The organism is Streptomyces sp. NPDC002795, from assembly GCF_042888725.1.
GTDB lineage: Bacteria > Actinomycetota > Actinomycetes > Streptomycetales > Streptomycetaceae > Streptomyces.
Genome location: NZ_JBIAQB010000001.1, coordinates 570,896 through 628,220, shown reverse-complemented (window position 1 = coordinate 628,220; position 57,325 = coordinate 570,896). Strand labels below are relative to the sequence as shown.

General features: G+C 70.7%; 47 protein-coding genes (2 of these 47 cut by a window edge). 34 read left to right on the top strand and 13 right to left on the bottom strand.

Annotation, left to right across the window (positions count from 1 at the left end):
• The 3 genes from kdpB to ACFYWS_RS02690 all read left to right on the top strand — a co-directional run.
• Positions 1–1,337: the 3' portion of a potassium-transporting ATPase subunit KdpB gene (gene kdpB / locus ACFYWS_RS02700; protein WP_389269465.1), read on the top strand. Its footprint begins 760 nt before the window's first position; 1,337 of the gene's 2,097 nt are visible here — the last part of the coding sequence; the start codon falls outside the window, past its left edge; its stop codon occupies positions 1,335–1,337.
• Positions 1,338–1,362: 25 nt separating this feature from the next.
• Complete coding sequence (locus ACFYWS_RS02695; RefSeq protein WP_389268733.1) at positions 1,363–2,013, top strand: potassium-transporting ATPase subunit C; 651 nt, start codon at positions 1,363–1,365, stop codon at positions 2,011–2,013.
• Between the two features lie 132 nt (positions 2,014–2,145).
• Positions 2,146–2,838, top strand: a complete 693-nt coding sequence (locus ACFYWS_RS02690; protein WP_389268731.1) for a response regulator — start codon at positions 2,146–2,148, stop codon at positions 2,836–2,838.
• 8 nt (positions 2,839–2,846) lie between these two features.
• On the opposite strand, the gene ACFYWS_RS02685 is transcribed toward ACFYWS_RS02690, so the two are convergent.
• Both ACFYWS_RS02685 and ACFYWS_RS02680 read right to left on the bottom strand, forming a co-directional pair.
• Positions 2,847–4,271 (bottom strand): SLC13 family permease, encoded by a 1,425-nt coding sequence (locus tag ACFYWS_RS02685; protein WP_389268729.1) that lies wholly within the window; start codon positions 4,269–4,271, stop codon positions 2,847–2,849.
• Positions 4,272–4,397: 126 nt separating this feature from the next.
• On the bottom strand, positions 4,398–5,138 hold the full coding sequence (locus ACFYWS_RS02680; RefSeq protein WP_389268727.1) for an IclR family transcriptional regulator: 741 nt from the start codon (positions 5,136–5,138) through the stop codon (positions 4,398–4,400).
• A gap of 145 nt (positions 5,139–5,283) precedes the next feature.
• Between ACFYWS_RS02680 and ACFYWS_RS02675 the strand changes: the two genes are divergently transcribed.
• The 5 genes from ACFYWS_RS02675 to lysA all read left to right on the top strand — a co-directional run bounded on the left by ACFYWS_RS02675 (position 5,284) and on the right by lysA (position 13,237).
• Entirely contained in the window at positions 5,284–6,450 is a 1,167-nt protein-coding gene (locus ACFYWS_RS02675) for a pyridoxal-phosphate-dependent aminotransferase family protein (protein ID WP_389268725.1), read from the top strand.
• The gene (locus ACFYWS_RS02670; RefSeq protein WP_389268723.1) at positions 6,447–9,350 is read left to right on the top strand and encodes an FAD-binding and (Fe-S)-binding domain-containing protein; all 2,904 of its coding nucleotides are present in this window, start codon (positions 6,447–6,449) and stop codon (positions 9,348–9,350) included. Before ACFYWS_RS02675 ends, ACFYWS_RS02670 begins: the two co-directional genes overlap by 4 nt.
• Positions 9,347–11,320 (top strand): enoyl-CoA hydratase, encoded by a 1,974-nt coding sequence (locus tag ACFYWS_RS02665; RefSeq protein WP_389268721.1) that lies wholly within the window; start codon positions 9,347–9,349, stop codon positions 11,318–11,320. Before ACFYWS_RS02670 ends, ACFYWS_RS02665 begins: the two co-directional genes overlap by 4 nt.
• 169 nt (positions 11,321–11,489) lie before the next feature.
• A complete protein-coding gene (locus ACFYWS_RS02660) occupies positions 11,490–11,882 on the top strand; it encodes an SAV_915 family protein (protein WP_389268719.1) in 393 nt (130 codons plus the stop codon).
• Positions 11,883–11,899: 17 nt separating this feature from the next.
• A complete protein-coding gene (gene lysA / locus ACFYWS_RS02655) occupies positions 11,900–13,237 on the top strand; it encodes a diaminopimelate decarboxylase (RefSeq protein WP_389268717.1) in 1,338 nt (445 codons plus the stop codon).
• Positions 13,238–13,269: 32 nt separating this feature from the next.
• On the opposite strand, the gene ACFYWS_RS02650 is transcribed toward lysA, so the two are convergent.
• A complete protein-coding gene (locus tag ACFYWS_RS02650) occupies positions 13,270–13,818 on the bottom strand; it encodes a DapH/DapD/GlmU-related protein (protein WP_389268715.1) in 549 nt (182 codons plus the stop codon).
• Between the two features lie 163 nt (positions 13,819–13,981).
• On the opposite strand from ACFYWS_RS02650, the gene ACFYWS_RS02645 reads away from it, so the two are divergent.
• Positions 13,982–15,874 (top strand): alkyl/aryl-sulfatase, encoded by a 1,893-nt coding sequence (locus ACFYWS_RS02645; protein ID WP_389268713.1) that lies wholly within the window; start codon positions 13,982–13,984, stop codon positions 15,872–15,874.
• 50 nt (positions 15,875–15,924) lie between these two features.
• Entirely contained in the window at positions 15,925–16,797 is an 873-nt protein-coding gene (locus ACFYWS_RS02640; RefSeq protein ID WP_389269463.1) for an NAD(P)H-binding protein, read from the top strand.
• Here ACFYWS_RS02640 and ACFYWS_RS02635 read toward each other — a convergent pair.
• From ACFYWS_RS02635 to ACFYWS_RS02625, 3 genes are read right to left on the bottom strand one after another with little or no spacing between them, the layout of a single operon-like run.
• On the bottom strand, positions 16,776–17,783 hold the full coding sequence (locus ACFYWS_RS02635) for a 1-aminocyclopropane-1-carboxylate deaminase (protein ID WP_389268711.1): 1,008 nt from the start codon (positions 17,781–17,783) through the stop codon (positions 16,776–16,778). The genes ACFYWS_RS02640 and ACFYWS_RS02635 overlap by 22 nt on opposite strands.
• A 51-nt stretch (positions 17,784–17,834) precedes the next feature.
• The gene (locus ACFYWS_RS02630; protein ID WP_389268709.1) at positions 17,835–19,127 is read right to left on the bottom strand and encodes an MFS transporter; all 1,293 of its coding nucleotides are present in this window, start codon (positions 19,125–19,127) and stop codon (positions 17,835–17,837) included.
• Positions 19,124–20,548, bottom strand: a complete 1,425-nt coding sequence (locus tag ACFYWS_RS02625; protein ID WP_389268707.1) for a M20 family metallopeptidase — start codon at positions 20,546–20,548, stop codon at positions 19,124–19,126. Before ACFYWS_RS02625 ends, ACFYWS_RS02630 begins: the two co-directional genes overlap by 4 nt.
• A gap of 138 nt (positions 20,549–20,686) precedes the next feature.
• On the opposite strand from ACFYWS_RS02625, the gene ACFYWS_RS02620 reads away from it, so the two are divergent.
• Positions 20,687–21,586 carry a LysR family transcriptional regulator gene (locus tag ACFYWS_RS02620; protein WP_389268705.1) on the top strand — a complete coding sequence of 300 codons (900 nt, stop codon included), beginning with the start codon at positions 20,687–20,689 and terminating at the stop codon, positions 21,584–21,586.
• Positions 21,587–21,667: 81 nt separating this feature from the next.
• On the opposite strand, the gene ACFYWS_RS02615 is transcribed toward ACFYWS_RS02620, so the two are convergent.
• Positions 21,668–24,040: a DHA2 family efflux MFS transporter permease subunit gene (locus tag ACFYWS_RS02615; protein WP_389268703.1), complete on the bottom strand. Its 2,373-nt coding sequence runs from the start codon at positions 24,038–24,040 to the stop codon at positions 21,668–21,670.
• 55 nt (positions 24,041–24,095) lie between these two features.
• On the bottom strand, positions 24,096–24,695 hold the full coding sequence (locus tag ACFYWS_RS02610; RefSeq protein ID WP_389268701.1) for a TetR/AcrR family transcriptional regulator C-terminal ligand-binding domain-containing protein: 600 nt from the start codon (positions 24,693–24,695) through the stop codon (positions 24,096–24,098).
• Between the two features lie 309 nt (positions 24,696–25,004).
• Between ACFYWS_RS02610 and kdgD the strand changes: the two genes are divergently transcribed.
• The 8 genes from kdgD (at position 25,005) to ACFYWS_RS02570 (ending at position 35,351) form a co-directional block, all read left to right on the top strand.
• Positions 25,005–25,937 carry a 5-dehydro-4-deoxyglucarate dehydratase gene (gene kdgD, locus ACFYWS_RS02605; protein ID WP_389268699.1) on the top strand — a complete coding sequence of 311 codons (933 nt, stop codon included), beginning with the start codon at positions 25,005–25,007 and terminating at the stop codon, positions 25,935–25,937.
• Positions 25,938–26,028: 91 nt separating this feature from the next.
• The gene (gene gudD, locus ACFYWS_RS02600; protein ID WP_389268697.1) at positions 26,029–27,378 is read left to right on the top strand and encodes a glucarate dehydratase; all 1,350 of its coding nucleotides are present in this window, start codon (positions 26,029–26,031) and stop codon (positions 27,376–27,378) included.
• Between the two features lie 114 nt (positions 27,379–27,492).
• Positions 27,493–28,815 carry a gluconate:H+ symporter gene (locus ACFYWS_RS02595; RefSeq protein WP_389268695.1) on the top strand — a complete coding sequence of 441 codons (1,323 nt, stop codon included), beginning with the start codon at positions 27,493–27,495 and terminating at the stop codon, positions 28,813–28,815.
• Positions 28,816–28,983: 168 nt separating this feature from the next.
• Complete coding sequence (locus ACFYWS_RS02590) at positions 28,984–30,429, top strand: Nramp family divalent metal transporter (RefSeq protein ID WP_389268693.1); 1,446 nt, start codon at positions 28,984–28,986, stop codon at positions 30,427–30,429.
• Positions 30,430–30,460: 31 nt separating this feature from the next.
• Entirely contained in the window at positions 30,461–32,194 is a 1,734-nt protein-coding gene (locus ACFYWS_RS02585) for an IlvD/Edd family dehydratase (RefSeq protein ID WP_389268691.1), read from the top strand.
• A 25-nt stretch (positions 32,195–32,219) separates the two neighbouring features.
• Positions 32,220–33,119, top strand: a complete 900-nt coding sequence (locus ACFYWS_RS02580) for an LLM class F420-dependent oxidoreductase (RefSeq protein ID WP_389268689.1) — start codon at positions 32,220–32,222, stop codon at positions 33,117–33,119.
• Between the two features lie 90 nt (positions 33,120–33,209).
• Positions 33,210–33,827, top strand: a complete 618-nt coding sequence (locus ACFYWS_RS02575) for a TetR family transcriptional regulator (RefSeq protein ID WP_389268687.1) — start codon at positions 33,210–33,212, stop codon at positions 33,825–33,827.
• 51 nt (positions 33,828–33,878) lie between these two features.
• A complete protein-coding gene (locus ACFYWS_RS02570; RefSeq protein ID WP_389268686.1) occupies positions 33,879–35,351 on the top strand; it encodes an FAD-dependent monooxygenase in 1,473 nt (490 codons plus the stop codon).
• A gap of 17 nt (positions 35,352–35,368) precedes the next feature.
• Here ACFYWS_RS02570 and ACFYWS_RS02565 read toward each other — a convergent pair whose 3' ends face one another.
• Together ACFYWS_RS02565 and ACFYWS_RS02560 are read right to left on the bottom strand one after the other, a co-directional pair.
• Positions 35,369–36,295, bottom strand: coding sequence for a fumarylacetoacetate hydrolase family protein (locus ACFYWS_RS02565; RefSeq protein ID WP_389268684.1), 927 nt, complete (start codon positions 36,293–36,295; stop codon positions 35,369–35,371).
• 51 nt (positions 36,296–36,346) lie between these two features.
• Positions 36,347–37,366 (bottom strand): LacI family DNA-binding transcriptional regulator, encoded by a 1,020-nt coding sequence (locus ACFYWS_RS02560; RefSeq protein WP_389268682.1) that lies wholly within the window; start codon positions 37,364–37,366, stop codon positions 36,347–36,349.
• Between the two features lie 274 nt (positions 37,367–37,640).
• Here ACFYWS_RS02560 and ACFYWS_RS02555 point away from each other — a divergent pair, with 274 nt between their 5' ends.
• From ACFYWS_RS02555 to ACFYWS_RS02535, 5 genes are all read left to right on the top strand, one after another.
• Positions 37,641–38,744 carry a glycoside hydrolase family 172 protein gene (locus ACFYWS_RS02555; RefSeq protein ID WP_389268680.1) on the top strand — a complete coding sequence of 368 codons (1,104 nt, stop codon included), beginning with the start codon at positions 37,641–37,643 and terminating at the stop codon, positions 38,742–38,744.
• An 80-nt stretch (positions 38,745–38,824) separates the two neighbouring features.
• Positions 38,825–40,180, top strand: a complete 1,356-nt coding sequence (locus tag ACFYWS_RS02550) for an ABC transporter substrate-binding protein (RefSeq protein ID WP_389268678.1) — start codon at positions 38,825–38,827, stop codon at positions 40,178–40,180.
• An 86-nt stretch (positions 40,181–40,266) separates the two neighbouring features.
• The gene (locus ACFYWS_RS02545; protein ID WP_389268676.1) at positions 40,267–41,151 is read left to right on the top strand and encodes a carbohydrate ABC transporter permease; all 885 of its coding nucleotides are present in this window, start codon (positions 40,267–40,269) and stop codon (positions 41,149–41,151) included.
• Complete coding sequence (locus ACFYWS_RS02540; protein WP_389268674.1) at positions 41,141–42,010, top strand: carbohydrate ABC transporter permease; 870 nt, start codon at positions 41,141–41,143, stop codon at positions 42,008–42,010. Before ACFYWS_RS02545 ends, ACFYWS_RS02540 begins: the two co-directional genes overlap by 11 nt.
• A gap of 21 nt (positions 42,011–42,031) precedes the next feature.
• A complete protein-coding gene (locus ACFYWS_RS02535) occupies positions 42,032–43,513 on the top strand; it encodes an FGGY-family carbohydrate kinase (protein ID WP_389268672.1) in 1,482 nt (493 codons plus the stop codon).
• Between the two features lie 11 nt (positions 43,514–43,524).
• Here the strand turns inward: ACFYWS_RS02535 and ACFYWS_RS02530 are convergent, their stop codons facing one another.
• Positions 43,525–44,970 (bottom strand): APC family permease, encoded by a 1,446-nt coding sequence (locus tag ACFYWS_RS02530; RefSeq protein WP_389268670.1) that lies wholly within the window; start codon positions 44,968–44,970, stop codon positions 43,525–43,527.
• A gap of 193 nt (positions 44,971–45,163) precedes the next feature.
• Here ACFYWS_RS02530 and dapE point away from each other — a divergent pair, with 193 nt between their 5' ends.
• Positions 45,164–46,243, top strand: a complete 1,080-nt coding sequence (gene dapE, locus ACFYWS_RS02525; protein WP_389268668.1) for a succinyl-diaminopimelate desuccinylase — start codon at positions 45,164–45,166, stop codon at positions 46,241–46,243.
• Here dapE and ACFYWS_RS02520 read toward each other — a convergent pair.
• Complete coding sequence (locus ACFYWS_RS02520; protein WP_389268666.1) at positions 46,232–47,809, bottom strand: PucR family transcriptional regulator; 1,578 nt, start codon at positions 47,807–47,809, stop codon at positions 46,232–46,234. The two genes, dapE and ACFYWS_RS02520, sit on opposite strands and share 12 nt — an antisense overlap.
• 116 nt (positions 47,810–47,925) lie before the next feature.
• Between ACFYWS_RS02520 and ACFYWS_RS02515 the strand changes: the two genes are divergently transcribed.
• The 6 genes from ACFYWS_RS02515 to ACFYWS_RS02490 all read left to right on the top strand — a co-directional run bounded on the left by ACFYWS_RS02515 (position 47,926) and on the right by ACFYWS_RS02490 (position 53,607).
• Entirely contained in the window at positions 47,926–48,726 is an 801-nt protein-coding gene (locus ACFYWS_RS02515; RefSeq protein ID WP_389268664.1) for a chorismate synthase, read from the top strand.
• Positions 48,723–49,829 carry an o-succinylbenzoate synthase gene (menC, locus tag ACFYWS_RS02510; RefSeq protein ID WP_389268662.1) on the top strand — a complete coding sequence of 369 codons (1,107 nt, stop codon included), beginning with the start codon at positions 48,723–48,725 and terminating at the stop codon, positions 49,827–49,829. The genes ACFYWS_RS02515 and menC overlap by 4 nt, the downstream gene beginning before the upstream one ends.
• A 124-nt stretch (positions 49,830–49,953) precedes the next feature.
• A complete protein-coding gene (locus tag ACFYWS_RS02505; protein WP_389268660.1) occupies positions 49,954–50,601 on the top strand; it encodes a class I SAM-dependent DNA methyltransferase in 648 nt (215 codons plus the stop codon).
• 109 nt (positions 50,602–50,710) lie between these two features.
• Positions 50,711–51,883: an FAD-dependent oxidoreductase gene (locus ACFYWS_RS02500; RefSeq protein ID WP_389268658.1), complete on the top strand. Its 1,173-nt coding sequence runs from the start codon at positions 50,711–50,713 to the stop codon at positions 51,881–51,883.
• A gap of 22 nt (positions 51,884–51,905) precedes the next feature.
• Positions 51,906–52,319, top strand: a complete 414-nt coding sequence (locus ACFYWS_RS02495) for a VOC family protein (RefSeq protein ID WP_389268656.1) — start codon at positions 51,906–51,908, stop codon at positions 52,317–52,319.
• A gap of 115 nt (positions 52,320–52,434) precedes the next feature.
• The gene (locus tag ACFYWS_RS02490; RefSeq protein WP_389268654.1) at positions 52,435–53,607 is read left to right on the top strand and encodes a TetR/AcrR family transcriptional regulator; all 1,173 of its coding nucleotides are present in this window, start codon (positions 52,435–52,437) and stop codon (positions 53,605–53,607) included.
• 35 nt (positions 53,608–53,642) lie between these two features.
• Here ACFYWS_RS02490 and ACFYWS_RS02485 read toward each other — a convergent pair whose 3' ends face one another.
• Positions 53,643–54,851, bottom strand: coding sequence for an oxygenase MpaB family protein (locus ACFYWS_RS02485; protein ID WP_389268652.1), 1,209 nt, complete (start codon positions 54,849–54,851; stop codon positions 53,643–53,645).
• A 220-nt stretch (positions 54,852–55,071) separates the two neighbouring features.
• Between ACFYWS_RS02485 and ACFYWS_RS02480 the strand changes: the two genes are divergently transcribed.
• The 3 genes in view from ACFYWS_RS02480 to ACFYWS_RS02470 are tightly spaced (each overlapping or abutting the next) and all read left to right on the top strand, a layout consistent with a single transcriptional unit that may run on beyond the window.
• Entirely contained in the window at positions 55,072–56,664 is a 1,593-nt protein-coding gene (locus ACFYWS_RS02480) for a succinic semialdehyde dehydrogenase (protein ID WP_389268650.1), read from the top strand.
• A complete protein-coding gene (locus tag ACFYWS_RS02475; protein WP_389268648.1) occupies positions 56,661–57,143 on the top strand; it encodes a DUF4334 domain-containing protein in 483 nt (160 codons plus the stop codon). Before ACFYWS_RS02480 ends, ACFYWS_RS02475 begins: the two co-directional genes overlap by 4 nt.
• Positions 57,140–57,325, top strand: the start of a protein-coding gene (locus ACFYWS_RS02470; RefSeq protein ID WP_389268646.1) for an NAD(P)-dependent alcohol dehydrogenase. It continues 867 nt past the right edge of the window; only the first 186 of its 1,053 coding nucleotides appear in the window; the start codon lies at positions 57,140–57,142; the stop codon falls past the right edge of the window. Before ACFYWS_RS02475 ends, ACFYWS_RS02470 begins: the two co-directional genes overlap by 4 nt.

The following is a 57,325-nucleotide window of genomic DNA, read 5'->3' as shown; positions in this document are numbered from 1 at the left end:
CGAACTACGCGGGCAAACACCTCAGCATGGTCGTGCTCGTCGCCCTGTTGGTGTGTCTGATCCCGACCACCATCGGCGCGCTGCTCTCCGCGATCGGCATCGCGGGCATGGACCGGCTGGTGCAGAGGAACGTACTGGCCATGTCGGGGCGTGCCGTCGAGGCCGCGGGCGATGTGTCCACGCTGCTGCTCGACAAGACCGGCACCATCACCCTCGGCAACCGCCAGGCCGCCGAGTTCGTACCGGTACGCGGCACCACGGAGGCCGAGGTCGCCGACTCCGCGCAACTCTCCTCGCTGTCCGACGAGACACCCGAGGGCCGCTCCATCGTGGTCCTCGCCAAGGAGAAGTACGGGCTGCGCGAGCGGCACCAGGGCGAGCTGACGGGCGCCGAGTGGATCGAGTTCACCGCCCAGACCCGCATGTCGGGCGTCGACGTGGACGGACGCAAGGTCCGCAAGGGGGCGGCCGGTTCGGTCATCGCCTGGGTCAAGGAGCGGGGCGGCCGCATCGCCGACGACGCGGAGACCCTCGCCGACCTGATCTCCCAGGCCGGCGGCACACCGCTGCTCGTAGCGGTCGAGGACACCGAAGGTGCCCGCGTCCTGGGCGTCATCCACCTCAAGGACGTCGTCAAGGACGGCATGCGCGAGCGGTTCGTCGAGCTGCGCCGGATGGGCATCAAGACCGTCATGATCACGGGTGACAACCCGCTGACCGCCAAGGCGATCGCCGAGGAGGCAGGCGTCGACGACTTCCTCGCGGAGGCCACGCCCGAGGACAAGATGGCCCTCATCAAGCGGGAGCAGGCGGGCGGCAAGCTCGTCGCGATGACCGGTGACGGCACCAACGACGCGCCCGCCCTCGCGCAGGCCGACGTGGGTGTCGCCATGAACACCGGTACGTCGGCCGCGAAGGAGGCCGGCAACATGGTCGACCTCGACTCGAACCCGACCAAGCTCATCGAGATCGTCGAGATCGGCAAGCAACTCCTCATCACCCGGGGCGCGTTGACGACCTTCTCGATCGCCAACGACGTCGCGAAGTACTTCGCGATCATCCCGGCGCTCTTCGCGGCGGTCTACCCCGGCCTGGACAAGCTCAACATCATGGGCCTGTCCAGCCCGGACTCCGCGATACTCTCCGCGGTCATCTTCAACGCGATCATCATCATCGCGCTCGTGCCGCTCTCCCTGAAGGGCGTTCAGTACCGGCCGGTGAGCGCGGACAAGCTGCTCCGTCGCAATCTCGGGATCTACGGCCTGGGAGGGCTCGTCGCGCCCTTCATCGGCATCAAGCTGATCGACCTCCTCATCTCCCTCATCCCCGGGCTGTGACCTTGAGAAAGCGTGCTGATCGATCATGAACAACTCGGTAGGAAACACAGGCCGGTTGCTGTGGGCGGGGCTGCGCGCCCTGATCGTCCTGACCGTCGTGTGCGGAGTCGTCTACCCGCTCGCGGTCACCGGCATCGCCCAGGTGGCCTTCCACGACAAGGCCAACGGATCCGAGGTCAAGGCGGACGGCGAGGTCGTCGGCTCCTCCCTCATAGGCCAGACGTACCTCACCAAGGACGGCAAGCCCGACCTCGCGTGGTTCCAGCCGCGCCCCTCCAACGGCCTCGGCGAGAACAGCATCAATACGCAGTACAAGCTGATCCTCTCCGGCGCCACCAACCTCGCCGGTGACAACAAGGAGTTGGTCAAGCAGGTCGAGTCCGCCAAGGCCGCCGTCGTCAAGGACAACTCCACGGCCACGTACAAGGTGAAGCCCTCCGACATCCCCGCCGACGCCGTCACCTCCTCCGGCTCGGGCCTCGACCCGGCGATCTCCCCCGAGTACGCCGATCTCCAGGTGCACCGCATCGCGGAGCGGAACGACCTCTCCGTCGCTCAGGTCCACAAGCTCGTCGACGCGCACAAGGACGGCCGGGATCTCGGCTTCATGGGGGAGCCGAGGGTCAACGTCCTCGAACTCAACATCGCGCTCCAGCAGTTGACGGCGAAGAGCTGACGAGGACTCCACGAAGTCTGGTGGCCTGTGGCCTTACAGAACCGGCCGCGGGAGCCGGCGGACACCGGGACCCCGTCCCGGCCCGCCGGCTACCGCGGCCGCACAACGGAACATGACCGGAACGGGAACGGCATGACGCGCGTACTGGTGGTGGAGGACGACCCGCAACTCGTGCGGGCACTCGTGATCAACATGCAGGCGCGCAGGTTCGGCGTCGACGCGGCCCCCGACGGCGCCACCGCGCTCCGGCTGGCCGCATCCCGCCAACCGGACGTCGTGGTCCTCGATCTCGGCCTGCCCGACATGGACGGCGTCGACGTGATCAGGGCCCTGCGCGGCTGGACCCGCGTACCGATCATGGTGCTGTCCGCGCGCAGGGCGGCCGACGAGAAGGTGGCGGCGCTCGACGCGGGCGCCGACGACTACGTGACCAAGCCCTTCAGCATGGACGAACTGTTCGCCCGGCTGCGGGCCGCCGTGCGCCGCACCGAGGCGACGGCTCTCGCACCCGACACGGTCGTCGTCACCACGGACGACTTCACGGTCGACCTGGTGGCGAAGAAGGCACTGCGGGACAAGCGCGAGGTGCGCCTGACACCCACGGAGTGGCACCTGCTGGAGATCCTGGTGTGCAACCCCGGCCGGCTCATCAGCCAGAAGCAGTTGCTGCACGAGGTGTGGGGTGTCGCGCGGGGCAACAAGACCAACTACCTCCGTGTCTACATGGCCCAGTTGCGGCGCAAGCTAGAGGTCGATCCCTCGCACCCCCGTTACTTGATCACGGAGCCCGGCATGGGCTACCGCTTCGAGAATCCAGCGGGCTGACCCCCGTCTCACAGTTGGCCGGGGATCACGAGGATGACCCAGGTCGCGAGCGGGGCGATCACGGTCATGCTCAGACCCCATGTCATCAACCGCCGGAAGACGGTGTCCCGCATCTCCTCCGGTGCGCTGGCCACGGTCAGCGCGCCGCTGGTGGAGAACGGCGAGGAGTCCACCACGGAGGACGAGATCGCCAGGGCGCTGATCATCCCGATCGCTCCGATCTCGCCCCCGGCCAGGAACGGAACGGCCAGCGGAATGAGCGCGCCGAGGATGCCGGTCGTGGACGCGAACGCCGACACCACGCCACCGATCACGCAGATGAGCAGCGCCGACACCAGGGGCGTACCGAGGTCGCTGACGCTCTCGCCGGCCCACTTGATGGTGCCCATCTTGTCCATCAGGCTGACGTACATCACGATGCCGCACACCAGCAGGACCGTGGGCCAGGCGCAGCGCTCGACGGCTCCCTTCGCGGACGCGGGGGAGACGAGGCACAGGACCGCCGAGACCACGAAGGCCATCAGGCCCACGTCGAGGTCGAAGGCGAGCGAGCCGACGGCCAGGCTGATCACCCCGAGCACGGTGAGCGCGCGGACGGGGGTGAGCCGGTGGATCTCCTCCTCGACTCCACCGGATGCCGGGACCGGGACCGGAACCGGGGCGGGTGCCGGGGCCGTCGCGGTCGCGGTGGCGCCGGAGGTGCCGTCGGTCGTGGGGGCCGGTGGAGTGGATGTCCGGTCGGCGGCGGTGGCTTGCGCGGGGACGCCTCCGCCACCACCCGTGCCACCCTCGTCGGCCGGCTTCCCGGACGGGCTCTCCGCTCGGCGGCCGATGAGCCCCCGGCCGCCGAACAGGAAGAAGACGATCACGCTCAGCGCCAGATTGAAGAGGAACGAGGTCAGGAAGAGCATGCCCTCGCTGCCGGGCAGGTCCTCCCGCTGCACCACGCCGTTGGTGATGGTGCCGAAGATGCTGATCGGCGAGAAGCCGCCCGCACTGGCGCCGTTGATGATGAGCAGGCCCATCAGGATCGGGTTGATCTTGTGGCGCACGGCGAAGCCCATGCCGATGGGCGCCATGATGCCCACCGCGCCGGGGACGACCGCTCCGGAGGCCGTCAGTGCCCCCGTGATCAGAAACATCACCCACGGGATGAGGGCGATTCTGCCGCGCACGGCACGCGTCGAGGCCTGGACGAGCCAGTCCACGGTGCCGTTGTTCTTGGCGATCGCGAACAACAGTGTGACGCCGACGAGCACCACGAACAGATCGCCGGGAAAACCGGCGAAGAGCTCGTCCGCCGACTCACCGGCGACCGCGGTGCCGACGACGAACGCGGCGACGATGGCGATGACGCCCATGTGCACCTTGGAGAAGGTTGCAATGACGAACACGAGCACAAGGCCGATGATGGAGATGACTTGGTCTGACACGAGGCTTCCTCGCCTTCGGTCGGTGGTCACCACACATTCAGGACATTCCGGAATCCGGAATCTGCGTTTCGGGGCTGGGGCGAGAGTATGGAATGTGTCTGATGGCGCGTCAAGACACCTTGCACATCAGGAGATTCGGGCGCTGATGGCCCGCGCCGCCTCCTGTACCAGGTCACCGAAGGTGGCGGACGCGTCCTCGGTCATCCGGCTCGTCGGCACATTGACGCTGACGCTGGCCACCGGCAGGCCCTCCGCCCCGAGCACGGCGGAGGCCACCGCCGAGACATCCGCGCGCCACTCGCCCGAGTTCGTCGCGTAGCCGCATGCCCTGATCTCCCGTACCTCCGCGAGGAGTTGCTCCCGGTCGGTGACGGTGGTGCCGGTGTAGCGCGGCAGCCCCTCGTCGAGGTAGCGCACGACCGCGTCGTCGGGGTCGGCGGCCAGCACCGCCTTGCCGTTGGCGGAGGCGTGCATCGGCAGGTCCTGGCCGAGCGGCAGGATGATGCGTACGGCCTTGCTCGTCTGGAGCCGCTCGACCAGCAGCACCCTGCCGCCCTCGCGCACCGCCAAGTGGACCGTCTCGTCGGTCTGTTGGCGCAATTCCTCCATCACGGGGAGCGCGGCGTCACGGAGCCCCAGCTCGTCGGTGGCGTGCCGTCCGACGTGCAGCGCCTTGGTGGTCACCACCCAGCGGGTGGGGGTGCCTCCGGCGGGGCGGATCCAGCCGGTGGTGTGCAGGGTGACGAGCGAGCGCTGGACGGAGCTCTTCGGCAGGTCGAGGGCCCTGGCCAGGTCGGCGACGCCGACGGGCTGCCGGGCGGCCACTTCCTCAAGCGTCCGCAGGGTGTTGGCCACGTTCTGCATCATCGCGAGTCCTCACGCATCCGTTGGTCCCAACCAGCGACCCGTACGCGGCCGTTGACGCGTCGGCGACGGGAAGCCTACGCTCCACGTGCCGCTTCACGGTACGGCGTGCCATCTCACGGCACAACACCCTTGAGGAGTCGACCGCATGACGCTCCGCACCGGCCGCCACTTCCTACAGATCCCCGGCCCCACCAACGTCCCCGACCGGGTACTGCGCGCCATGGCGGCGCCCACCATCGACCACCGCGGCCCGGAGTTCGCCGACCTGACGAAGCGTCTGCTCGACGCCCTGAAACCGGTGTTCGGTACGGCGGGGCCCGTCGTCGTCTACCCCGCCTCCGGCACCGGAGCCTGGGAGGCCGCGCTGGTCAACACCCTCAGCCCCGGCGACCGGGTGCTGTCCTTCGAGACCGGACACTTCGCGGCGCTCTGGCGCGAGATGGCCCGCGGCCTCGGCCTGGACGCCGATACGGACGCCCTGCCCGGTGACTGGCGCCACGGCGCGGACCCGGAGGCGCTCGCCGAGCGGCTCGCCGCGGACACCGACCACCGGATCAAGGCGGTGTGCGTCGTCCACAACGAGACATCGACCGGCGTCACCAGCCGCATCCCCGAACTGCGCGCGGCGATCGACGCCGTGGGCCACCCCGCCCTGCTGTTCGTCGACACCATCTCCTCGCTCGGCTCCATCGACTACCGGCACGACGAGTGGGGCGTCGATGTCACCGTCGCCGGCTCGCAGAAGGGGCTGATGCTGCCGCCGGGCCTCAGCTTCAACGCCGTCAGCGACAAGGCCCTCGCGGCCTCCCGGACCGCCCGCCTCCCCGCCTCCTTCTGGCGCTGGCAGCCGGTCATCGACGCCAACGCCAAGGGCGCCTTCCCGTACACACCGGCCACCAACCTCCTCTACGGCCTGGACGAGGCACTGCGTATGCTGGAGGAGGAGGGCCTGGGGAGCGTCTTCGCCCGGCACGCCCGCCATGCCGCCGCCACCCGCGCCGCGGTGCGGGGCTGGGGACTTGAGGTGCTGTGCGCCGACGAGCGCGAGCACTCCGGCTCGCTCACCGCCGTCCTGATGCCCGAAGGTCACGACGCCGACAAGCTCCGCAAGATCATCCTGGAGCGCTTCGACATGTCACTCGGCTCCGGCCTCGGAAAACTCGCAGGCCGTGTCTTCCGCATCGGCCACCTCGGCCACTTCAACGACCTGACCCTCGCGGGCACGCTCGCCGGCGTACAGATGGGCCTCGAACTCTCCGGAGTCCCGGCCCAACGGGGCGGCCTCGAAGCGGCGTTGGACGTGCTGCGATGACGGCCCCCAGCGAAGTGCGCACCGCCGCCCGCGACCTCGAAGCCGCGCTCCGCCGTGACCTCGACGGCGAGGTCGCCTTCGACGACTACACCCGCCACCTCTTCTCCCGCGACGCCAGCATGTACGCGATAGAGCCGCAGGGCGTCGTCTTCCCCCGCCACGCCGACGACATCCGGGCCGCGGTCGCGGCGGCCGCCGAGCACGGTGTGCCGCTGGTGCCCCGGGGCGCCGGAACCAGCCTGGCCGGACAGACCGTGGGCCCCGGCCTCGTCCTCGACCTCTCCCGGCACATGCACCGCATCGTCGAACTCGACGCCGACGCGCGCACCGCACTCGTCGAACCCGGCGTAGTCCAGGACCAGTTGAACCGCGCCGCCGCGCAGCACGGCCTGATGTTCGGCCCGGACACCTCCACCAGCAACCGCGCCACCATCGGCGGCATGGCCGGCAACAACTCCGCGGGCAGTGGCTCGATCCGCTACGGCATGACCATCGACCACATACGGGAACTGGACGTCGTCCTCTCGGACGGCAGCACGGCCAGGCTCGCCCCCGTCGACGAGGCGGAGCGGGCCCGCCGCGCAGGACTCGACACCCTGGAGGGGCGGCTCTACCGTGAGCTCCCGAAGATCGTGGAAGCCCACGCAGAGTCGATCGCCACGGACTTCCCCGCGTACTGGCGACGCTCCGGTGGCTACCGCCTGGACCGGCTCCCCGGCTCCGGCGGCGATACCCCCTTCGACCTCGCGAAGTTCGTCGTCGGCTCGGAGGGCACCCTCGTCGTCGCCACCCGCGCTCTTGTCGACCTCGTGCCCAAGCCCGTCCGCACGGTCATCGCCGTCGGCCACTTCACCTCCGTCGCCGGGGCGATCGAAGCGACCGAGGACGCCCTCGGCCTCGATCCGGCCGCCGTCGAGATGATGGACCGGACGATCCTCGACCTGTCCCGGCAGAAGATCGAGTACGCCTCCCTCGGAAACATCCTCGAAGGCGACCCGGAGGCCCTGCTCTTCGTCAGCTTCACCGGCGACGACGAGGCCGAACTGGGCGGCCGGCTCCAGGAGTTGACCGCACTCTGGAAGAAGCACGGCCACGGCTACCACACGCTCCAGGCCGTCACCCCCGCCCAGCAGTCCGGGCTGCTCAAGGTCCGCAAGTCCAGCCTCGGGCTGCTGATGGCCGCGAGCGAGGGAACCCGGCGTCCGCTGGCCTTCATCGAGGACACCGCGGTCGACCCGCGGCACCTCGCCGCCTACACCCGCCGCTTCAAGCAGGTCCTGGACCGGCACGGCCTCGACGCCGGTTTCTACGGCCACTGTTCGGTCGGCTGCCTGCACATCAGGCCCTTCGTCGACGTCGCCGACCCCGCCCAGGTCAAGACGATGCGCGCGGTCGCCGAGGAGATCAAGGAGCTGGTACGGGAGTACGGCGGCGTCAACTCCAGCGAGCACGGCGACGGCCTGGCCCGCAGCGAGTTCAACCGCGAGCTCTACGGCGACGACCTGTACGAGGCGATGCGCGAGGTCAAGGGCCTCTTCGACCCGGAGAACCGGCTGAACCCCGGAAAGATCGTCGACGCCCCGGCCATGACCGAACACCTCCGCGACGCCGCTCTTCCGCCCGCGCCACCCCTGCGTACCCACCTCGACTTCGAGGTCGTCGGGGGCGGTGGCATGCGCGGCGCCGCCGACCGGTGCATGAACATCGGCCTGTGCCGCAAGAGCGACACGGGCGCCATGTGCCCCTCGTACATGGTCAGCAAGCACGAACACGACTCCACGCGCGGCCGAGCGAACGCACTGGTCAAGGCGCTCTCCGAGCCCGACCCGAAGGCGGCGCTCGGCGACGAGGGGCTGCACGAGGTCCTCGATCTGTGCCTGATGTGCAAGGCGTGCAAGAGCGAGTGCCCACTGGGTGTCGACATGGCCACCCTCAAGGCCGAGACCCTGGCCCACCACCACGAGCAGCACGGCACGCCGCTCCGGTCCCGGGTCTTCGGCGCCATCCGCCGCCTCAACCAGCTGGGTTCGGCGACCGCGCCCCTCTCCAACCTCCCTTTGCCGAGGCGGCTGTTGGAACGCGGACTCGGTATCGCCCGCGCCCGGCCGCTGCCCGTGTTCGCCCGACGCAACCTGGTGACATGGTTCCGGCGCAGGCCGGCGACGGTGGCGGGCAGTCAGGGCACCGTCACCCTCCTCGCCGACTCCTTCACCACCTACACCGACCCGTACGTCGGCCGCGCCGCCGTGGAACTCCTCGAACGGGCGGGCTGGCACGTGCAGTTGGAGAGCGGCGGCTGCTGCGGCCGCGCCGCCTTCTCCAAGGGGCTGCTCGACCAGGCGAAGGCACAGGCAGGCGATCTCGTGCACCGACTCGCGGACTCGGGGAACGGCCCCATCGTCGGCTGCGAACCCTCCTGCCTGCTGACCCTGCGCGACGAACACCGCGCCCTGCTGCCCGGCGACCCGGCCGTCGCGAACGTGTCCGGGCGGGTGAAGCAGCTGGAGGAGCTGCTCACCGAGGCCATCGACGACGGCAGGCTCCAGCTGCGGGACGACGCCGGGCCCGCGGGCCGCCGCATCCTCTTCCACGGCCACTGCCACCAGAAGGCCGAGGTCGGCACCGCCGCCACCGTCGCACTCCTCCAGCGCATCCCGGGCGCGGAGGTCGTCGAACTCGACGCCGGATGCTGCGGGATGGCGGGCTCCTTCGGCTTCGAGGCGGAGCACTACGACACATCCATGGCGGTCGGCGAGGACCGGCTCTTCCCCGCGGTCCGGGCCGAACCGGACGACACCGTGCTCGCCGCCACCGGTGTCTCCTGCCGCCAGCAGATCCACCACGGCACGGAACGCACGGCGGTGCACCCGCTCCAGCTGATACGGGAGGCGTTGCGATGACCGGCACCGCAGGTGCGCTGGACGGCGTCCGCGTCCTCGACCTCACCCAGGTCATGGCGGGCCCGTACTGCACGATGCTCCTCGCCGACCTCGGCGCGGACGTCATCAAGATCGAGTCACCGGACGGCGGCGACCAGACCCGCACCTCCATGGGCACACCACGGCCCGGCAGCGACACCCCCGCCTTCCACGCCCTCAACCGCAACAAGCGCAGTGTCACCCTCAATCTGCGCACCGACGCCGACCGCGCGGAGTTCTTCCGGCTCGTCGCCGACGCGGACGTCGTCGTGGAGAACTTCCGGCCCGGTGTCACCGACCGTCTCGGTGTCGGCTACGAAGCCGTCCGCGAGGTGCGGCCCGACATCATCTACGCGTCGATCTCCGGCTTCGGACAGTACGGCCCGTACGCCGATCGGCCCGGCTACGACCTCATCGCGCAGGGCATGGCGGGCGCCGTCAGCGTCACCGGCGACCCCGACGGACCGCCGGTCAAGTGCGGACTGCCCGTGGGCGACCTCGGCGCGGGCATGCTGTGCGCGCTGAGCATCGCCGCCGCGCACGTGCACCGGCTGCGCACGGGGGAGGGTCAGTACCTCGAAACCTCGCTGTACGAAGCGGTGTTGGCGATGTCGGTGTGGGAGTCGGTCGAGTACTTCGCCGGTGGCGAGGCCCCGCAGCGCCTCGGCTCCGCGCACCGCATGTCCGCGCCCTACCAGGTGGTCCGCACCAAGGACGGCCACGCCACCGTCGCCGCGAACAACCAGCGGCTGTGGCTGCGGCTGTGCGAGGCACTCGACCTCCAACACCTCGCGGACGACGAGCGGTTCGCGACCAACACCGACCGGATGGGCCACCGCGCCGAACTGATCGCCCTCCTCGAAGGCCGGCTCGCGGCGACCAGCACCGAGGAGTGCGTCGCCCAACTCCTCGCCGCAGGCGTCCCCGCAGGGCCGATCCTCGACTACGGGCAGATCCTGGAGCACGACCCGCACGCGCGGGCCCGCGGCATGGTCGAGGAGTACGACCACCCGGTCGACGGCCGCAGTCGCGTCGTCGGCTTCCCGGTGAAACTCGCCCGCACCCCGGCGACGTTGCGCCGCCACCCGCCGCTGCTCGGCGAGCACAATGAAGAACTCATCGGAAAGGGGCCGGAGTTGACGGCAGACGACGACGCGGGCGGCGGCTCCGTCACCTGGACCCGCCACCCGGTCCCCGGAACCGACATGTACGCCGCCCACCTCACCCTCGCCAACCCCGAGCGACGCAACGCCCTGACCCTGCGCATGTACGACCAGCTGGAACGCGCCTGCCAGGAGATCGACGCCGACCCCGACATACGGCTCACGGTGCTCCGCGGAGCGGGTGGGCGGGCGTTCGCGGCCGGCACCGACATCCGCGAGTTCCGGGACTTCGCGAGCGGCGAGGACGGCGTCGCGTACGAGCGCCGTGTCGGCCTCGCCGTCGACCGGCTCGCGGGGCTGCGGATGCCCGTCGTCGCCGCGGTCGAAGGCCCGGCGGTCGGCGCGGGCAGCGCCCTCGCGAGCTGCTGCGACGTGGTGGTGTGCACCCCGGACGCGGTCTTCGGCGCCCCCATCGGCCGCACGCTCGGCAACTGCCTTTCCCCCGCCGTGATCTCCCGCCTCTACGCGGGACTCGGCCGCGCCCGCACGCTGCGGTCCCTCCTCGCCGCCCGCCTGATCACGGCCACGGAGGCGTACGAGTCCGGTTTCGTGGCGGACATCGTCGACCCCGCCGACCTGGACGCATGCCTCGCCGAGCTCACGGCGGACATCGCCCGCTGCGCCCCGCTCACCCTGGCGGCCCTGAAGGAGGCGGACCGCCGCGTCCTGGCCGCCTCCGCCCCCGGCCACGCCGAGGACCTGTACGTCCGCGTCTACGGCAGCCGCGACTTCGGGGAAGGTGTGTCGGCGTTCCTCGACAAGCGGAAGCCGGAGTGGGAAGGGCGGTAGGGAGGTAGGGCTGTAGGGCCGTAGTCCGGGCCCGTCACCAGTGCGTCACCAGCGCGTCAGCATCGCCGCGTTCGCCGTCAGCGTCCCGTCAGGACGGCCCGGGGGCGGGGGAGTGCGGGCATAGCGTCCTTGGCGAGCCACCATCCCCGGACTCTCCAGGAGACACCCCATGGCGCGACCCGTGAGCGACGAAGACCCGGAACCCTCCGAACGGTTCCCGGCCGGTCCCCTGTACGTCCCCGTCCGGCCGGGCCCGCTCGGCCACGCCGCCCGACTGTTCCGCACCCCGCTCGGTGACCGTACCGCCGTCGGCTTCACCTCCGAGCGCGCGCTGACCGCCACCCTCGGGGCGGGCCAGCCGTGGGTCCGGCTTGCCGAGCCCGCCCTGCGCACCATCACCGCGCCGCTCGGCGCCGCCACCGTCACCGTGGACCCGCAACTCTCCGCCCCCGCCCCCGCCCCGGGCCCGCACCGCCGCACGCGGAACCCGCGGACGAGCGGCGCGCTCCGGGGAGCCGGGATCGCCGCCCTCGTCATGGCGCTGTCGTACTGGACCGGCTGAGGAAGGGCGAGGACACCATGACCACCATTCACGAACCTGTCACCACCACCACGCCCCCCGACGACCTGTCGGTGTGGCCGCACTCCACCACCGAACGGCACCCCGGCGAAGCAGCCGTCGGCGGTGTGTCGCTCGCGGAGGTCGCGGGCCGCTACGGCACCCCCGTGTACGTCCTCGACGAGGGCGAGGTCCGCCGCCGCTGCCGCGCCTACCGCGACGCCTTCCCGGAGGCCGAAGTCCACTACGCGGCCAAGGCGTTCCTCTGCCGGGCGATGGCGCACTGGGTGTCGGACGAGGGGCTCGGCCTCGACGTGTGCTCCGCCGGTGAACTGGAACTCGCCGTCGCCGCGGGCTTCCCCGCCGACCGGATCGTCCTGCACGGCAACGCCAAGACGCCGCACGACCTGAAGCGCGCCCTCTGGTACGGAGTCGGCCGCATCGTCATCGACAGCCCCTCCGAGATCGCCCGGATCGCCGCGGCGGTCGGCCCCGAGGGACACCAGAAGGTGATGGTCCGCGTGGTCCCCGGCATCAGCGCGGGCGGCCACGACAAGATCCGTACCGGCACTGAGGACCAGAAGTTCGGCCTCTCCATCAGCGACGGCTACGCCCAGCACGCCATCGCCCGCATCCTCGACCAGCCGCAGCTCGAACTCACCGGCCTGCACTGCCACTTGGGATCCCAGATCGCAGACGTCAAACCGTATCTGGCGGCGGTGCGCCGCATGGTGGGTCTGATGGCCCGCCTCAAGGATCAACACGGTCTCGTGCTCCCCGAGTTGGACCTCGGCGGCGGGCACGGCGTCGCCTACCGCCCCGGCGAGCCCGCCATGGACCTCACCCGCCTGGCCCACAAGGTCCGCGCCGAGCTGACCGAGGCGTGCGCGGCGGCCGGGCTCACCGTGCCGCGCCTGATCATCGAGCCGGGCCGGGCCGTCGTGGGGCCCGCGGGGGTCGCCCTGTACCACGTCGTGTCCGTCAAGCACACCGGTGGCCGCACCTTCGTCGCCGTCGACGGCGGCATGAGCGACAACCCGCGGCCCGCGCTCTACGGGGTGCGCTACGCGCCCCGTCTGATCGGCCGCAGGGGCAGCGCGGACCTCGCCCCGGCCACGGTCGTCGGCCGGCACTGCGAGGCCGGTGACGTGCTCGCCGCCGACGCCCGGCTCCCCGACGACGTGCGGGCGGGCGACCTGATCGCGGTCCCGGTGGCCGGCGCCTACCACCTCTCGATGGCCTCCGGTTACAACGCGGTCGGCAGGCCGCCGGTGGTCGCCGTCCGCGACGGGCGCGCCCGACTCCTCGTACGCCGCGAGTCGTTGGAGGACATCCACAGCCGGGACGTGGGCCTGTAGGCCCGGCCCCGGCCGCCGCTGGTACCTGCTCCTCAGTCCTCCCAGCGCTTGCGCACGGCCGCCGCCGCCCCGGTCACCAATGCGTTCGGTGGGACGTCCTTGGTGACCACGGCGCCCGCGCCGACCACGGCACCGTGGCCGATCGTGACACCGGGCAGCACCGTGACCGACGCGCCGAGCCACGCGTTGGCCCCGATCGTGATGGGTGCTCGCGTGATGAACTCGGGGCGCTCGGACGCGCGGATCGGGTGGTCGGAGGAGATGAGGTTGGTCTTCGGCCCGATCAGCACGCCGTCGCCGAGGCGGATGCCGCCCTGGTCGAGGAACGTGCACCCCTGGTTCACGAAGACGTGCTCACCGAACTCGATACGCAGTCCGTGGTCGGTGTAGAAGGGCGGGTAGACGGTGACGGTGTCGGGCACCGGCTTGCCGATGATGTCGGAGAGCAGCGCCGCGCGTGCGGCCTTCTCGTCGAAGGGCAGGACGTTCAGCCGTGAGGTCAGCGTGGTGACGTACTCGATGCGCTCGGCCACGCGCGCGAACTCGGGTGTCTGGACGTAGAGGCGATTCTGATCGGGCATGGTCGCCATCCAAGCCACCAGCAGAAGCCCGGATCAAACAACGAACATGCCGTGCAGGGACAACGGTTGGTTGTACGCGCTGAGTGTTCCGCAGGGGGAGGGTCGCGGCGAAGACCGCGCGTCGTGCCACGCAATTGGCGCGAAATGGTGTGAATCTGTCGATATGACTTCGACGCCCAACGCCGCGCAGCCGTCCATCACGCAGCAGCAGACAGAACTGCGCGCACGCCTTCCGTTCTCCGACACCCAGGACTTCGAGGACGCGAAGCGGGGTCTGATCGCCCGGCGCGCGCCGAACGCCGTCACCGCCGAGGACGGCCGGGTCGTGTGGGACAACGACACGTACGCCTTCCTCGACGGGGACGCCCCCGACACCGTGAACCCGAGCCTGTGGCGCCAGTCCCAACTCTCCGCCGAACACGGCCTGTTCGAGGTCGTCGAGGGCATCTACCAGGTGCGTGGCCTCGACCTGTCGAACGTCACGTTCATCGAGGGCGACACCGGCGTGATCGTGATCGATCCGCTGCTGTCGAAGGAGCCGGCCGCGGCGGCGCTGGCCCTGTACCGGGAGCACCGCGGTGAGCGCCCGGTCGCCGCCGTGATCTACACCCACTCGCATGCCGACCACTTCGGCGGCGTCAAGGGTGTCACCACACAGGAGGACGTCGACGCCGGGCGCGTACCCGTCATCGCACCGGAGGGCTTCACCGAGCACGCCGTGGCCGAGAACGTGTACGCGGGCACCGCCATGGCCCGCCGTGCCGCCTACATGTACGGGGCGGCGCTCGCCCGCGGCCCGCAGGGGCAGGTCGGCGCCGGGCTCGGGCAGACGACCTCGACCGGAGGTGTCACGCTGATCCCGCCGACCCTGTCCATCACGACGACGGGTCACGAGGAGACCGTCGACGGGGTGCGCATGGTCTTCCAGATGGCGCCCGACACCGAGGCGCCGTCGGAGATGCTGATCTACTTCCCCGACTTCAAGGCGCTGTGCGCGGCCGAGGACGCCACGCACACCCTGCACAACCTGCTGACCCTGCGCGGCGCCGTGGTCCGCGACCCGCACGGCTGGTCGCACTACCTCACCGAGACCATCGACCTCTTCGGCGACAAGAGTGACGTCGTCTTCGCCTCGCACCACTGGCCGACCTGGGGCCAGGAGCGCGTCGTCGAGTTCCTGGAGTGCCAGCGCGACCTGTATGGGTACCTCCACGACCAGTCGCTCCGCCTGATCAACAAGGGCTGGACCGGGAGCGAGATCGCGGAACACCTGCAGTTGCCGCCCGCCCTGGAGAACGCCTGGAACGCCCGCGGCTACTACGGTTCCGTCAGCCACAACCTCAAGGCCATCTACCAGCGCTACATGGGCTGGTTCGACGGCAACCCGGCCCACCTGTGGCAGCACCCGCCCGTCGAGGCAGGCAAGCGCTACGTCGAGTTCATGGGCGGCGCGGACACCGTCGTGGACAAGGCACGCGGCTCCTTCGACGCGGGCGATTACCGGTGGGCCGCCGAGGTGCTCAGTCACGTCGTGTTCGCCGAGCCCGATCACGCGGCGGCGCGCGAGCTGCTCGCCGACACCTACGAGCAGCTCGGCTACGGCGCGGAGAACGGCCCCTGGCGCAACTTCTACCTCTCCGGCGCCACGGAACTGCGCGACGGCCGGTTCGGCACCCCCACCGTCGCCGCGTCGGCCGACGTGGTCGCGAACCTCTCCCCGACGATGCTGTTCGACGCCATCGCCATCCAGATCGACGGGCCCAGGGCCTGGGACGAGAAGCTCAGCATCGACGTCCATCTCACGGACATCGACGAGCGCTACCGGCTCCGCCTCGCCAACGGTGTGCTCACCTACAGCGCCGCATCCCAGAAGACCGCGGCCGATGTCTCCCTCACCGGTGAGGCCCGGTCCCTGTCCGCCCTGGCCGCCACAGGCCTGACCCCCGAGGGGCTCGACCAGGCGGGCGTGCGGGTCCAGGGCGACGCGTCGGCGCTCGGCCGGCTCGCCTCGGTGCTCGACCCCGGTGACCAGGACTTCGCCATCGTCACACCGTGAGCTTCACTTGGTAAATAACGTAACTCGGTTACGTCATTCTGGCTCCCGTGATGAACGACAACGCGCAGCAGACGGACACCGTCCTCGTCACGGGAGCCACCGGCCGCATCGGCCGCGCGGTGGTCGACGAGCTCCTGGCCGCGGGCGTACCCGTGAGGGCGCTCACGCGCCGTCCCGCGGCCGCCGACCTCCCGGACGGGGTCGAGGTGATGGCGGGCGACTTCGCCGACCCCGCCACGCTCGACCGGGCGCTCAGCGGCGTGCGCTCCGTGTTCCTGCTGTGGACCGCGCCGCCCGCCACGGCCGGGGCCGTCATCGAGCGGATCGCCGCCCGCACCCGACGGATCGTCTTCCTCTCCTCGCCGCACCGGACACCGCACCCGTTCTTCCAGCAGCCCAACCCGATGGCCGATCTGCACGCCGAGATCGAGCGCCTGATCACGGCCTCCGGGCTCGACTCCACGATCCTCAGGCCCGGCATGTTCGCCTCGAACGTACGCCTGTGGTGGGAAGCCGCCATCAACGCCGGTGAACCCGTCCGCTGGCCCTACGCCGACGTCGAGACCGCCCCGATCGACGAGCGCGACCTCGCCGCCGTGACGGCCCGCACCCTGTACGAGGGCGGGCACACCGGCGGCGACTACGTCCTCACGGGACCCGAGGCGCTCAGCCACGCGGAGCAGGTGCGCGTGATCGGTGACGTCATCGGCCGCCCGGTCCCCTTCGAGGAGCTCACGCCGGACGGGTTCCGGAGCGCGACCGAAGGTGTCTGGCCGCGGCCGGTCGTCGACATGCTGCTCGACGCGTGGGGCGCGAGTGAGGGGCACCCGGCGTACGTGACGACCACGGTGGCCGACGTCCTCGGGGTGCCCGCGCGGACGTTCCGTGAGTGGGTCACCGATCAGTGGAAGACGCCGCTGTAGGCGTTCAGTGCCGGCTGGCCACCCAGGTGGGCGTAGAGGACGTTCGAGTCCCTGGGGATGTCACCGCCGCGTACGAGATCGATGAGCCCGGCCATCGACTTGCCCTCGTACACCGGGTCGAGGAGTACGCCCTCCAGTTCACCGGTCAGCCGGATCGCGTCCACGGTGGACGCGACCGGGACGCCGTAGCGTTCACCGGCCCAGCCCTCAAGGACGGTGATCTCGTCCTCGCGCAACTCCCGTCCAAGGCCGATGAGTTCGGCGGTGGAGCGGGCGATCTTCGCCACCTGGGCGCGAGTCTCGTCGAGCTTCGCCGAGGCGTCGATGCCGATCACCCGGCGCGGCCGATCCTGGCCCGCGAACCCGGCGATCATCCCCGCGTGTGTGCTGCCGGTGACGCTGCACACCACCACCGTGTCGAAGAAGACGCCCAACTCGCGCTCCTGCCGCTCCACTTCGTACGCCCAGTTAGCGAAGCCGAGGCCGCCGAGCGGATGGTCGGAGGCGCCGGCGGGGATCGCGTACGGGGTACCGCCCTCGGCGCGTACGTCCTCCAGGGCCTGCTGCCAGCTGTCCTTGAAGCCGATACCGAAACCGGCCTCGACCAGGCGCACGTCCGCGCCCATGATCCGGGACAGCAGGATGTTGCCGACCTTGTCGTTGACCGCGTCCGGCCAGTCCACCCAGCTCTCCTGCACCAGAACGGCCTTCAGGCCCAACTTGGCGGCTACCGCCGCCACTTGGCGCGTGTGGTTGGACTGCACGCCGCCGATGCTGACCAGTGTGTCCGCGCCCTTGGCGAGCGCGTCGGGGATCAGATACTCCAGTTTGCGGGTCTTGTTGCCGCCGAAGGCGAGCCCGGAGTTGCAGTCCTCCCGCTTGGCCCAGATACGTGGGCCTCCGAGGTGCTTGCTGAGCCGGTCCAGGGGGTGCACGGGACTGGGCCCGAAGAGCAGGGGGTGGCGCTCGAATTCGTTCAGGGACATGGGGACTCCTTGCGTGGGCGGGCCCGTCGGGCGCGGGTCATCGAGGGCTGGTCATCGGGCGTGCAGGGTGCGGCGGCGCAGCACGAACAGGCTGGTCAGGCTCGCCACGGCGGCGAACGCCACCCAGTAACTGGGCGCCGCGGACTGCCCGGTCGTATCGAGCAGCCAGGCCGCGATCATCGGGGTGAAGCCGCCGAAGATGGTGACACCGATGTTGTAGCCCACCGCCATCCCGGTCGCACGGGTCTCGGCCGGGAAGATGCCTGCCATGAGAGCGCCCATGGGACCGTAATAGCAGCCCTTGAACAGCGCCATCACCATGACGACGCCGATCAGCAGGGCCAGCGAGGGCGCGGCCACGAGGAGCGCGAACATCGGGTAGATCAGCAGCAGCACCGCGCCCGCCGCCGGAATCATGATCGCGATCTGGCCCACCCGGTCGGAGAAGTGACCCGCCACACTCGTCACCGTGAGCAGCACCAGGCCACCCGCGAGCGCCGCGATGAAGCCGGTGGAGTCGGGGAGGTCGAGGGTCTTCGTCGCGTACGTCGGGATGTACGTGATCAGGTAGTTGAGGCAGGTCGTGACGGCGAGCAGTCCGATGGTGAGCAGCACGCCGGTCTTGTGCTCGCGCAGCATGGTGCGGACCGGCTGCGCGGTGGCTGCCTCTGGGGCGGCGGTGGTGGTCGGCGGCTCGGGCACGTTGCGGCGGATGTAGAGGCCCACGGGCGCCACGAGCAGACCGATGAGGAACGGGATCCGGAAGCCCCACGAGGTCAGCTGGTCCTCGCTGAGTGTCGAGGTGAGCACGGTGCCGAGGAGGGCCGCGAGCAGCGTGCTGGCGGCCTGGCTGGTGAACTGCCAACTCGCCGCGAAACCACGCCGGTTCGGCATGAACTCGACCATCAGGGCCGTCGCGCTGCCGAACTCGCCGCCCGCCGCGAAGCCCTGGATGAGCCGGGCGACGAGGATCCCGATCGGCGCGACCACGCCGATCGCCGCATACGACGGCATCACGCAGATCAGCAGCGTGCCCACCGCCATGAGCCCGATCGACCAGGTCAGTGCCGCCTTCCGGCCCGCCCGGTCGGCGTACGAACCCAGTACGAGGGCGCCCACGGGCCGGATCAGGAAGGAGACACCGAAGGTGCCCAGGGTGAGGAGCAGCGACACCGCCGGGTCGTCGTTGGTGAAGAAGACCTTCGACAGGTACGTCGCGAAGTAGCTGTAGACCGCGATGTCGTACCACTCCAGGGCGTTGCCGACACACGCCGCGGTGATGATCTTCCCTGGGCTCGGGGTGGTGCTCGCCCGTGCCGTGGTTCTCGCCGGTGGCGCGCTCATGGGGTGTTCCCGTCGGTGGAAGGTGCCTGCGGGGGCCAGGTGCCGTGAGCGGCGAGTTCGGCGAGATCCCAGAAGAGACCGGCCATCACCTGGAGCGAGTCGCGGACGAGCGGGGCGGGCAGATGCTCGTCCGGGGCGTGCTGGGAGCAGCCCGGGTAGGAGTGCGGAACCCACACGGTGGGCAGGCCGAGGCCGCGGGAGAACGCGGAGTTGGGTAGCGAGCCCGCGAGGTTGGGCAGGAGCGCGGGCGTCGTGCCGGTCGTGCGTTCCAGCGAGTCGAGCGTCCAGCGCACCCACGGGTTGTCCGGGTCGAGCCGCGTCGCCTCCATGCCGTAGTCGGCGGTGACCTCGACCATGTCGAATCCGTGCTCGTCGAGGTGCTTGCGAAGCGCCCGCTCCACGTCGGCCGACTCCAGGCCGACGACGAAGCGGAGCTGGCAGTGGGCGCGGGCGCTGCCGGGGATGGCGTTGGTGGGGTTGTCCGGCTGGCCCGTGGTCATGGCGAGGACCTCGATGGTGTTCCAGGCGAAGAGGCGCTCGTTCGCGGTGAGCCCCGGCTCGCCCCAGCCGGTATCGGGCGTCGGCCCGTCGGTGCCGGCGGGGATGTCGGCGAGGGCGCGGCGCACCTCGTCGGGGATCCCGGCGGGGCGCAGGCCCTCGACGCGGATGCTGCCGCGGTCGTCCACGAGGCAGGCGATCGCGTTGGCCAGGACGGTGCCGGGGTTGCGCAGCAGCCCGCCCCAGTTGCCGGAGTGGTGGGACCCCTCGCGCAGGTCGAGGCCGAGGGTGAAGTTCGCGGCGCCGCGGGAGCCGAGGAAGACGGTGGGCCGGTCCTGCGCGACGCGAGGGCCGTCGGAGCCGATGAGCAGGTCCGCGGCCAGCAACTGGTCGCGCTGCTGCTCGCAGAACTCGGCGAGACCGGGGGAGCCGAACTCCTCGCCGGTCTCCAGCAGAACCACCACGTTGTAGCCGAGCCGCCCGTCCCGCTGCCCGATGACATGCTCCAGAGCGACGAGATTGACCAGGTGCTGGCCCTTGTTGTCGGCGACCCCGCGCCCGTACCAGCGCTCGCCCTCGACGGTGAGCCGCCAGGGATCGAGCCCCTCGCGCCAACGGTCGGGGTGTCCGGGCTGTACGTCCGCGTGGCCGTAGGTGAGCAGTGTGGGCAGGCCCTCGGCCTCGGTGCGGCGGGCGACCAGGAACGGATGGCGGGCGGAGACGGGGTTGTCCGCGATGTCGACGGTGAACCCCATGCGTTCGAGGCGGGGAGTGGTCTCCTCTGCCAAGTAGCGGTGCAGCGCGGGTTCCTGGCGCGGGTCGTGGCTCTCGGTCGGGACCGCGACGAGGCGGGTGAGTTCTTCGAGGAATGTCCCGGAGTCGAAGTGGTGTGCTGCGCTGTCGATCGCGTCCTGTCTGCTCATGGGCCACGACGGTGGCACCGCACGGAGCAGGCCAACAAGGGGCGGTGGCACGTCCGGCGGTGACAATATGGGAACGCGTGCGTTGCCGTAGCGGCAATGCCCGGTCCATGGCGAAGGCGCAGGGAGAGGGCACATCCGATGCCACTGGTCGACCCGGCCCTGAAGTACTTCATCGCCGTCTTCGAGACGGGCTCGGTGAACGCGGCGGCCCGCCGTCTCTTCGTCGCGGGCTCCGCGGTGAGCCGCCAACTCGCCAGGCTGGAACGGGAGGTGGGAGCCCCGCTCTTCGACCGGCTGCCGAGCGGTGTCACCGCCACCCCGGCCGGTCGTGCGTTCGCGGGCTTCGCACGGCGGGCGATCCAGGACGCCGAGGCGTTCACCGAGGAGGTGCATCAGCGCCGGACGACCCGCGCGGTCATCACCGTCGCCGCCACGATCGGTGTCACCCACCACCTGCTGCCCGACGTCGCGGCCGCCTTCCACGCGGAGCACCCGGAGGCCCGCGTCATCCTGCACGTGGCGCGGCCGACGGAGGCGACCCAGATGGTGGCGGAGGGCATCGCCGACCTCGGAGTCACCTTCAACATCGCGCTGCCGGCGGGTGTCTCGATCCGTTACACGCAGGAGGCCCCGCTGTGCGCGATCGTCCGCAGGGGCCACCCGCTAGCGGACAGGCCGGCCGTCTCGGTGCGCGACCTTGTCCAGCATCCGGTGGCCCTGCCGTCGACGGACACCACGAGCCGCTTGCTCCTGGAGGCGTCGGCCGCCGCACACCAGCTCACGGTGGAGGGCGTCTTCGAGTGCACCACGGTGGACGCCCTGCTGCGTTTCGTACGCGCCAGCAGTGCGGTCACCCTGGCGAGCCGCGTCACCCTGGGCCCGTCCGACCGCCGCGCGCTGACCGCCGTACCACTGGAGGAGAAGGAGTTCCGCCAGCGCACACTCCAGGTGCAGTGCCGGGCGGGTCGCGAACTCCCGCCCGCCGCGGCGGATTTCATGGACCGGGTCATCGATGCGCTGGGGCACCGGGCGGTGTGACCGGGGCCATGCAAGACGCCGCGGGCGGGGCAGACATCTGCCCCGCCCGCGGCGGTGTGCTTCCTCAACCGTCGGGGACCGTCAGTCTCCGTGGGTGAGCGCGACGTCGAGGTCGCTCGGGTTGCCGGTGCCTGCCACCGTGACCGGCTGGGACACGGGCGGGTAGCCGCTGGCGATCACCGTGTAGGTGGCGCCGGAGAGGCCGGCGAAGGCGTACGCGCCGTCGTCGCCCGTGATGTGTACCGCGACCACGTTGCCCGCCTGGTCGAGGAGGGTGACGCGGGCGTCGTTCACCGGGGAGCCGTCGGTGCCCCGGACCGTGCCGGTCAGGGTCGCGGCGGAGCGCAGTACGGCGTCCTGGCGGGTGGCGGTGCCGCCCGCGACGTGGGCCTGGCCCGCGTAGGGCTGGAAGCCTTCCGCGCTGGCGGTGAACGTGTAGGCGCCGGGCGGCAGTTGCGGCAGCGAGTAGCCGCCGTCGGTGTCGGTGAGTGCCGAGCCGACGGTCTCGCCGCGCTCGTCGGTGGTGACGACGAGCGCGCCCGGGACGGGTGCCGAGTCGGAGTCGGTCCGTACGGTGCCGTAGAGGCCGCCGTCTCCGCTGAGGACGAGGTCGAAGCTGACCGGCCCGTCGGCGCGGAGCGCGAGCGTGGCGACGCGCGGGTCGCGGCCGGGGGCGGAGCCGACGAGGACGTAGCCGTCACCTTCGGCGGCCGGGGCCGACACCGCGTAGCTGCCGTCGGCGGCGGCGGTGCCGCGGCCGATCTGGGCGCCGGTGCGGTTGATGAGGGTGACGACGGCGCCGGGCAGGGGAGCGCCCTGCCCGTCGAGGATCCGGCCGTGCACACCGGGGCCCTGCACCGCGGGGGCGGTGGCGACAGGCGCGACGGGAGCGGCAGCGGCGACGGCCTCACCGGCCACCTCGACGGCCTCGGCCGTCTCGGACGCCGACTCGACCTTCTGCTGCGTGTGGGCCAGCGGACGGCCCGCGCGGTACAGCAGGACCGAGACGATGAGACCGGCGGCGAAGAACCCGGCGGCCCACCAGTACGCGGTCGAGTAGCTGTGCACGGCGGCCTCGGCCTGGGCGGCCTTCGAGGCACCGTGGTCGGCGATGTAGTTCGAGGCGGCCGTCGCGGCCATGGTGCTGAACAGCGCCGTACCGATCGAGCCACCGACCTGCTGCATGGTGTTGACGGTCGCGGCGGCGACGCCCTGGTCCTTCGGGTCGACCCCGAGGGTGGCGAGGCTCATCGCGGGCGGCATCACGAGACCGATACCGAGGCCGATCAGGATCAGCGGCGGCAGCACGTGCGAGGCGTAGCTGCTGTTCACGTCGAGCGCGGTGAGCCAGACCAGGCCGGCCGCGGTGAGACCCATGCCGACCGGGACGACCGGCTTGGGGCCGAGCTTGGGGACCAGTACGACGGTGGCGAGCTGCGCCATCACCATCAGCGACAGGATCATCGGCAGGAAGGCGACGCCCGTCTCCATCGGGCTCTTGCCGAGGATCAGCTGCAGGTAGTAGGTCAGGAACAGGAAGATCCCGAACATGCCCGCGCCGGTGATGAACACGCTCACGTAGGAGGCGGCGCGGTTGCGGTCGGCCAGGACGCGCAGCGGCAGCAGCGGGTGCTTGGCCCGGGTCTGCCACGCGATGAAGATCGCGAGCAGTACGACGCCCGCGGCCAGGAAGACCCAGCACATCCAGTTGCCCCAGCTGTGCGTCTCGGCGTTGGAGAAGCCGAAGACGATGCTGAAGAGGCCTGCCGCGACGAGCAGCGTGCCCAGCAGGTCGAGCTTGGGGCGCGGTCCGGGAGTGGGATTGCGGACGAAGACGACCGCGCCGACGACCGCGACCGCGGCGATGACCAGGTTGACGTAGAGCGTCCAGCGCCAGTCGAGGTGCTCGGTCAGGAAGCCGCCGAGCAGCATGCCGATGGCGCCGCCGGAACCGGCGATCGCACCGAAGATGCCGAACGCGCGGGCGCGCTCCTTCGGCTCGGTGAAGGTCGTCGTGAGCAGTGCCATCGCGGTCGGCGCGAGGAGCGCGCCGAACACACCCTGAAGGGCGCGGCCCACGACAAGCATCGAGAAGCCGGTGGCGGCACCGGCGAGAGCGGACGAGCCCGCGAACCCTATGAGGCCGATGATCAGCGTGTTCTTGCGCCCGAAGAGGTCGGACAGCTTGCCGCCGAGCAGCAGGAGGCTGCCGAAGGCGAGCGAGTAGGCGGTGACGACCCACTGGCGGCCGTCGTCGGAGAAGCCGAGGTCCGCCTGGGCGGACGGCAGGGCGATGTTCACGATGGTGGCGTCGAGCACCACCATCAGCTGGGCGAGGCCGATGACGGCCAGGACCCACCAGCGGTGGGGCACGTGGTGCGCGGCCGGGGCGCCCGGCGGCTGTGCGGACGAAGCCGCGGCCGGACGCTCACGCGCGTCGAGCGGGGTGGGCATTGCGTGGTCCTTCGAGGTCTGTCGGGAGCCGGAGGCCGGGAGGGGCCGGAGGCGGTCAGGCGGGCAGCAGCAAGGGGAGGACGACGGTGTCCACGTAGCGCTGGAGATATTCGGTGTCGGCCGGCTGCCGCTCGAGGAGCGGCCGGGAGAAGACGGAGCCGAGGAACATGTGCGGAAGGAAACCGCAGGCCGGCGCGGAGCGGTCGATCTCGCCGCGCTCCGCGGCCCGCGCCAGCATCGTCTCGAACAGATCGAGCTCGGGCTGGACGAGCGCCTCGTGCACGGCGTCCGCGAGATCCGCGTCCTTGCGGATGGCCAGCGAGATGCCGCGTACGAGGTCGAGGTCCTTGCGGGCCTCGCCGATCCGCTGCGCGAGCGCGTGCAGATCGCCCCTCAGGGACCCGGTGTCGAGGTCGTCGAGGGAGAACGGCCGCATCTCGCGCAGCGCCTCGGACACCAGGCGTGGCTTGCTGCCCCACTGCCGGTAGAGCGTGGCCTTGCTGCACCGCGACTGTGCGGCGACGGCGTCGAGCGTCATCGTCTCGTAGCCGACGTCGCGTACGAGGTCGAGGGTGCGTGCGAAGAGCTCGCGCTCCCGCTCGGGGGTGAGCCGGGTGCGCCGCTTTCTGCGCGTGAGGGGTTCGGGCAGCCCCATGAATTCCTTGCCTGACGGTGGTGCGCGGATCCGCTCGCGGTCTGTCGTGCGCGGATAAGCGATCCGAAACGGTTTCGTACCGTTAAAAGGTACGCCCCCTCGGCATCGAAACGCAAACGTTTCGTTGCGGGGGTCGGCCGGGTCGATGCCGCAATGATTCCGAACGCGCATCGCAAGATGCGAAATCGGTGTTGGACGTGCATCAGCGGCAGCTCATAGCGTCACGCCAGACCAGTGACGCGGGCCATACGGGAGTTGGCCCGCCTCCGGTACGTCTGTCGCACACCTCAGTTCGGGAGCACCACCGCAATGACCGCCTACACGCCTGCCGACCTCGGTCGACGACTCGGCTCGGGCCTGCTGTCCTTCCCCGTGACCCACTTCCGGGGCGAGGACCACCCCGCCGCCCTCGACTTCGACGAGGAGGCCTACCAGGAGCACATCGGCCGCCTGGGAGCGTACGAAGTCGCCGGGCTCTTCGCGGCCGGCGGCACCGGCGAGTTCTTCTCGCTGACCGTGCCCGAGGTCGGGCGCGTCGTCGCCGCCGCCGTGGCCGCCGCGCCCGAGGGCACGCCGATCCTGGCCCCGGTCGGCTACGGCACCGCCACCGCCGTCGAGATGGCCAGGGCCGCCGAGCGCGCCGGCGCCGACGGCATCCTGCTCTTCCCGCCCTACCTCACCGAGGCCCCGCAGGACGGACTCGCCGCGCACGTCGAGGCGGTCTGCGAGGCGACGAACCTCGGTGTCATCATCTACAGCCGCGCCAACGCCGTGTACCACGCCGACACCGTGGCCCGCGTCGCCGAGCGCTGCCCGAACCTGATCGGCTTCAAGGACGGCGTCGGTGACATCGACGCCATGACCCGCATCTACACGAAGCTCGGCGACCGTCTCACCTACATCGGCGGCCTGCCGACCGCCGAGACCTTCGCCCTGCCGTACCTCGAACTCGGTGTCACCACCTACTCGTCGGCCATCTTCAACTTCGTCCCCGAGTTCGCGCTCTCCTTCTACGCGGACGTCCGCGCACGCCGCCACGACGAAGTGCTGCGCAAACTCGACGAGTTCGTCCTGCCGTACACCGAGATCCGCAACCGCAAGAGCGGCTACGCGGTCAGCATCGTCAAGGCGGGACTCACCGCCACCGGCCACCCCGCGGGCCCGGTCCGGCCACCGCTGACCGACCTCGCACCGGACGAACTGGACGCACTCCTCGCGCTGATCAAGGGCATCAGCCTCTGAGAACGCTCAGGCGCACGCATCATGTACCGCCCGCCCCTTCCGTAGGTCCCCTCATCCGCCTGCGAGCCGCACGCGAAAGGTGTCACCGTCCATGAGCACCAAGGCCGTTCCCCCCGCCGCCACCCCCGTCGTCGCCTCGATGCGGGTCGTCCCGGTCGCAGGCCAGGACAGCATGCTGCTGAACCTGAGCGGCGCCCACGCCCCGTACTTCACCCGCAACCTGGTGATCCTCACCGACTCCGACGGCCGCACTGGCGTCGGTGAGGTCCCCGGCGGCGAGCCCATCCGCGGCACCCTGGAGGACGCCACCGACCTGGTCGTCGGACAGCCCGTCGGTGACCCGCAGGCCGTCCTGCGCGCGATACGCGAGCGGTTCGGCGACCGGGACGCGGGCGGCCGCGGCGCGCAGACCTTCGACCTGCGCATCACCGTGCACGCGGTCACCGCCGTCGAGGCCGCGCTGCTCGACCTCCTCGGCCAGTATCTGAACGTGCCGGTCGCGGCGCTGCTCGGAGAGGGCGTGCAGCGCACGTCCGTCCCCGTCCTCGGCTACCTCTTCTACGTCGGCGACCGGCGCCGCACCGACCTCCCGTACCGCGACGAGTCCGACGCCAAGGATGCCTGGGAGCGGCTGCGCAGCGAGGAGGCGCTCACCCCCGAGGCGGTCGTCGCGCTCGCCGAGGCGGCCCAGGAGCGGTACGGATTCCAGGACTTCAAGCTCAAGGGCGGCGTCCTCGACGGGCACGCGGAGGCCGAGGCCGTCACCGCGCTCGCCGAGCGGTTCCCCGAGGCCCGCATCACCCTCGACCCCAACGGCGGCTGGCTGCTCAAGGACGCCATCGACATCGGCCACTCGCTGCGCGACGTCCTCGCGTACGCCGAGGACCCGTGCGGCGCCGAGGGCGGCTACTCGGGCCGTGAGGTGATGGCCGAGTTCCGCCGCGCCACCGGCCTCAAGACCGCCACCAACATGATCGCCACGGACTGGCGGCAGCTGGGCCACGCCATCAAGGCCGACGCGGTCGACATCCCGCTCGCCGACCCGCACTTCTGGACCATGAACGGTTCGGTGCGCGTCGCCCAGCTCTGCGACGCCTGGGGCCTGACCTGGGGTTCGCACTCCAACAACCACTTCGACGTATCGCTGGCGATGTTCACGCACGTCGCCGCCGCGGCGCCCGGTGACATCACCGCCATCGACACCCACTGGATCTGGCAGGACGGCCAGCGCCTGACCCGCGAGCCGCTGCCCATCGAGGGTGGCACCATCGCGCTCCCCGAACGCCCGGGCCTGGGCGTCGAGTTGGACATGGAGCAGGTCGAGGCGGCCCACCAGCGCTACCTCTCCCTCGGCCTCGGCAGCCGCGACGACGCCGCCGGCATGCAGTACCTGGTCCCCGGCTGGACCTTCGACGCCAAGCGCCCCGCGCTGGTGCGCTGACCCTTCTCCACCCGGGCCCTTCCTCCCGGTGCGGCGTCTTCGGTGACGCCGCACCGAGCCCTCGCATGCCCTGACTTCCGAACGTGCCCCCGTCACTTCGAAGGAGAAGTGATCATGCCCATGCTCGTCGTTGCGCTCAGTGTTGTGGCGCTCCTGTTCTTGATGACCAAGGTGAAGCTCAACGGCTTCATCGCCTTGCTCCTCGTCGCGGTGGTCGTCGCGATGGTCCAGGGCATCAGCCTGCCGGAGATCTCCGATGTACTGGAGACCGGTATCGGTGACCAACTTTCCGGCACACTGCCGGTGATCGGCCTAGGGGCCATGGTCGGCCGTGTGATGGGTGACGCGGGAGCGGCCCAGCGCATCGCCACCAAACTGACCAGGGCGTTCGGTGACCGCTGGGTCCAGGTGGCCATGGTCGTCACCGCGATGCTCATCGGCGTCACCATGTTCTACGAGGTCGCCTTCGTCATCATCGTCCCGGTGGCGTTCACCCTGGTCCGCGTCACCCGGCAGAACCTGCTGTGGATCGGCCTGCCGATGTCCATCGCGCTCTCCACGATGCACAGCTTCCTGCCGCCGCACCCCGGCCCGACCGCCGTGGCCGAGATGTTCGACGCCTCCGTCGGCAAGACACTCTTCGTCGGCCTGTTCGTCGCCGTCCCCGTCGGCGCCCTGATCGCCCTCGTCTGGCCCCGACTGCCGTTCGTCCGCCGGATGAACCCGTCGATACCCAAGGGCCTCGTCACCGAGCGGGTCTTCGAAGAGGACGAGATGCCGGCCCTCGGCTGGTCGCTCGCGGTCGCGCTGCTCCCGGTGATCCTCATCGCCGGTGCGGCCATCGCCGAGATGTCCCTCGACGACCACGCCCCGGGCATGGGTGTCATCAAGTTCGTCGGTTCCCCCGAGTTCGCGCTGCTGCTGACCCTGCTGCTCGCGATCTACGTCTTCGGCCCGCGCATCGGCCGCTCGCTGGGGGACATCGCCACCTCCTGCGGCGACGCCGCCAAGTCCATGGCCATGATCATGCTGGTGATCGCGGCGGGCGGCGCGTACAAGAACGTCCTCGTCGAGGGCGGCATCTCGGACTACATCAAGGACACCACCGAGCACTGGTCGATCTCTCCGCTGCTTCTCGCCTGGCTGATCGCGGCGATCCTGCGCATCGCCCTCGGCTCGGCCACGGTGGCCGTGTCCACGGCCGCGGGCATCGTGGCTCCGATGGTGGCCGGCAGCGGATCGTCCCCGGAGCTGATGGTGCTCGCCGTCTCCTGCGGCTCGATCGCCTTCTCCCACGTCAACGACCCGGGCTTCTGGATGTTCAAGGAATACTTCAACCTCTCGGTCCTGGACGCGATCAAGGCACGGACCTCGTACACGACGGTGCTGGCGGTGCTGGGCCTCGGTGGGGTCATGGCGCTCAATGCCGTGATGTGACGGAGGTGATGGGGGCTTCCGCGGCCCCGGTATCGACAACGCCCCGGGCCGACAGGCCCGGGGCGTTCTTCGTGCGCACCCCTGGACGGGCTCCCCGAATCATCCGATGATTGCTGGGCATCGCAACGCGCTCCCCTTCCGCCCCAACGGCCCCCGGAGACGCCCCAGATGACCGAGACCGGAAGCTCCCCCTCCCCAGCGCCCGCCCCCTTCCCCCTGCGCACCAAGCTCCTGCCGCCACCCGCCGTCCGGGAGCTGCCCGCGCCGCCCGCGAAGACCTGGCGCCTCATCGGCCCCGGCATCGTGGCCGCGGGAGTCGGGGTGTCATCGGGCGAGTTCATCCTCTGGCCCTACATCGCCACGCAGGCCGGCCTCGTCTTCCTCTGGGGCGCCGTGGTCGGCGTGGTCACCCAGTGGTTCCTCAACATGGAGATCGAGCGCTACACCCTCGCCACCGGCGAGACCGCCGTGACCGGCTTCAACCGCTACTGGCGGCACTGGGGCCTGGTCATGGTGGTGTTCACCTACGCGGCCAACCTCTGGCCCGGCTGGGCCACCAGCTCGGCGACGATGCTCAGTTACGTGTTCGGCGGCAAACCCGCCTACATCGGCATCGGACTCCTGGTCCTCATCGGCCTGATCCTCACCCTCGCGCCCGTCGTCTACAACGCGCTGGAGAAGCTGCTCGGCGTCAAGATCGTCGTCATCGGTGGCTTCTTCGTTCTCGCCCTGATCCTCGCGGTCACCGCCACCACCGTCGGCGATCTGCCGAAGGCCGTCACCGACGCGACGTTCCCCTCCGAACTCGGAGTGGCCGTCCTCATGGGTGCCCTCGCCTACGCGGGCGCGGGCGGCGGACAGAACCTCGTGCAGAGCAACTGGATCCGCGACAAGGGCTTCGGCATGGGCCACTACGTGCCCCGACTGGTCAGCCCGGTCACCGGCAACGAGGAGGCCGCGGGCCCCGTCGTCGGGTACGTCTTCGAACTCAACGAGACCAACCTGTCCCGCTGGCGCCGCTGGTGGCGCTTCGCCAACGTCGAGCAGGCCCTCACCTTCGTACTCGTCACCATCGTGACGATCGTCCTGTCGTCGCTGCTGGCGCACTCGACGCTGTTCGGTACCGGCGGCCTGGAGAACAACGTCGGCTTCATCCAGAAGGAGGGGCAGGTCCTCCAGGAGCGCGTCGGCGACTGGTTCGGCGTGTTCTTCTGGCTGGTCGGCGCGTTCTCACTGTTCAGCGCGGCCACCGGCATCATCGACTACACCAGCAGGCTGGCGGCCGACGTCCTGAAGTCCACCTATATGCGGCAGCGGGAGATGAGCGAGTCGCGGATCTACGCGCGCCTGGTGTGGGCGGTCGTCGCCATCGGCGCGATCGTGCTGCTCTCCGGGCTCGACCAGCCGCTCGTACTGCTCGTCATCTCGGCCTGTGTGTCCGGGCTGATGATGTTCGTCTACTCGATCCTGCTCCTCGTCATGAACCGCACTGCGCTGCCGAACCCCCTGAAGGTGCGCGGCATTCGCGTGGCCGCGCTGGTGTGGGCGGTGCTGCTCTTCGGTGTGCTGTCCGTACTGACGGTGCGGCAGCAGCTGATGGATCTGTTCGGCTGAACCACCCCGGCTACGTAGAGGAGAGAAATTCATGGCACACGGTCACGCGGCCCGACGCAGTCAGGCCTGGTTCGGTGCCGCCGGACGCGGCGGCATGGTGTACCGGTCGTGGATGCGCAACCAGGGCTTCGGGCCTGATGTGTTCGACGGGCGGCCGGTGATCGGCATCGCCGTCTCCGCCTCCGAACTCGCGCCGTGCAACGCCCACTTGACGCGCGTCGCCGAGGCGGTGAAGCGCGGGGTGTGGCAGGCCGGGGGCTTCCCGCTGGAGTTCCCGACCATGGCCACCGGCGAGACACTGATGCGGCCCACGGCCATGCTGTACCGCAACCTCATGGCCATGGAGGTCGAGGAGCTGATCCGCGCCAACCCGCTGGACGGTGTGGTGCTGCTTTCGGGCTGCGACAAGACGACCCCGGCCATGCTCATGGGCGCCGCGAGCGTCGACCTGCCCGCGGTGATGGTGACCGGCGGGCCGATGCTCAACGGCAAGTTCCAGGGCCGCGACGTCGGTTCGGGCACGGCGGTGTGGCAGATGGAGGCCGAGGTCAAGGCCGGCCGGATGACCGAGGAGGAGTGCTTCTTCGCCGAGGGCTGCATGGCTCGCTCCAACGGCCACTGCATGACGATGGGCACGGCCTCCACCATGGCGTGCATGGCGGAGACGCTCGGCATGCAGCTGCCGGGCTCCGCGACCTGGCCCGCGGTCGACATGCGCCGCTACGAGACCGGGCAGGCGGCCGGCCGCCGCATCGTGGACATGGTGGACGAGGACCTGCGCCCCTCCCGGATCCTCACCCGCGAGGCCTTCGAGAACGCGATCCGCACGAACGCGGCGATCGGCGGCTCCACCAACGCCATCATCCACCTCACGGCGCTCGCCGGCCGCGTCGGCGTGGACCTCGACACCGAGGACTTCGACCAACTGGCCCGCGAGGTACCGACGTTGCTCAACCTGATGCCGTCCGGCACCTACCTCATGGAGGACTTCTGCTACGCGGGCGGCCTGCCCGCCGTCCACCACGAGCTGGTACGGGCCGGGCTGCTGGACGGCGAGCAGCTCACCGTCACCGGCCGCAGCATCGCCGAGAACGTGGCGGACGCGGAGCGCGTCGGCGACGAGGTGATCACGCCAGTGGTGGCACCGTTCCAGCCGGCGGGCACGGGCACGGCGGTCCTGCGCGGCAACCTCTGCCCCGACGGCGCGGTCATCAAGCAGTCCGCGGCCTCGCCCCACCTGCTCACGCACACCGGCACCGCCCGCGTCTTCGACTCCCCGGAGGCCTACCACGAGGTGTGCGACGACCCGGACCTGGACGTCGACGAGAACACCGTGCTCGTGATCCGCGGCGCGGGCCCGAAGGGCTACCCCGGCATGCCCGAGGTCTCGAACGTGCCCCTGCCCACCAAGCTGCTCAAAGCCGGTGTCACCGACATGGTGCGGGTGTGTGACGGCCGGATGAGCGGAACGGGGTACGGCACGGTCGTCCTCCACGTGGCACCGGAAGCGGCGGTCGGCGGCCCCCTCGCCCTCGTACGCGACGGGGACACCATCACGCTGGACGTCGCGAAACGCTCGCTGCAACTGGAGGTGGACGAGGCGGAGTTGGCGCGCCGTCGCGCGGCCTGGCAGGCGCCTGAGCCGCGCCACGCCAGTGGTTACGCGTGGCTGTACACGCAGCACGTCGAGGGCGCCGACCGTGGCGCGGACTTCGACTTCCTGCGCGGCTGCCGCGGAAGCGACGTGCCGCGCGACTCGCACTGAGGTGGGTGTGGGTAGCCTCGGGGGCATGGCCAACATCAATTTCAGTTCGCGTGTCGGCGTCTGGTGGACCAGTGACGGGTGGTCGATCAACGACGTCGTCGCCCGAGCCCGTGAGATCGAGAACCTCGGCTACGCCTCGCTGTTCTACGGCGAGGCCGGAGGCAAGGAGACCTTCACGCAAGCCGCCGCCCTGCTGGGCGGCACCGAACGGCTGGTGGTCGGCACCGGGATCGCCAACATCCACGCCCGCAGCGCCCCGGCGAGCGAAGCGGGCGCCCGGACGCTCGGCGCGCTGCACCCGGGCCGGTTCGTGCTCGGCCTCGGCGTCAGCCACGCCCCGCTGGTGGAACACAGCTACGCCGGTTCCTACAGCAAGCCGCTGGCCACCATGCGGGAGTACCTGCGGACCATGGACGCGGTGCCGGACGCGGTGGAGCCGGGCGGGCAGCGCCCGGCGAGGCTCCTTGCCGCCCTGGGCCCGAAGATGATCGAGCTGTCCGGCAAGGCGGCCGACGGGGCGCACCCGTACCTGGTGACCCCGGAGCAGACCGCGTCCACCCGTGAGCAGCTGGGCCCCGACAAGTGGGTCGTCAGCGAGCAGGCCGTCGCGCTCACCACGGACCGGGAGACCGGCCTGCGGCGTGCACACCAGCACCTGCACATGTACTCGCAGCTGCCCAACTACCGCAATTCCTGGCTGCGTCAGGGCTTCGACGAGTCGGATGTGGTCGTCGGCGGCTCGGACAGGCTGGCCGAGGCCATGGTGGCCATGGGTGACGCGGAGGCCGTCGCCGCGCGCGTACGGGCGCACCTGGACGCGGGCGCCGACCAGGTGGTCGTCCAGGTCCTCGGCGACGACCACTCCGCCGACCCGCTGCCGGCGCTGCGGGGACTCGCCCCGGCCCTCGATCTGCGCGCCGCCTAGCGGCCGCGCCACGGATCGATAAATGCGTGCCACGCAATAATTCTCGGTGAGAATTATTGCGTGGCACGCATTATTTGCTACTGTGGTGCCATGAGCGGATTGAGGGAGCGCAAAAAGGAAGCCACGCGAACGGCGCTGAGCTGGGCCGCGATCAGGCTCACCGTGGAGCGCGGGCTCGACGACGTCCGGGTCGAGGACATCGCCGATGCGGTCGGCGTCTCGCCGCGCACCTTCAACAACTACTTCTCCAGCAAGGCGGAGGCGATCGCCTTCCGTCACCTCCAGCGCTCCCTGCGGGTGGCCGCCGAAGTGCGGTCCGCGCCGGCGGGTGAGCCCTTGTGGGAGGTCATCTCCCAAGCGGTGCTACGGCAGTTGGAGCCGGGCCCCGAGGTACGGGAAATGCCGCCGCAGGAGCCGGCCGACTGGGCGGCGGGGCTGCGGGTGATGGTGGCGGAGCCGGCGTTGCAGGCCGAGATGCTGCGGGCGGGCAAGGTCGCGGAGGGTGAACTCGCCGCGGCGATCGCCGACCGCACGGGCACGTCCGTCGACGTGGATCTCTACCCCCGCCTGGTGGCCGCGAGCGTGACCGCCGCCAACAGTGCCGCGATCGACCTGTTCCTGCACGGCGGTGCGGAGGAGACGATGTCGATGGAGGCGCTGCTGCGATCGGCCCTCACGATGCTGGCCGCAGGTCTGCCGACCCCTTAGCCCCGCAGCCTCTAGGCCCCTCAGCCCCACAGTCCCTTAGGGAGGCATGTCATGTTCGACGTGATCATTGCGGGCGGCGGCCCCAACGGGCTGATGCTCGCCGCTGAACTGGCGCTCGCCGGGGTCCGCCCGGTCGTCGTCGAGCGGCTCACCGGGCCGAAGACGGAACCCCGGGCGAACGGGCTGGTGGGCCAGGTGGTGCGGATGCTCGACCGGCGCGGCCTGTACGCCCGGATCAGCGGCTCCGACGAACCCGTACGGCCCGTGCCCCGCTACATGTTCGGCGCGTTCCCCCTGGAACTCCACCGGCTACAGAACAACCCGGTGGGCATCCTCCCCGTGCCGCAAGTTCGGATCGAGGAGGTGCTCGGCGAACGAGCCGCCGAACTCGGGGTCGACCTGCGTATGGGCCAGGAAGTCACCGATGTGCGCCAGGACGCCGACTCGGTCCGGGTGACCCTCGCGAGCGGGGAACACCTCGACACCCGCTACCTGGTGGCGGCCGACGGAGGGCGCAGCACCGTGCGCCGCCTGGCCGGAATCGGCTTTCCCGGAGTCACCAACGACGACTTCGTGTCACGTTCTGCAAACGTGTCCGCGCGCGACGAACACCTGGGCCCGCGGGGCGAGTTGATCGTCCCCGGCTACGGGACGCTGCCGCCCACCATGTACGTGCGTACCGAGCGCGGGACCATCGTCTGGGCCCGGCTGCCCGGCCGCCCCGCGAGCATCCACACCACGGAGGTCGAGTCACCGGACGACGACCGGTCCGCTCCGATGACCTTCCAGGAACTGCTCGACAGCGCCGAACGCGTCCTGGGCGCACCCCTCCCCGTACTCCCGCCCGACGGCGAGGGACCGCACCTGCTGCGCCGCCTCGTCGGAGGCAACACCCGGCTCGCGGACCGCTACCGGGAAGGGCGGATCCTGCTGCTCGGGGACGCGGCCCACGTGCACTCGGCGATCGGAGGACCGGGCCTCAACCTGGGCCTTCAGGACGCCGTCAACCTCGGCTGGAAACTGGCCGCCACGGTGCGCGGGTGGGCGCCCGCGGACCTGCTCGACACGTACGACGAGGAGCGCCGCCCCGTCGCCGAACGCGTCGTGGACTCGACCCTGGCCCAGTCGGCGCTGCTGCGCCCAGGACCGGAGGTCACCGCGCTGCGGACCGTCTTCGGCGAGCTGCTGGCCACGCCCGCGGGCACGGAACGCGTCGCCCACCTCATCGCCGGCACCACCGAGGGCTTCGCGCCCGACCTCGTCGTGCACACCACCACCGGGACCCACCGGCTCTCCGAACTGACCGCCACCGCACGCCCGTTGCTCCTCGACCTCGGTGGTGGCTTCGCCGACGTGGCGAAGCCCTGGCACGACCGCGTCGACGTCATCACCGGCACGGCGGACGGCACCGACGCGACGGGCATGCTGCTGCGACCCGACACCCACGTCGCCTGGACCGGGCACGGCCGAGGCGACGTGCACGGACTGGAGGCGGCGCTGCACCGCTGGTTCGGGACGCCGTAGAAGCCGGAAGGTGTGTGTCACCGGCGGACGGCGCGGCGGACGAGCGGACGGTCCACTGCCTCGACCAGCCAGTCGAGTCGGTCCCGGCCGACGCACACATGGTTGGTCAGCACGCCCACCCCGTCGATGGCCGTCTCGACCAGGTCGTCCGCGCGCAGAGTAAAGTCGATCTCCGGCACGATCCCGGTCCCGGTGGACAGCACGGCACCGTCGGGGAACGGCTGACACCGCCACAAGTACTCCGCCAGCTCCTCGGGCGAGCGGTGGAACGCGGCCGTCGAGATCGCACCCCGGAACGCGGCGACCCCGCCCCGCCACACGGTCAGCGAGATCTTCAGCGCCTGCGGCGCATCGACCTCCCACACCGGGACGATGCCCGAGGACACCGCCGCGCTCCCGGCGTAGATCTTCGCCTGCGGCAGATAGAGCGGATTCTCGCCCTCGATGGAGCGCGAGCTGACATCGTCCACGATCACGTAACCGACCGTCCGGGCCGCCTGGTTGAGCACCACCCCGAGCTCCGGCTCCGGCACGTTCAGCTCCGAGTCGTCCCGCACCGCGATCGGTTCGCCGTCGGTGACCAGGCGCCACGGCAGCGCCTTCAAGAACAACTCGGGCCGCTCGGCGTCATAGACCCGCTCGTACACGGACTGCTCGGTGCTCTCCTCGACACGGGCCTCACGCGAGCGCTCGTACGTCACGCCGGCCGCCCACAGCTCCATGAGGCCGTCCATCGGCGGCAGCAGGAGCACGTCGGCCTCCTCGGCATCTGGCTGCCGCCGCGCGCCGGTCGCCTCCACCAACTCCCGCAGCCCGTCGACCGGCAGCCGCAGCAGGTCGGCGACGCGGGGCGCCCCGTCGAAGCGACGGATCGCGCCGGCCGCGTCGGCGACCCCTGTCCTCACGGTCCCGGTGTCGTCGGCGAAGCGGACGATGCGCGTCATGCGGGGGTCCTTTCCTTCGGGGGTTCCGGTGTACTTGTGTGATGTGTGCGGTCAGTCGGGTGCGGGGCCGCTCGTGGACTCCCGGGTCTGGAGCGAGGTGCGCAGCACCACCGTCTGCAGCGGCTTCGCGGTCCCCGCGATGCGCTCCTGCAGCAGCTGCGCGGCCGCGAACCCCAGCTCGTACGAAGGGAGTTGTACCGAACTGAGGGACGGCGTGACCAGTTCCGGCCACGGCACGTCGCCGAACGAGAGCAGTCCGGTGCCAGGCGGTTCGAGCCCGGCCTCACGCAGCGCCGCGAGCGCGCCCACCGTCATGAGGTTGTTGGCCACGAACACCGCGTCCGGCGGCTCGGGCAGCGCCAGCAACCGCTCCATCGCCGCGCGCCCCCCATCCACCCGGAAGTCCCCGTGCACGACGTACTCGGGCGGTGGCTCGCCCGGCTGTCCGCTGTCGCCCAGGTGGTCGCGCAGCACCGCCCGATACCCGGCGAGGCGTTCGTCGGAGGTGGACGCGCCCTCGGGGCCCGCGATGCAGGCGATACGCCGGTAGCCACGAGCCAGCAGATGTTCGGTGGCCTCCTCGCCGCCGTGCCGGTTGTCCATCATGACGGCGTCGACGGAGGCGCCGCGTGGGCGCCGGTCGACCGCGACCACCGGGGTGCCCCGGTCGACGAGCGCGGACAGGTCGGTGCGGTGGCGGGAGGCGGCGGCGACTATCACCCCGGCCATCTGCTCGGCCGAGGCCACCTCCAGATAGCGGTGCTCCTTGTCGACGTCCTCGTCCGTGTTGCACAGCACCACCGACAGGTTGGTCTCCTGCGCCGCGTCCTCGACGCCGCGGGCCAGCGCGGTGAAGAACGGGTTGCCGATGTCCGGGATGATCAGGCCGATCACGGAGGCGCGCTGCATCCGCAGGGAGCGGGCGACCCGGTTGGGCGCGAAGCCGAGCACGGCCGCGGCGGCGCGCACGGTCGCGGCGCGCTCAGCGGTGACCCGCCCGCCGTTGAAGACCCGAGACACGGTGGCGGGGGAGACCCCGGCCTCGCGCGCCACGTCGTAGATCGTCGCCACAGACCTCTCACGCAGCCCCTCGTCCAGGCGGGGGAGACGGCCCCGCGATACCTGCTGTGCCCGGTGGTGCGGACATTGTCCGCCTGATCAACTCCCGTTCCCACGCGAACTCTTGACAGTGTCTGGCGGGAAACCTACGTTCCCGTGAAACGGATTTCAAGATGTTCGACCGCGACCCGCAACGGGTGCGGATTCCTCAGCTCGGCATTCCAGACATTGACGGAGGGAACCTCCGTGATGTCGCGCGAAATCGATTTCAAACGACGGAGCCCCGATGAGCATCGCCCCCGGACTTAACGGCCTCGCCCGCACCACCAGCGCGGTCACCCGCTCTATCAGCGCGGAGAACTTCACGGGCGCCAAGGGCGCAGGCGGCATGGCGACCGAGGGCACCGGCGCGCGGGCCGCGAGCAGGCTCGGCCGCGGCTGGAAGGTCTCGCCGAGCATCGACATCGCGGCGGGCGAGACCGTAGTCCTCGCCGACATCGAGGGACCCGGCACGATCACCCACATCTGGTGCACCACGGCTCCGCACACCGCCTGGCGCCAGACGCTGCTGCGCTTCTACTGGGAGGGCGAGGACACCCCGGCCGTCGAGGTACCGCTCGGTGACTTCTTCTGCAACGGCTGGAACGTCTTCAGCCAGGTCAGTTCCATCCCCGTGGCAGCGAATCCGAACGGCGGGCTCAACGCGTACTGGCCGATGCCGTTTCGCCGGGGGGCCCGGATCACGCTGGAGAACCTGGCTCCGGAGCAGCTCACGCTCTACTACCAGGTCGACTACGAACTGGGCGAAGTCGCCGACGACGCCGCCTACTTCCACGCCCAGTGGCGGCGCAGCAACCCGGTCACGGCCGGCATCGACCACACGCTCCTCGAAGGCGTCGAAGGCAAGGGCCAGTACGTCGGCACGTACCTCGCCTGGGCCGTCAACAGCCCCGGCTGGTGGGGTGAGGGCGAGCTGAAGTTCTTCCTGGACGGCGACGAGCAGTGGCCGACCATCTGCGGCACGGGGACCGAAGACTACTTCGGCGGCGCCTGGAACTTCGACGTCCCCGGCCAGGGCTACACGGAGTTCACCACCCCTTACCTCGGCCTCCATCAGATCCTCAGGCCGGACGGACTCTACGACAGCCAGCAGCGGTTCGGGATGTACCGCTGGCACGTCCTCGACCCTGTCCGTTTCCAGGACGACCTGCGTGTCACGGTGCAGTGCCTCGGCATCGGCCGCGGCCATGGCAACGGCCTTCCGCACCGCTATCGCGCGAACCACGACGACATCGCGTCGACGTCCCTCTTCTACCTGGACCGCCCCGCAGGCTCGGGCCTCCCGCCCACTCCGGACCTGCTCGACCTTGAGGTCGACACGCACATGTAGCCGGCCCGGACCGGTACCCCGCACCACCCCTTCGTAGGCAGGCACGTACCCACACCCCCAGAGAGAGACGGGAGCACACCATGCCCCGACACGGCAAGGGCGCCGTGACGCCGTCCCGCCGCCGCTTCCTCGGCGGTGCCGCCGGGCTCGCGGCGGCAGGTGCGGCCGCACCGCTGCTGAGCGGTTGCGGCGGGCCGGCCACGGCGGACGGCAGGTCGCTGAAGTTCTGGTACTTCTACGATGCCCACTCGCCCGAACCGGCGGACCGGGCGCGCGCGAAGTGGTTCCAGGACCTCGTGAAGGACTGGAACGCCGACCACGACGTCAAGGTCGAGCTGTACTACGTGCCCGGTGACAGCTACCAGGGCTCGAAGATGGTCACCGCCTTCGCCTCCGAGGCGGGCCCCGACATCTTCCTGCTCAGTCCTGGCGACTTCCTGCGCTACTACAACGGCGGCATCCTCGCCGACCTCACCCCGCATCTGGACAAGGGGGTCGTCGAGGACTACGGCAACAGCCTCGTCAGCCGCATGGTCGACGGCAAGGTCTACGCCCTGCCGATGGAGGTCGAGCCGCTGGCCATGTACTACAACGTCCCCGTCTGGGAGAAGGCAGGCCTTTCCGAAGGGGACATCCCGACCACGTGGGACGCCCTGCTCGACGCGGGCGACAAGCTGCGCGCCAAGGCCGGTGCGGGGCTCGTCTTCCAGACCGACCCCGGCTACTACCAGAACTTCACGTGGTACCCGTGGCTGTGGCAGGGCGGCGGTGAGGTCGTCGACGAGCAGGGGCGGGTCGGCTTCGACTCCAAGGCCGCACGGCAGGCGCTCGCGCTGTGGCAGGACGCCGTCCGGGCGGGGATCGCGCCACGCACCATGCCCGCCGCCGACGACCCGATCACCGCCTTCACCTCCGGGCTCGCGGGGATGTGGCAGAGCGGGATCTGGGAGATCTCCGGGTTCCGGACCTCCGCGCCCAAGCAGAAGTACGGCGTCTTCAAATTGCCGGTACCCAGTGGTGGCAAGTACGCCACCGTCCTCGGCGGTTGGTCCTTCTGCGCCAGCACTCAGGGCAGTGACCCCGAGGTCGCGGCGGAGTTCTGTGCCTGGGCCCTCGGTGGGATGAACGACGAGTCGATCGGACGGACCGTCGACTGGTGCACCGGCTCCAAGTCCGACATCTCGCCCCGTACGTCGGCTCTGGAACGGGCGGCCGCCAAGGGCGGCTACGACTTCTGGGCGATGAAGAAGTTCAAGGAAGAGATCTTCCCCGGCGGCCGCGCCGAACCCCGCTACCCACCCGTGGTCTACAAGGCGGTCTCCGACGCCATTCAGGCCACGATGCTGGCCGGCAAGGGCGTGGCAGGCGAGACGGACCGGGCCGCGCAGAGCATCGAGGCTTTCATGCAGAGCTACCAGGGGGCGAGCCTGATATGACGAGCGTCGCTTCACAGACTTCGCAGTCGACGAACAGACAGGCGGCCGCGGCCGCCGCCGAGCCCGCCCCGCCCCCGCGTCGCCAGATGTCCCGGACCCGCAGGGAATGGCTGGCCGCCGCGCTGTTCCTGCTGCCCGACGGCATCGGGCTCGGTGTCTTCGTCGTGCTGCCCATGTTCCTGTCGATCGCGCTGAGCTTCTTCCAGGTCTCGGGCTTCGGCAGCTACGAGTGGGTGGGCCTCGGCAACTACGAGCGGATGCTGCACGATCCGTACTTCTGGTCCTCGATCGGGGTGACGGCGAAGTACGTGGTGATCCTCGTGCCCACCCTCTTCTGTGTCAGCCTCGCGCTCGGCGTGCTGATGAAGCAGAAGCTGCCGGGTATGGCCGCCTACCGCACGGCGTTCTTCCTGCCGCACATGCTCAGCCTGGTCGTCGTCGGCCTGCTGTGGAAGTTCATGCTCGACGAGCAGACGGGCGTGGTGAACAAGGCGGGCGGCGCCCTCGGCATGGACCCGCTGTCCTGGCTGGGGGATCCCGACCTCGCGCTGTACGCCGTCATCGCCGTGACCGTCTGGTACATGATGGGCTACTACATGATCATTTTTCTGGCGGGGCTCAACGAGATCCCCCAGGAGCTGTACGAGGCGGCGAAGCTCGACGGTGCGGGCGCCTGGACGGCCTTCCGTCGGATCACCTGGCCGCTGTTGCGGCCGACCAGCTTCTTCGTACTGATCATGACCACCGTCGCGGCCATCACCGGAACCTTCGACCTGGTCTTCGTGCTGACGTCCGGTGGCCCGGCCAACGGCACCGCTGTGGCGATGTTCTACATCTACCAACAGGCCTTCGTGTTCGGCGAGTACGGGTACGCCGCGGCGCTGGGGTCGTTCCTGGTGCTGATCATGGTCGCCCTCTCCGGACTGATCTTCAAGGTGACCAAGGGTGGGAGGTTCGACGATGAGCAGTGACACCGCGACCCTGGTGAGGACGGCACGCACCGCGGGCGGCCCCTCCCGGCGTCCCTTCGGCCGCCGCGCCGGCCTGGTCGCCCTGGCGTTCGTGCTGGCCGCCGTCAGCATCTTCCCGGTGCTCTGGATGATCACCGCGTCCGTCAAGACCCGTGCCACGGTCACCGACGGCAAGTTGATTCCCACTGATCTCACCTGGGGAAATTTCGCCTACGTCTTCACCGAAGTGCCGTTCGCACGCTGGCTGTTCAACAGCTTCATCACGGCGGCAGTGATCACAGTGGTGGCCCTGCTCTTCCACTCGATGGCCGCCTATGCGCTCGCCCGGCTCAAGTTCCCGGGGCGGGACGGCATCTTCGTGGTCATCTTCTCGACGCTGCTGATCACCGCACCCGTCATCCTGATCCCGCTGTTTGTCGTCGTCCGCACGCTGGGAATGCTCGACAGCTACGCGGCACTCATCGTCCCGCCGCTCTTCAACGCCTTCGGGATCTTTCTGCTCCGCCAGTTCTACCTCGGTATCCCGAAGGAGTTGGAGGAGGCGGCGATCGTCGACGGCTGCGGGTACTGGCGGGTGTACTGGAGCGTCATCCTGCCGCTGTCCCGGCCGATCCTCTCCGCGCTGTCGGTCTTCTTCTTCCTCGCGAACTGGAACGCCTTCGCATGGCCGCTGGTCGCCACCAACAGTGAGGCTCTGACAGTCACCCAGGTGGGCATCGCCTCGTTCAGCACGCAGTACGGCGCGAACTGGAACTACGTGCTGGCCGCCGCCGTGGTCGCGGTCGTCCCCATGCTCGCCCTCTTTCTCGTCTTCCAGCGCCAGATGGTCGAATCCATTAAGACCTCCGGCCTGAAGTAGCACCAGAAAGGGTGGGCCACCATGCCCCAGTCAGCAGTCATCGGCGTGGACATCGGCACGTCCAGCAGCAAGGGAATCCTCGTCGCCCTCGACGGCACCGTGCTGCACACCGCCGTCCGCGAACACACCGTCGACCGTCCCGCGCCCGGGCACGTGGAGATGTCGGGGGAGGTGTGGTGGGAGGAATTCGTCTCCCTCGCCCGTGAGTTGGCGTCCGCCCAGGACACGGATGTGGTCGCCGTAGGTGTCAGCGGCATGGGGCCCTGCGTGCTGCTCACCGACGGTGACGACACGCCGTTGCGGCCCGCGATCCTGTACGGGGTCGACACCCGGTCCGTCGCCCAGATCGAGCGTCTTGAGCGGGAGTTGGGGGCGGACGAGATCGCACGCCGGGGCGGATCGCGGCTCACGTCGCAGGCGGCGGGCGCCAAGGTGGCGTGGGTCGCCGACGAGGAACCGGAGCTGTTCGCCCGCGCCCGGCGCCTGTACATGCCCAGCTCCTGGCTGGCCCGCAAGCTCACCGGCGCCTACGTTCTCGACCACCACTCCGCCAGCCAGTCCACCCCGCTCTACGACACCCTGGCCCGCGACTGGTACGCCCCGTGGGCCGAGCGGATCGCGCCCGGCCTCGAACTCCCGCCGCTGCGCTGGTCCGGTGAGGCGGCCGGCACGGTCACCGCCGAGGCCGCCCGTGCCACCGGCCTGCCCGTCGGCATCCCTGTCACCACCGGCACCGTGGACGCCTGGGCCGAGGCGCTCAGCGTCGGGGCGCACGGCGTCGGTGACCTGATGCTGATGTACGGGACGACCATGTTCCTCGTGCACACCGTGCCCGATCTGCTGCGCGACCCGGCGCTGTGGAGCACGGTCGGCGCCCTGCCCGGCACCCGCAACCTCGCGGGCGGCATGGCCACCTCCGGCGCCGTCACCGGCTGGCTGCGCGACCTGTTCGGCGACGTCGACTACCCCGAACTGCTGGGCCTCGCCGAGAAGTCGGGGCCCGGCGCGAACGGCCTGCTGATGCTGCCGTACTTCGCCGGGGAGCGCACCCCCGTCGACGACCCGCGCGCCCGTGGTGTCATCGCAGGACTGACCCTCGGCCACACGCGCGGCGACCTGTACCGGTCCGCCCTGGAGGCCACCGCCTTCGGTGTGCGGCACAACATCGAGGCACTGGAAGCCGCGGGCGGTGACATCCGTCGCGTCGTCGCCGTCGGCGGCGGCACGCAGGGGCGGCTGTGGACCCAGATCGTCTCCGATGTCACCGGGCGTACGCAGGAGGTGCGGACGACCTCCGTCGGCGCCTCCTACGGAGGAGCGCTGCTCGCCGCACAGCTCGTCACGGACGACGCCCGCATCGACGACTGGAACCCCGTCGCCGAACGCGTCGCGCCCCGCCCGGAGGTGACGGAGCGTTACGACGAGCTGTACGCGTTGTACCGCGACCTCTACCCGGCGTCGGCCGACGTGGCGCACGCCCTGGCCGACCTCCAGACCCGCTGAGGACCCCGCGCTCAACTCGCCGCTGCAGGCGTCTCCTCCCGCAGCGTCGACCTGCGCCGCCCGAACGCCAGGTACAGCACCGCCGCGAGCGACAGCCAGCCCAGGAACAGCTTCCAGGTCAGGCCCGGCAGTTGGTAGGCGAGGTAGCAGCAGGCCGCGGCGGTGAGGATCGGGACCAGCGGGTAGAGCGGGACCCGGAAGGGGCGCGGGGCGTCCGGGGCGATGCGGCGCAGCACCATCACCGCCGCGGCCACCGCCACGAAGGCGATCAGCGTGCCCATGCTGGTCAGATCGGCCAGCTCCTGGAGCGGGACGAACCCGGCAAGCGCCGCGACCGCGGCGCCCACGACCCAGGAGTTGGCCGCGGGGGTGTGCCGCTTGCGGTCCACCCGGCGGAAGACCTGCGGGACGAGGCCGTCGCGCGCCATCGAGAACAGGATGCGGGTCTGCCCGTAGAGGGTGACGAGGACGACGCTGAAGATGGAGACGACCGCGCCCGCGGACAGGACGAGGGCGGCGGTCCCGGAGCCGGTGACCGTCGTGAGGATCTCCGCGAGCACCGCCTCGCCCGCCGCCTCCTGGCGCGCGAACGCCCCCTCCGGCTGCGCGCCGATGCCGGCGACCGCGACCAGGATGTAGAGCGTCGTCACCACGACGAGCGTCAGCAGGAGTGCCAGCGGGATGGTGCGGCGCGGATCGCGGACCTCCTCGCCCGCCGTGGAGACCGTGTCGAAACCCACGTACGAGAAGAAGACCGCCGAGGCCGCCGCGGTGATGCCGCCCATGCCGTGCGGCGCGAAGTCGGTGAACCGGTCGGCCTGGAAGGCGGTGAACGCCACCGCCACGAACATCACGAGGACGCCCAGCTTCACGCACACCAGGACCGAGTTGACCAGGACGGACTCCCTGGTGCCGCGGGCCAGCAGCGCCGTGCACGCGAGGACGACCACGATGGCCGGGACGTTCACCACGCCGCCCGCGCCCGGCGGCTGACTGATCGCGTCGGGCAGCGTGACACCGAAGAGCGCGTCCGAGACCTCGCTCAGGTACTGGCCCCAGCTGACCGCGACGGTGGACACCGCCACCCCGTACTCCAGGACCAGACACCACGCGACCAGGTACGCGATGCCCTCACCCAGCGAGGCGTACGCGTACGAGTACGTGCTGCCCGCCACCGGGATCGCCCCGGCCAACTCCACGTAGCAGAGCGCCGCGAGGGCGGCGACGGTGCCCGCGATGACGAACGACAGCACGACGCCAGGGCCGGCCGTGGGCACGCTCGTGCCGAGGACGAAGAAGATGCCCGTGCCGAGCACGGAGCTGATCCCGAGCAGCGTCAGCCGCCCCAGACCCATGGTGCGCTCCAGGCGGGGGCCGCCCTGCGCCGGGCCCTCGGCATCGGCGACGATGCTGTCCAGAGGTTTGCGGCGGCACAGCTGAGTGGCCACAGGGCCCATGGGTCCTCCTGTACGACGTGGTCGGTGAGGGTGCGGATCCTTCGGGACGGGCGGGTCCCGCACATTGGCCGATCGGCACAAGAGCGGCATGGGGTGTTGGCCGATGCCACAACCCGCTGCGGAGATCGCCGTCCGAGCATGGTGGGCACATCCCCGCGGACACCCCGCACCGCAGACGCGAAGGAGACCACCCGTGCCCCTCGACCTCGCCGCCGACGTCGTCGCACTCACCGAGGCACTGGTCGACACGCCGTCCGAGAGCGGCGCCGAGGGCCCGCTCGCCGACGCCGTGGAGGAGGCGCTGCGCGCGCTAACGGGCCTGGACGTGGAGCGTGTCGGCAACTCCGTCGTCGCCCGCACCGACCTCGGCCGACCCGAGCGGGTCGTCCTCGCGGGACACCTCGACACCGTCCCGGAGGCCGGCAACCTACCGGCGTGCCGCGACGGCGAGCGGCTGTACGGGCTCGGTACCTGCGACATGAAGGGTGGCGTGGCCGTCGCGCTGAAGCTGGCCGCCGCGGTGGCGGGCAGGCCGTTGAGCCGCGATGTCACCTTCGCCTTCTACGAGTGCGAGGAGATCGCCGGTGACCGCAACGGCCTCGCGGTGATCGCCGCCCAGCGCCCCGAACTCCTCTCCGGCGACCTGGCGTTGCTCCTCGAACCCTCCGACGGAGGCGTCGAGGCGGGCTGCCAGGGCTTCCTCCTGGCCGACATCCTCGTGCCGGGACAGCGGGCGCACACCGCGCGCGCCTGGATGGGCAGCAATGCCGCGCACCTCGCGGGCGAGGTCCTCACCCGGCTGCACGCGCACGTCCCGGAGCGGATCACCATCGACGGCCTGGAGTACCGCGAGGGACTCAACGCCGTCGCCCTGCACGCCGGGGTGTCGTCCAACGTCGTGCCCGACGAGTGCGTCGTCACGGTCAACCTCCGCTTCGCGCCCAGCCGTTCGCCCGAGGAGGCGCAGGCGTATCTGCGCGGGCTCTTCCCGGAGTACGAGGTGCGGATCACGGAGGTCGAGCCGGGCGCGCTGCCGGGGCTCGACCGGCTCATGGCGGCCGGACTCGTCAAGGCCCTGGGCGTCGAACCGCGGCCGAAGCTGGGCTGGACCGACGTGGCACGCTTCTCGGCTCTCGGCGTACCGGCGCTGAACTGCGGACCCGGTGACCCCCAACTGGCGCACACACCGGGGGAGTTCGTGCCGATGGCGCAGGTGCGGGCGTGCGAGGAGCGGCTGCGGGACTGGCTACTGACCCAGGATTCAGCCTCGTAGTCCCGCCAGCGTCCGCAACTGCACCCACAGCACGAGCCGTTCGTCCGGGTCGTCGAGGTCGATCCCGAGCTGCCGCTGCACCTTGCGCAGCCGGTAGCGGCAGGTGTTGGGGTGGACGACAAGACGCTCCGCCGCGCGTCCCGCGTCGCACCCCGCGTCCAGCCAGCAGATGAGCGTACGGGCGTACTCCGTACCGTGCTCGGCGTCGTGCGCGAGGACGTCCCGCCAGGGCCCCGCCGACTGGTCTCTGCGGTCGGCCAGGAACTCGCCGAGCACGAGGAGCGAGGTCTGCGCCCGCACCTGACCGGCGTCCGCGACCTCCCCGGCGCCAAGCACCCGCAGCACCAGATCGGCGTCGGCGCGCGAGTCCCGGACCCCGCCGACATCGGGCACCGCGTGCCCGAGCCCGGACCGCACGGAGATCCGCAGCGCTTCCTCCGCGCGCCGCACGATGTCCTCGGCGATCCGCAGATGCCGCTCGGCCGCGTGATCGGCGGCCCCGACCACCGGCAGCAGTGCGTACACCACGCCGTCGAGCAGGACGCAGGCGTGCTGCCCGTAGCGGGTCTGGCACTGGAGGCGTACGAGGTCGAGGAGGCGCAGCGCCGCCTGCCCGCCGTCCTGCGCGGTCGCCGCGCCGGCGAGCGCGAACGCCGCGACCCGCACCGGCGCGTCGGGCGCGAGGCCGAGGCGGTGCGCGGCCGCCGCCGGTTCGATGGAGCCGTCGAGCAGGCGGCGCAGCAGGTCACTGCTCAGGTGCCGGGCCAGCTCGTCGGCGGCCCGCGCCCGCAGCAGCAGCATCGCGGCGGCCGACGCGCCCTGACGCAGCGCGTCCTCGGCGTCGGCGGCCAGGCTCCCCGTGTCCACCGCCCAGATCGAGCCGAGCAGCTCGCCTCCGGCGCGCACGGTGGTGGCCAGGCGGGGCAGCTCGTCGGCGGTCACCCCGGGAAGTTTCAGCGGGCCCTCGGCGGCGTACAGGAGGCGGTAGTCGTCGTCGTTCTCCGGGCTGCCGGGGACCTGGCGGCCGAGGATGCCCTGTCGCCGGGTCTCGTCGACCGGCTGGCCGGGGACGGTCGAGTACGCGAGGATCTGGCGGCCGAGGTCCTCCACGGCTATCGCCCCGCCGACGGCCGCCGCGACGGCGTTGGCCAGCGCGAACAGATCACCGGGCAGCGCGTCCTCACCCAGCGGCGCCGTACGCGCGCCGTGCGCCCCGACGACGGACGACAGCAGCTGGAACACCTGGTGCCAGGCGGCGTCCCGGTCCGTTCCGAGCAGTGCGGCGCCCGCCGCCTCGGCATCCGGCACCGCCGGCGACCCGTCGCCGCGCACCACGACGCCCGCCATCCCGGCCCGCCCGGCGGCCCGCACCAGCGGCCCCGCCTCGTCCGCGCGCACGCCGACGGCGAGGAGCAGCGCGCCCGGCGCCCGCTCCGGCAGTGGCGTGTGCGGGTCGTGCAGCAGTACCTCGGTGACGGGGACGGCGCGGCCGCGCGGGGCGCTGAGCAGGCGCAACGTGGAGCCGCCCAGCGCGTCGAGGAGGTTTCCCAGCGTGCAGGTGTCCATGGGTGAACCTTTCGCCGACGGCGGGTGCGGGGGATTGGCCGATCGCAACAGGCTAGACGCCGATCATTGGCCCCTGCCACAAAGCCCTCCCCGCCGTCCGCCCCGAGACTCGTGCCATGAACGATCTGACGACCTCGACCGTCGACGACGTGGCGGGACTGCGGGCGGTGGCCGACTTCCTCGCCGACGTGTGGCAGATGCCCCGCGACGCCCCGCCCTTCCACACCGATGTGCTGCACAGCGTCGCCCACGCGGGCGGCGCCGTGCACGCGGCCCGGTCGGGCGGCGCCGTGGTCGGTGCCTCGGTCGCCGTGTTCGGGCCACCGGCCGAACGGGACGTGTACTCGCTCGCCGCCGCGGCCGCCGTCTCCGACCGCGGCACGGGCCACGCCGTCAAGCAGGCCCAGCGCGCGTGGGCCCTCGATCGAGGCGCCCGCACCATGCGCTGGACCTTCGACCCGCTCGTCGCCAGGAACGCCCGCTTCAACCTGGTGAAGCTCGGCGCGGTCGCCAGCGAGTACCAGGTCGACTTCTACGGGCCGATGGACGACGGCATCAACAACGGCGACGAGACCGACCGCCTCACCGCCCTGTGGGACCTGACGGCCGACGCCTCGCAGGCTCCGGACCCGACCGAGGGCCGCGCCGACGCCTCGGTGATCGCCAAGGCCCCCGACGGCGGACCGCTCGCCGCCCGCGACGCGAACCGACTGTGGTGCCGCGTCCCCGAGGACATCGTCGCGCTGCGCGCCAGTGACCCGGACACCGCGCTGCGCTGGCGGCACGCCGTGCGTGACGTGTTCACGTCGGCGTACGCGGAGGGCCTGCGGGCGACCGCCATGTCCCGCGACGGCTGGTACCTGCTCACCCACGGCACCCACCTCACCGCCCTCACCACCCAGGAGGACCCGGCATGAAGATCGAACGCGTAGAGCTGCTGCACATCGCGATTCCGCTGGTCAAGCCGTTCCGCACCTCGTTCGGCAGCGTCGACAGCAAGGACGCCTTCCTGCTGCACGTGGTGACCGACGAGGCCGAGGGCTGGTCGGAGTTCGCCGGCGACCCCGACCCGCTGTACTGCTCCGAGTTCATCGCCGGGGCCGAGATCGTCATCCGCGACTTCCTGCTGCCGCGAGTGAAGGCGCTGCCCGAGCCGCGCGCGGCGGCAGCAGGCGCCGCGATGGAACCCGTCAAGGGCAACGAACTGGCGAAGGCCGCCCTGGAGACGGCGCTGCTCGACGCCGAACTGCGCGCCCACAACATGCCGTTGGCCACCTACCTCGGCTCGGCCACCGGACAGCGGGTGCCCGCGGGTGTCTCCGTCGGCATCAAGAACTCCATCCCGGAACTCCTCGACGACGTCGAGGAGTATCTCGCCGATGGCTATGTCCGCATCAAGCTGAAGATCGAGCCCGGCTGGGACCTGGAGCCGCTGCGCGCGGTGCGCGAGCGCTTCGGCGACGCGCTGCCGCTCCAGGTGGACGCCAACACCGCGTACACCCTCGCCGACGCCGAACACCTGCGGAAACTGGACGAGTTCGGGCTGCTGCTGATCGAGGAACCGCTCACCGAGAACGACCTGCGCGCCCACGCCCGGCTCCAGCAGCGCATCACCACCCCGGTCTGCCTGGACGAGTCGATCCACAGCGCGCGGGACGCCGCCACGGCCATCGCCATGGAGGCCTGCCGGGTCATCAACGTCAAGCCCGCCCGCGTCGGCGGCTACCTGGAGGCCCGCCGCATCCACGACGTCGCGGTCGCCAACGGTGTGCCGGTGTGGTGCGGCGGCATGCTGGAGACGGGCATCGGCCGGGCCCCCAACCTGGCGCTCGCCGCGCTCCCCGGCTTCACCCTGCCCGGTGACACCTCGGCGTCCAGCCGCTATTACGCCGAGGACATCACCGAGCCGTTCGTGCTCGACAAGGACGGCTGCCTCACGGTGCCGTCGGGCCCCGGCATCGGCATCGACCCGCTGCCCGACACCCTGGCCCGCTTCACCACCGCCACCCACCTGCTGTAACCGGTCGGCCTGCACCCGGTCATGTTCGGAACCGGAGTTCTCGGGTAGCGGCGTGAAGGTCGCCACCGACAGGCCGCCGGGGCCTGCCGGTAGCGCCAACTGTCCGACAACAAGGGAGACTTGGGTGTCAGAGAGCCAGGATCGGATCAAGCGGGCGCACCACCTCGACGGGATCCCCGACCGTATCGACACGTACTACGGCGACTGGGCCGCCTCCTACGACGAGGATCTGCGGCTCACCGAGTACCGGGGCCCAGCCGAGCTGGGCGACCTGTTCGGCGCCGTGGTGGACGAGCGCCCCGGAGCCATCGGCGCCGGATCCGTGGTGCTCGACGCGGGCTGCGGAACCGGCCTCGTCGCGGCGGTGCTCGCGCGGCGCGGCGTCACGGTGATCGACGGCTTCGACCTCAGCGAAAGCATGGTGGCACAGGCCCGCAGGACCGGTGTCTACCGCTCGCTCACGGCCGGCGTGGACATGAACAAGGGCCTGGTGGAGTTCGCCGACGACACCTATGACGTCACCGTCTCCTGCGGTGTGTTCACGCTGGGACACGTGCCTCCGGCCGGGCTGCGGGGACTGCTGCGCGTCACGAAACCGGGTGGCCTCGTCGTACTGAGCACCTTCTCGAAGTACCTGAAGGATTCGGGCTTCGTCGAGTACGTGCAGCGGCAGGTGGACGACGGCGCCCTCAAGGTCGTCGAGCGGCGACAGGACGCGCCGTACACCGCCGAAGGGCCCGCGGACTACTGGGTGTTCGAGGTGCTGCGCTGACGCGCCGGCCCCTCCGCGCACCGCCCGGAGGGGCCACTGTCGGTGGGGTGTCGGCGGCCGTCGGCGGTCTGTAGGGGATCCGTCGTCGACCGCGGGGAGATTGGGGCCCATGACCTTCTCCGCGAACCCTTCCGTACCCACTGACATCACGATCATCGGCGCCGGCCTCGGCGGCCTCACCCTCGCCCGCGTCCTGCACCTGAACGGCATATCCTCCACCGTCTACGAGGCGGAGCCCTCGCCGACCGCACGCGCACAGGGCGGACTGCTCGACATCCACGACTACAACGGACAGCTCGCCGTCGAAGCGGCCGGCCTGATGGACGAGTTCCGCGCGATCGTCCTGGAGGGGCACCAGGCCATGCGGGTCCTCGAACCCGACGGCACCCTCCTGTTCGAGGAGCACGACGACGGCACGGGCGGCCGTCCCGAGGTCTACCGCGGCGAGCTCCGCCAGATCCTGCTCGACTCCCTCCCGGCCGGCACCGTCCGCTGGGGCCACAAGGTCGGCGCGGTCCGCGCCCTCGGCGAGAGCCGCCACGAGGTGACCTTCGCCGACGGCTCCCGCGTCGTCACCGGCCTGCTCGTCGGCGCGGACGGCGCATGGTCCCGGGTCCGGCCGCTGCTCAGCGCCGCCACCCCCGAGTACACCGGCAAGTCGGTCGTCGAGACCTACCTGTACGAGTCCGACACCCGGCACCCGGCCACCGCGAAGGCGGTCGGCGACGGGATGATGATCTCGCTGAAGCCGGGCCGTGAACTCTTCGCGCACCGGGAGCGGGCCGGCACCCTGCACGCCTACGTGAACCTCGAAGAGCCACGGGAGTGGTTCGACGCCATCGACTTCACCGACGCCGCCGCGGCCACCGGGCGCATCGCGCGGGAGTTTGGGGCCTGGGCGCCCGAGCTCGCCGCGCTGATCACCGATTCCGACAGCGCGCCGACCCTGCGCCACCTGTACGCGCTGCCGTCCGAGCAGCGGTGGGAGCGGGTCCCGGGCGTCACTCTGCTGGGCGACGCCGCCCACCTCGCGGCCCCGAACGGCGAGGGCGCCAACCTGGCGATGCTCGACGGAGCCGACCTCGCACGGGCCGTCGCCGCGCACCCCGGCGACGTAGAGGCAGCGCTGGCGGCGTACGAGCAGACCATGTTCGTCCGCACCGCCGAGACCCAAGGGGCCGACGCCGACGACCACACGATGCAGGACCTGATGGCCGAGCTTCACCGTGCGCGGGCGGAGTCGACGCCGAATAATGCGGAAGTCCGTAGCACTCACACGTAGCACGCCAGGAAAGGAACCCGCTGTGGCTTCTCGCCTCAACCCGTACATCGCCTTCGATGGGGACGCCCGCCAGGCCATGGAGTTCTACAAGGATGTGTTCGGCGGCGAGCTCACCCTGAACACCTTCGGCTCCGCCGGTGGCGGCGGAGCGCCCGCCGGCTTCGCCGACAAGATCATGCACGCCCTCCTGGAGACACCGGCCGGATTCACGATCATGGGCTCGGACACCCCGCCGGGCATGGACCGCACCGTCGGCACCAACATCTCGGTCAGCGTCAGCGGCGACGACTCCGCGGCGCTGCACGGCTACTGGGACAAGCTGACCGCCAACGGGACGGTCGCGGTGCCGCTGGAGAAGCAGATGTGGGGCGACGAGTTCGGCATGTGCACCGACAGCTTCGGCATCAACTGGATGGTCGACATCAGCGACCAGTAGCCCGCACGGGGCACGCTCGGCACGGTCCAGGGGGCGCGGGACCGTGCCGGGCGTGTGATTGACTGGCGCGCATGGCCCCGCCTCCGCCCCTGTCCCCGCGCACATCAGCCCGGTCATGACCGCGGAGCCGATGCCGGCCACGCGTCCCCGCAACCGCAGGCAGTTGATCGTCGAGGCGGCCGGGCGACTCTTCAGCGAGCGTGGCTACCACGCGGCGTCCATGGAGGAGATCGCCTCGGGCGTGGGCATCACCGCGGCGGCCCTGTACCGGCACTTCCCGAACAAGTACGCGCTGTTCTCCGAGTGCGCGCACGCCATGGTGGACGGCCTCGTCGCCACGCTCGACGAGCTGCCGCCCGAGGCGGACACGGCGGAACTGCTCACGGCCCTGATCCGGATCACCGTGAAGCGGCGCGCGGAGGGTGGTGTGTACCGGTGGGAGGCCCGGTACCTCAACCGCGAGGACCGCAGGCTGCTGCGGGGCAAGTTCGCGCGCGTCGTCGGGCGGGTGACCGAGGCGGTGCGCAGGGAACATCCGGGTGAGCGGGCGGAGTTGCGGGTCGTGGCGGCGCTCGGCGCGGTCGGGTCGATCACGATGCACCGCACGTCCATCGCCCAACGCCGGGTCGAGGAGCTGCTGTTGACGTGCGCCCTGCGGCTGGTCGTGACGGATCCGCCCCCGGCCCCACCGGCCGCGAAGAGCACGCGCCCCGTCGAACTCCCGGCCCTCCCGGTGGCGCGTTCACGCCGCGCGGAGATCCTCGCGGCCGCCGTCCCGCTGTTCGCGCGCGACGGGTTCGCCAATGTCACGAACGGGCAGATCGCGGAGGCGGTGGGCCTCGCCCCGTCCGCGCTCTACCGCCACTACCCGGGCAAGGTCGACATCCTGGCGGCGGCCTGCCTGCAAGCGGCGGAACTGCTGGCCCAGGCGGTGGAGCGGAACCTGGAGGGGACGGCCGACCCGCACGAGGCGGTGGCGGCGCTGGCGGCCACGTACGTGGCGTACAGCTTCGAGCACACCGCGCTGACGAGCGTCGCCGAGGCCGAGTTCGTCGGTCTGCCGGGCGAGCTGCAGCGCCCGTTGATCCTGGCGCAGCGCGAGCACATCGCCGTATGGGAACAGCAGTTGAGGGCCGCCCGCCCCGAACTCGACCCGCGGCAGGCGCGTGTCCTGGTGCACGCCGGGTTCGGCGTCGTGGTCGAGGCCGGGCGCAGCATGCGGTGGCGGGACAGCGCCGAGCGCCGGGCCACGGTGGCGGGACTCGTGGTGCGGGCGCTGGGACTCTGAGCGGTGAGCCCCAACGCCCGCGTGGGGGAGGGGTGTCAGTCCTGCCGGTTGTGTGTCGGGATCACGATGGGTGTGGTCTTCCCCGACTCGCCCTTGTTCAGGAACGCCATGGCGAGCGCGCGGACGAACTGGTCGAACATGTAGAACGCGCTGGGCGCGACCGGGTTCAGGCCCTCACGGAAGAGGATGAAGGCCGGCCACACGGTGCGGATCAGGGCGGCCGAGGCGTAGTCGCGCTTGAGCCCCAGCCAGTCGCCGATCTCGTTGCTGAGGACGTAGCGCACGAACTCGTTGAGGAACCCGCGTGTGACGCCGAGGTCGATCTGTGCGGTCAACCCGAGGAGATCCTCGGCCAGTTCGATGCCCTCGGTGGTCGGGGAGAGGATCGGTGTGAGCACCTGCGCCGACTGCTTGTCCGCCTCGGCCCAGGACTTGGGGATGTACTCCGTGCGCACACCGAGCAGGTGCAGGGCGACCTGCCAGCTGTGCAGGAACGCCTCCTGGTCCTCGGCCGGGAACGGGACCTTCCAGTCCAGCAGCTTCCTGCGCACGAACGTGCCGAGGCTGTGGAAGGTGACCAGGATGTCGGCGTTGCTGATCGGGATCTTCTGGTCCGCGACCGCCGACCAGTGCGGTGACTGCGGCAGCATGTGCCGCACCGCGGCGTGCACCATGCGCGTCTTGTTGGCGGTGACGATGAACTGGCCCTCGGGCTCCAGGCCCTTCAGCTCGGCCAGGTCGTAGCCGAACGTGAACGTCTTGGCCGCGCGGTCCTGCATGTCGGCGCCGCCCGCCGACCAGTAGACGCTCGTCGCCTCGCGCGGGATCACGGTGCTCATGATCCCGCTGCCGAGGCCGTAGAGAAGGAAGAGGTAGGTGTCCTTGCGCCGGTTGAAGTCGGCGGCGCGGGCCAGTTTCTTCGGATCGGCCCAGGAGGGCAGCTTGTTGGCCCCCTGGAGGTACGTGGTGAGCTCGGCGGGCAGGCCGGTGGGCAGCGGGTCGTTGTTGTTCACCCACGACGCCATCGCCTTGTTGACGGCCGGGACCTGCCCGCTGGTGATGATCTTGGCCATCAGCGGGTCGATGTCGTCGTCCCACACGTACTCGGGGTCGGTGCCCGCTCCGGAGCCCGCGACCGAGCCCGTCGGCGACCAGGCCCATGCGTCGGTGGCGGTACCCGTCGCGCCCACGAGTCCCAGCGCGGCACCGAGCGACAGGATGTTTCTGCGGCTCAGATTTGTCATTGACTTACTCGCTTCCCTGGTTGGCCAGGCGGTTCAACAAGCCCGGAAGTGCTGGGTGTTGGGGTCTCCGCCACGCTTCAAATCTTGTTCCAGGATGTGATTTCTGATTAACATAGCGAGGCGCGCAGTCATCGACAAGAGAGTCGGCAAGAGTGCCGACAGGGCATTGAAGTGACCGGTGCGAACCGGAGCACCGGTCCCGTACGAGCGAGGAGTCCGCATGAGCACGGACCAGGCCCGCCCCGCGTGGGTGACGGACGAGTCGGTCGCGCGGTGGTGCGGCGGGGTGCGCCGCGACGCGAAACGCGACGAGAACGAGGGCCCCGAACCGCTGACCGCGCTGGCCCCGTTCGACCTCTCACCGGTCGCCGCCGTTCCCACGTGCACCGCGGAGGATGTGTCGGAGACGGTGGCAGGCGCCCGCGTCGCCCAGGCGGCATGGGCGCGAACCCCGGCCAAGCACCGCGCCGACCTCGTACTCGCCTTCCACGACCTGCTGTTGAAGCGGCAGGACCAGGCGCTCGACCTGATCCAGTGGGAGACGGGCAAGGCGCGCTACCACGCGTGGATGGAGGTGGCCCAGGTCGCCACGATCGCCCGGCACTACGCGCGGCGCGCCCGGCACTACCTGGCGCCGCACCGCGTACGCGGGATGATCCCCGGCGCGACCAGGGTCCAGGAGGTGCGGGTGCCGAAGGGGGTCGTCGGCATCATCGCGCCCTGGAACTACCCCCTCTACCTCGGTGTCGGCGACGTACTGCCCGCCCTCCTCGCCGGCAACGCCGTGGTCTCCAAGGCGGATGCACAGACCGCGCTGACCCTGCTGTGGACGCGGGCCCTCTGGACGGAGGCCGGACTGCCCGCCGACCTGTGGCAGATCGTGACCGGCCCAGGCCTCGCGGTCGGCACCGCCCTCGTCGACGCCGTCGACTACGTTTGCTTCACCGGCTCGACCGCCACCGGGCGCACCGTCGGGGAACGCGCCGCACGCCGCCTGGTCGGCGCCTCCCTCGAACTCGGCGGAAAGAACCCGCTGATCGTGCGCGCGGACGCCGACATCACGGCGGCCGCGGCCGGCACGGTGGCGGCGGCCTTCGCCAACACCGGGCAGATGTGCATCCACATCGAGCGCGTCTACGTGCACGAGACGATCTACGACGCCTTCCGCGACGAACTCGTCCGCGCGACACGGGCGTTGCGCCTCGGCCGGACTTACGACTACTCGGCGGACATCGGCTCCCTCACGTCGAAGGCACAGCTCACGGCCGTCGAGTCCCATGTCGACGGGGCGGTGGCCCAGGGGGCGACCGTGCTCGCGGGCGGCAGGGCCCGCCCCGACATCGGCCCGCTCTTCTACGAACCCACCATCCTCGAAGGTGTCACGCCCGAGATGGCCGTATGCGGCGAGGAGACCTTCGGACCGGTCGTCTCGCTCCACCCCTACGCCACCGACAACGAGGCGGTCGACCTGGCCAACCAGGGCAGTTACGGCCTCTCGGCGTCGATCTGGTCCAAGGACACCCGCGAGGCCGCCCGCCTCGCACGCCGGATCCGGTCCGGCTCGGTCAACATCAACGACGGCGCCGCCGCGGCCGCGGGCAGCATCGAGGCGGGGATGGGCGGCATGGGCGACAGCGGACTCGGCAGGCGCCACGGGGCCGAGGGCATCCGCAAGTACACCGAGAGCCAGACGATCGCCACGCAGCGGTTCCTCCCTCTCGGCCCGACGAAACCAGAGGAGAGCTCGGTGACATCGTTCATCCGCCGGACCAACGGCCAACTGGCCCTGCTGCGCAGGCTGGGGGTCCGATGAGCGACGTGAGCGCACGGTGGGCGGCTCTGCGCGCGGCGGAGGGCCTGGTGGATCCGGCCGAACTCGACGCTCTGTGGGCCGACTTGGAGACGGTCGAGGCGGCATCGCTCCTCGGACCCTGGCGCGGCTTCGCCTTCCTGACCGGCCACCCCATCGAGAAGGTGCTGGCGGCGAGCCGCTGGCACGGCAAGCGGTTCGACGCGCTCGACGACGCGAAGCCACTGATCTGTCGCGCGGAGGACGGCGGCCTCTACTCCGACACCAAGGCGGGCCGCGGCGAGGCCAGCCTGTGGAACGTCGAGTTCCGCGGCGAGGTGACCGCCACGATGGTGTACGACGGGATGCCCGTGTTCGACCACTTCAAGCGGGTCGACGACACCACGCTCATGGGTGTGATGAACGGCAAGCCCGGCGTCGTGCTCGCGGACGGCCGGCACTTCTACTTCGGCCTGGAACGCGAAACTCCGGGCCGCCCGTGAAGGCCTCGGTACTGCTCTCGCGCGGCGCCGCTCCCACCGCACTCGTCGAGGCCGAACTCGACGACCCGCGCCCGCACGAGGTGCTCGTCCGGATCGAGGCGGTCGGCGTCTGCCACACCGACCTCGCCACCCGCAAGGCGCTCGGCGGCCGCCCGGCGGTGCTCGGCCACGAGGGCTGCGGG

What these genes read in the sequence shown, in the direction of transcription:
- ACFYWS_RS02570 (WP_389268686.1), top strand. Translation starts at nt 33,879, where the DNA reads ATGTTCGACGTGATCATTGCGGGCGGCGGCCCCAACGGGCTGATGCTC.
- ACFYWS_RS02540 (WP_389268674.1), top strand. Translation starts at nt 41,141, where the DNA reads ATGAGCAGTGACACCGCGACCCTGGTGAGGACGGCACGCACCGCGGGC.
- ACFYWS_RS02665 (WP_389268721.1), top strand. Translation starts at nt 9,347, where the DNA reads ATGACCGGCACCGCAGGTGCGCTGGACGGCGTCCGCGTCCTCGACCTC.
- ACFYWS_RS02530 (WP_389268670.1), bottom strand. Translation starts at nt 44,970, where the DNA reads ATGGGCCCTGTGGCCACTCAGCTGTGCCGCCGCAAACCTCTGGACAGC.
- ACFYWS_RS02675 (WP_389268725.1), top strand. Translation starts at nt 5,284, where the DNA reads ATGACGCTCCGCACCGGCCGCCACTTCCTACAGATCCCCGGCCCCACC.
- ACFYWS_RS02535 (WP_389268672.1), top strand. Translation starts at nt 42,032, where the DNA reads ATGCCCCAGTCAGCAGTCATCGGCGTGGACATCGGCACGTCCAGCAGC.
- ACFYWS_RS02500 (WP_389268658.1), top strand. Translation starts at nt 50,711, where the DNA reads ATGACCTTCTCCGCGAACCCTTCCGTACCCACTGACATCACGATCATC.
- ACFYWS_RS02475 (WP_389268648.1), top strand. Translation starts at nt 56,661, where the DNA reads ATGAGCGACGTGAGCGCACGGTGGGCGGCTCTGCGCGCGGCGGAGGGC.
- ACFYWS_RS02645 (WP_389268713.1), top strand. Translation starts at nt 13,982, where the DNA reads ATGACTTCGACGCCCAACGCCGCGCAGCCGTCCATCACGCAGCAGCAG.
- ACFYWS_RS02585 (WP_389268691.1), top strand. Translation starts at nt 30,461, where the DNA reads ATGGCACACGGTCACGCGGCCCGACGCAGTCAGGCCTGGTTCGGTGCC.
- ACFYWS_RS02590 (WP_389268693.1), top strand. Translation starts at nt 28,984, where the DNA reads ATGACCGAGACCGGAAGCTCCCCCTCCCCAGCGCCCGCCCCCTTCCCC.
- ACFYWS_RS02575 (WP_389268687.1), top strand. Translation starts at nt 33,210, where the DNA reads ATGAGCGGATTGAGGGAGCGCAAAAAGGAAGCCACGCGAACGGCGCTG.
- menC (WP_389268662.1), top strand. Translation starts at nt 48,723, where the DNA reads ATGAAGATCGAACGCGTAGAGCTGCTGCACATCGCGATTCCGCTGGTC.
- ACFYWS_RS02595 (WP_389268695.1), top strand. Translation starts at nt 27,493, where the DNA reads ATGCCCATGCTCGTCGTTGCGCTCAGTGTTGTGGCGCTCCTGTTCTTG.
- ACFYWS_RS02660 (WP_389268719.1), top strand. Translation starts at nt 11,490, where the DNA reads ATGGCGCGACCCGTGAGCGACGAAGACCCGGAACCCTCCGAACGGTTC.
- lysA (WP_389268717.1), top strand. Translation starts at nt 11,900, where the DNA reads ATGACCACCATTCACGAACCTGTCACCACCACCACGCCCCCCGACGAC.
- ACFYWS_RS02670 (WP_389268723.1), top strand. Translation starts at nt 6,447, where the DNA reads ATGACGGCCCCCAGCGAAGTGCGCACCGCCGCCCGCGACCTCGAAGCC.
- ACFYWS_RS02620 (WP_389268705.1), top strand. Translation starts at nt 20,687, where the DNA reads ATGCCACTGGTCGACCCGGCCCTGAAGTACTTCATCGCCGTCTTCGAG.
- ACFYWS_RS02565 (WP_389268684.1), bottom strand. Translation starts at nt 36,295, where the DNA reads ATGACGCGCATCGTCCGCTTCGCCGACGACACCGGGACCGTGAGGACA.
- ACFYWS_RS02490 (WP_389268654.1), top strand. Translation starts at nt 52,435, where the DNA reads ATGACCGCGGAGCCGATGCCGGCCACGCGTCCCCGCAACCGCAGGCAG.
- ACFYWS_RS02550 (WP_389268678.1), top strand. Translation starts at nt 38,825, where the DNA reads ATGCCCCGACACGGCAAGGGCGCCGTGACGCCGTCCCGCCGCCGCTTC.
- ACFYWS_RS02515 (WP_389268664.1), top strand. Translation starts at nt 47,926, where the DNA reads ATGAACGATCTGACGACCTCGACCGTCGACGACGTGGCGGGACTGCGG.
- ACFYWS_RS02625 (WP_389268707.1), bottom strand. Translation starts at nt 20,548, where the DNA reads ATGAGCAGACAGGACGCGATCGACAGCGCAGCACACCACTTCGACTCC.
- ACFYWS_RS02695 (WP_389268733.1), top strand. Translation starts at nt 1,363, where the DNA reads ATGAACAACTCGGTAGGAAACACAGGCCGGTTGCTGTGGGCGGGGCTG.
- ACFYWS_RS02635 (WP_389268711.1), bottom strand. Translation starts at nt 17,783, where the DNA reads ATGTCCCTGAACGAATTCGAGCGCCACCCCCTGCTCTTCGGGCCCAGT.
- ACFYWS_RS02480 (WP_389268650.1), top strand. Translation starts at nt 55,072, where the DNA reads ATGAGCACGGACCAGGCCCGCCCCGCGTGGGTGACGGACGAGTCGGTC.
- ACFYWS_RS02580 (WP_389268689.1), top strand. Translation starts at nt 32,220, where the DNA reads ATGGCCAACATCAATTTCAGTTCGCGTGTCGGCGTCTGGTGGACCAGT.
- ACFYWS_RS02615 (WP_389268703.1), bottom strand. Translation starts at nt 24,040, where the DNA reads ATGCCCACCCCGCTCGACGCGCGTGAGCGTCCGGCCGCGGCTTCGTCC.
- kdgD (WP_389268699.1), top strand. Translation starts at nt 25,005, where the DNA reads ATGACCGCCTACACGCCTGCCGACCTCGGTCGACGACTCGGCTCGGGC.
- ACFYWS_RS02555 (WP_389268680.1), top strand. Translation starts at nt 37,641, where the DNA reads ATGAGCATCGCCCCCGGACTTAACGGCCTCGCCCGCACCACCAGCGCG.
- ACFYWS_RS02520 (WP_389268666.1), bottom strand. Translation starts at nt 47,809, where the DNA reads ATGGACACCTGCACGCTGGGAAACCTCCTCGACGCGCTGGGCGGCTCC.
- ACFYWS_RS02690 (WP_389268731.1), top strand. Translation starts at nt 2,146, where the DNA reads ATGACGCGCGTACTGGTGGTGGAGGACGACCCGCAACTCGTGCGGGCA.
- ACFYWS_RS02680 (WP_389268727.1), bottom strand. Translation starts at nt 5,138, where the DNA reads ATGATGCAGAACGTGGCCAACACCCTGCGGACGCTTGAGGAAGTGGCC.
- ACFYWS_RS02650 (WP_389268715.1), bottom strand. Translation starts at nt 13,818, where the DNA reads ATGCCCGATCAGAATCGCCTCTACGTCCAGACACCCGAGTTCGCGCGC.
- ACFYWS_RS02610 (WP_389268701.1), bottom strand. Translation starts at nt 24,695, where the DNA reads ATGGGGCTGCCCGAACCCCTCACGCGCAGAAAGCGGCGCACCCGGCTC.
- ACFYWS_RS02640 (WP_389269463.1), top strand. Translation starts at nt 15,925, where the DNA reads ATGAACGACAACGCGCAGCAGACGGACACCGTCCTCGTCACGGGAGCC.
- ACFYWS_RS02485 (WP_389268652.1), bottom strand. Translation starts at nt 54,851, where the DNA reads ATGACAAATCTGAGCCGCAGAAACATCCTGTCGCTCGGTGCCGCGCTG.
- ACFYWS_RS02545 (WP_389268676.1), top strand. Translation starts at nt 40,267, where the DNA reads ATGTCCCGGACCCGCAGGGAATGGCTGGCCGCCGCGCTGTTCCTGCTG.
- gudD (WP_389268697.1), top strand. Translation starts at nt 26,029, where the DNA reads ATGAGCACCAAGGCCGTTCCCCCCGCCGCCACCCCCGTCGTCGCCTCG.
- ACFYWS_RS02630 (WP_389268709.1), bottom strand. Translation starts at nt 19,127, where the DNA reads ATGAGCGCGCCACCGGCGAGAACCACGGCACGGGCGAGCACCACCCCG.